Origin of the sequence: Methylomonas sp. Kb3 (assembly GCF_002834115.1) — a bacterium.
GTDB classification, from domain to species: domain Bacteria; phylum Pseudomonadota; class Gammaproteobacteria; order Methylococcales; family Methylomonadaceae; genus Methylomonas; species Methylomonas defluvii.
In genome coordinates, this window is record NZ_PIZT01000015.1 from 114,968 (window position 1) to 172,638 (window position 57,671).

Here is a 57,671-nt window from a genome sequence, read left to right on the forward strand (position 1 = left end):
CGGAATTGCGCAGTTCTTCCGGAATATCGGCGTAAATCGCCAACTGCCCGGCGTTGACGATACCCATGTCCATGCCGGCATGTACGGCGTGGTACAGAAATACGGCGTGGATCGCTTCGCGCACCGGATTGTTGCCGCGGAACGAGAACGATACATTCGATACGCCGCCGGAAATCAAGGCATGCGGCAAGGTCTGCTTGATGATACGGGTGGCTTCGATGAAATCGACACCGTAGTTGTTGTGTTCCTCGATGCCAGTGGCGACCGCGAAAATGTTGGGGTCGAAGATGATGTCTTCTGGCGGGAAGCCGATTTGTTCGGTCAATATTTTGTAGGCGCGGGTGCAGATTTCCACCTTGCGCGCCATCGTGTCGGCCTGGCCTTGTTCGTCGAAGGCCATCACGATCACGGCAGCGCCATAACGGCGCACCAGCTTGGCGTGTTCGATGAACAGTTCTTCGCCTTCCTTGATCGAAATCGAGTTGACGACGCCCTTGCCTTGGATGCATTTCAGGCCGGCTTCCAGAATCTCCCATTTTGAGGAGTCCAGCATGATCGGTACTTTGGCAATATCCGGCTCGGCGGCCAGCAGATCCAAAAAGCGCACCATCGCCGCTTTCGAATCCAGCATGCCTTCGTCCATGTTGATGTCGATAATCTGCGCGCCGTTTTCGACCTGTTGCTTGGCCACTTCCAGGGCTTCTTCGTAACGTTCTTCGACGATCATTTTCTTGAAGATCGCCGAACCGGTAACGTTGGTACGTTCGCCGACGTTCACGAACAAAGTTTCCGGACCGATGCTCATCGCTTCCAGGCCGGCCAGGTGACAGCGTTTTTCCAACTCGGGTATCTTACGCGGCGGATATTTTTCCAGCGCGGCAACGATGGCGCGGATGGTGTCCGGTGAAGTGCCGCAGCAACCGCCGATGATATTCAAATAGCCGCTGGCGGCCCAGTCAGCCAATTCGGCGGCCATCATTTCCGGGGTTTCGTCGTATTCGCCGAATTCGTTGGGCAGGCCAGCGTTCGGGTGGGCGGAAACGTAGGTGTCGGCGATGTTGGATAATTCTTCAATGTATTGGCGCAGTTCCTGCGCACCGAGCGCGCAGTTGAAGCCGATCGAGACGGGTTGCACGTGTTTCAACGAATACCAGAACGCGGCGGCGGTTTGACCTGAAAGCGTGCGGCCGGAGGCGTCGGTAATGGTGCCGGAAATCATTACCGGCAGTTTGTAACCTAGTTTGTCGAAAGTCTGTTCGACCGCGAAAATCGCCGCTTTGGCGTTCAGCGTATCGAACACCGTTTCGATCAGGATGATGTCGGCGCCGCCGTCGATCAAGCCTTGAGTGGCTTCGCTGTAGGCGCTTACCAAATCGTCGAACGTGATGTTACGGAAGCCGGGATCGTTGACATCCGGCGACATTGATGACGTGCGATTGGTGGGGCCCAAGACGCCGGCGACGAAACGCGGCTTGTCCGGCGTTAACGCGCTGACTTCGTTGGCCGCCTGTTTAGCGACGCGAGCCGAAGCGACGTTGATCTCGTAAGCCAGGTCTTCCATCCGATAATCGGCCATCGCGATACGGGTGGAATTGAAGGTATTGGTTTCCAGAATATCCGAGCCGGCATCCAGATAGGCGCGATGAATCGCCTTGATTACCTCGGGCTGGGTAATCGATAATAAATCGTTGTTGCCCTTAAGATCGACAGGCCAGTCGGCAAAGCGTACGCCGCGATAATCCTTCTCCTCCAGTTTGTAGCTCTGAATCATGGTGCCCATCGCACCGTCCAGAAACAAAATCCGTTGAGATAATAACTGGTGTAATCTTTGTGTGCTGTTCATACTGCCTGAGGGTCGTAAGGGTGAATATCGGTGGGCTAGTCCGCTTTATTATCAAACCAAATTTTGAGGGAAATCATGTCTAAACCCAGTCTATTGCATGTCATAAAAAGCGTGTTTGCCGCCGTGATCGGCGTGCAAAGCAATAAGAATAGAGAGCTTGATTTTCAGCACGGCTCTTTGCCTGCCTATATTGTCGTCGGGCTGATTGCGACTGTGCTGTTTATTTTAACGATAGTCAGCATCGTATCCGCAGTTACCGGCGGCTGAGGAATTTCGACGGTAACGAAGCCCAAGCGGCCTTGGGCTTCGGAGCCAGCCAAGTTAGTTGCTGGAGGTTTTGAAGCTGTTTTTGATGCTGACAAACAACTCTTTGATGCCGCTGAACAGGTTGGCTGGTGTCAGCGCTTGTTTCAAAATAAACTGACAGCGAATCAGAGCGACAGCCAACACACCGGCAAACGGCGGTAGTAATTCGAAGAAAACCGGCATGAACCAGCCGCCGGCGCCTTCCTGGGTTTTTCTATCGCCGACGCTGGTCAGGTCGCGATCATATTCGCCGCCGACATCTTTACCGTCTAAGCCGTCGATGATCATAATGTTGATGTTGTAGAACAACACCTGAATGACCAAGAACACTATGGCACAGCCGGCAACCCACATCAGCACATTACCCGTTTTGGCTTTTATCAGGGTTTGATATACCCAGATTGCCGTCAAAATCATTATTACGCCACCAATCATCTCTATTCCCCTTGTTGAAACTGTTTTTATAATTCTCAAAATTCAGGTTGAGAAAGCATACTACCATAATCCACCTGGATGGCAATTGCGGTCGGATGTTTCCGCGATAGCCATGAATCGCTTGACTTTGAAGGTAGCTAAAGTAACATATGAAGCTCGACCGCCAAAGACATGGCAAATTTTATAACAACTAACTAAAGGTAGGAGGCACCCATGGGAGCGATCTTAGATTTAACAGAAATGCTGAAAGAACCGTCGGGCATGATTGGAGCGGTAGTTATCATCGCTGCAGGATACTTCTTTGTAAAATGGGTTTTTGCTGAGCCTAAAGACGAAGAGTAAGCTACACCCCCTCGCTTACAAAGCTTTTCTGGAAAAAGCGGCTACGGATAGATCCCGTAGCCGCTTTTTTTTTGCCTGACGCATACCATTTTCAAATCCCTTATAATCTGTGGACTTTTAGCCTGCCGACCCGCCATGTACAAACTGTTAGTTCAGAAAGTCAATGCTCTTTATTCTAAAAAAGTACCCGCTACCGGCGTAGGCCTTTTCAGGCTTTTGTTTGGGGTGGTGACACTGCAGGAAGTTTTTTTTCTGCTGTATTTCAACCACTTGATATTCGACCCCATCCCGTTCATGGATGTCGAATTTCCGATGATTCCGTTCTTCCTTTGGCTATGGGCCGCGGTGGCGTTTTGTCTGGCCATCGGTTACCGCTGCCAGGCGGCCAGTGTTGCTAACTACATTTTTTGGCTGCTATTCGTTAATTTCTCACCTATGCAGCGCGATTTCGACGGCGGCTTCGATTTGTTCATGATCGGCGCCAATTTCTTTCTGATCTTCATGCCTATGGACCAAGCCTTTTCTATTGATGGCCTTAGGAAAAAATTGCTGCGCCCCTTCACGCATTATTCTCAATACCAAGCTCCGGAAGTGTCTGCACTGACTTATTATCTACCTGTCGCGATTTGTCTGGGCTTTTTGTATTTCGATTCCGCGATACACAAGATGTTTGCCGAGCATTGGCGCAACGGCTTGGGTGCTTGGTTGCCGTCTTCGATTCCGTATTACATGTCCGCGCTGGATTTGTCCTGGCTGCTGAATATCGAGATTTTGCAAAAAATCATCGGCTACACCATCATCGCATTCCAGTTTACTTTCCTGTTGTTTTTTCATCGCCGCCAGTTCAGATGGCTGTACTTTCTGATCGGGATTTCCTTGCATTTGGGCATTACCCTGTCCTTCAATATTTACCCGTTCGGAATGGGAATGCTGATTTTCTATGCCCTGGTAATGCCATTTGCCTGGTATAGAAAAATCGGGGGACTTCTACGGATCACACAACCACTATTGACGGTGTTTTACGACCAACAATGCCCATTGTGCAATCGCACAGTTTTAACACTGAATCATTTCGACGTTTTGCACGGCGTCGATTTCAAGCCCGCACAAGTGTTTGCAATCGATTATCCAGCTCTAGCCGAATTGGGCGAAAAGCAACTGCTGACCGATTTGTACGCGGTGGATGGTGATGGGCGGGTTTATGCCGGCGTTGATACTTACGCGCAAATTTTAATCTCGATGCGCTACACCGCGATGATAGGTTGGGCCATGAAACTGCCGCTGCTTTATCAATGGATATGCGGGCGCTATCGGGCGATTGCCGATTCGCGCACGCGATTGGCGTGCGATGTGAGCTGTCTGCCGGCATCAGCTGAAAACCTGCCGCCGAGTTTGTACGAGCGAATTTTCGAAGCGGAGCATGCCTTACCGGCCAGAAGTCGCGTACACAAAATCAGCAAAGTGTTGCTGGTGTTGATCTTGTTTCAGTTCAACAGCAGCTTTCACTATGGTTTGCTGTACCGCCTGCATGTCGATACCCGCCAGTCGCCGATAACCAGCATGCTGGCGGATATGAGCAATGCGGTCTTAATGATGTCTCACACATTTTTGGGCATCACCCCTCACGCGCTGTATCTTCACGACCATTTCGAAGGCTATGACCGCTTATTGGCTATTACCTATTTGGATGCCAACGGCAAAGAGCAATGGTTACCGTTTGTTAATCGGCAAGGCCGCCTGTTGGCGCCGAATTGGGGACGGGTGCATTCCATGTGGGCCAACATTGCGGTAACCCCAAATATCGACGAGCTCCGCTTGAAAAAATTCATCATGAAAGTCACGGCGTTCTGGGGAAAAAAGAGTGGTTTAGAGCTCGATAGCACGCAATTTATCGTCAAAATGAAGAGAATTCGAGCACCGTTTGTATGGGAAAAAGATCTCAGGAACAGCAACTTGGCAGGAGAATGGCAAGCAATAGGCTCCGCACAATGGACTGGAAAGGACATAAAGATCAACCTGCCGAAAGACATCGATATTTTGTAAACATCTAGGGTATTGCATACTCGGTTTTGTCATGCTATAAATTTTGCGTGCTTGAATTTGAGTACACACAAAAATAAAAACCTTTAAATCGGAGGATGTTATGAAAAAAGTATTTTCTGTCTTGGCTATGGTAATGATGATTGTAAGCTTGAGCGGTTGCATGGACGACCCAGACCAAGGCAACCCAAAACCAAAAGGCTATGGCTCACCTAACCAACAAGGTTCAGGGGTTAAATAATCCTAGCCCTGGCAGGATATTCCTTCCTGAGTAAGGCCCACCCTGTGGGCCTTATATCCCGATTTCTTTTCCTCCAAACAGATTTAGTTTGCGCCAAACTGGTTCGGCATGTTTAAATCTAGCTGTGCTTAATTTTTTGTTTAGATTCAGCACACGCAAAAATATAAAAAACTTTTATTTGGAGGATGTTATGAAAAAAGTATTATCTCTTTTAGCTATGACCCTGATGATTGCTGGCCTGAGCGGTTGCATGGACGATCCGGATGCATCAAAACAAAAAGTTTCTAGCTCTACTTCTGTAGCGCTTTAATCTTTAAGCTTGAAGAAAAAGGCCCGCTAATGCGGGCCTTTTTTTTGCAGCTTAAATTTTAGCCCTCTAATTCGAATTACCCTGCTATTCGTTCTGCATCGATTTGCAACATCGCTTTATTAATCCAGGCTTCGGCCTCTGCATTAATATCCTTCGATTTTTTATCAATGCTACTGATAACCGGCCCAATCTTGACCTTAATCACGCCCGGATATTTCAAAAAACTGTTGCGCGGCCAATACTCTCCTGCATTGTGCGCCAGCGGAATCACCGGAAAACCGGATTTTTGCGCCAGCATTGCGCCACCCGCATTAAATTTTTTATGCGCTCCCGGTGCCACTCGGGTTCCCTCCGGAAACACCACCACGAACAAGCCTTCCTGCAAACGCTGGATGCCCTGATCGATCAACATCTTTAGTGCTTCTTTCTGATTTTGCCGATCTATCGCGATGGGTTTTAATGTCGCCAGCGCCCAGCCGCCAAACGGGATTTGCAGCAACGATTTTTTCAAAACCGCGGTTTGCGGGAAAATAAATTGCCGCAAAGCCACCGTTTCCCAGGCCGACTGATGTTTGCTGAGAATAATCGCCGCGCTATCGCGAGGAATGTTTTCCAGCCCTTCCACTTCATAACTTAGCCCGCAACATAACTTCAGCATAAACAGCAGGCAATTGATCCAAACATCGGCGATTTTATAGCGCATCGGAAACGGCAGAAAATAACCGCCCAAGATGGCTACACCAACAATCAGCGTCGAGAATACTATGTAAATGAACAACAGTGTCGAGCCCAAATAGACTCTGAAATCAGCTTGTCGAGACGATGTGCGTGGCTGCGTCATAAAGATTATCGAAAATAGGAACGTTAAGTTGTGGATTATTAATAGCGGTTTTTTTGCCTTTGCCGGTTTTGACCAGAATAGGTTTGGCACCGGCCGATTCGGCGGCCTGAATATCGCGCAAGGAGTCGCCAATCGCATAAGTTCGGCTCAAATCAGCTTGCGTATCGGCGGCAAAGCGTCGAAACAGTCCGTCCAGAGGTTTGCGGCAGTCACAAGTGTCGTTTGGGCCGTGAGGGCAAAAATAAATGGCTTCTATGTGTCCGTCGGCCTGGGACGCCAATTGCCGCATTTTGGCATGTATCGCCGCCAGCGTTGCCAAATCGAATAAGCCCCTGGCAATCCCCGACTGATTCGTAATCACCACGACTTTGTAGCCATGTCGATTCAACAGCGCTATGGCTTCCAGGCTGCCGGCTAACGGCAGCCATTCCTCGGGAGATTTGATGAATGCGTCGGAATCAACATTGATAGTGCCGTCCCGATCCAGAATAACGTAACGCTCGGTCACGATTGCAATTTGGATATATCGGCAATTTTCAGGAATTGATTGGACAACTTGGCCAGCAATGCCAAACGGCTGTTGCGCAAAGCCTCGTCGTCAGTATTGACCATCACGTTATCGAAAAACGCATCGACGCTATCGCGCAACTGCGCCAAACGGCTCAAGGCCAGCGGATAATTCTGTTCTGCCAGCAAGGGCAAAATGTCGGTTTCCGATTGCTCGGCTGCCGCCAATAAGTTTTTCTCGGCCGCTTCGACCAGGGCCCCAATGCTCTCGGTAGGCGCTTGATCAGATTTTTTCAAAATATTGATGATGCGCTTGTTGGCCGCTGCCAGGCTTTCCGCTTCCGGCAAGGCTCTAAAGCTTTGCACGGCGCGAATACGCAGCATGAAATCCAAGGGGCTGGTCGGATTGACAGCCAATACCGCTTCGAATTCGTGGCTGGTGTAGCCCTGATCCAGACAATACCCTTTTAAGCGGTCGAACAGAAAGCCGATCACTTTCTGCCGGGTTTCGACTTTATTAAAGTCGTGACTGAATTGATCCAGCGCCGCATCCAGCAGCTCCACAACATCCAAGGCGATACCGTTTTCGATCAGCACCCGCAAGATGCCCAGCGTGGCTCGACGCAAGGCATAAGGATCTTTATCGCCGGTTGGGATCAAGCCGGCGCTGAAAATGCCGGCCAGGGTGTCTATTTTTTCCGCCAGCGCCAACACCTGGCCGATTTGGCCGCTCGGGGTCGCGCCGCCGGATTGCTTGGGATAATAATGTTCTTCCAAGGCCAACGCCACGTCGGCATGCTCACCGTCGGCCGCCGCGTAATAACGGCCCATCGTACCTTGCAGGTTAGCAAATTCGCCGACCATATTGGTCATCAAATCGGTTTTAGCCAACAGTGCAGCGCGCTTCGCTAATTCGACATCGGCGCCCAACTTCTCGGCGATCAAGGCCGCCAAGCTGGCGACGCGTTCGGTTTTATCGAACAAGGTGCCCAAATCCTTCTGAAAGACGATGCTTTTTAGGCTCTCAACCCGCTCGGCCAGCGATTGCTTTCTATCCTGTTTCCAGAAAAATTCAGCGTCGACCAGGCGTGGCAACACCACGCGCTCATTGCCTTGACGGATGGAATCGGGGTTGGAGCTTTCGATATTAGCGAAAGTAATGAAATGCGGCAACAATCGGCCTGCAGCATTTTTGACCGGAAAATATTTCTGGTTGGCCTGCATCGTGGTGATCAGGACTTCCTGCGGCAGCTCCAGAAAACGCGCATCGAAATTACCCACGACCGGCACCGGCCATTCGTTCAATGCCGCCACCTCTTCCAGCAAATCGTCTTCGATATGGGCAATACCGCCAACATTGCTGGCCGCTTGATTGGCAGCATCGCGAATAATGGTCATGCGTTCTTCAAAGTCGGCCAGTACCTTGCCATGCTGTTTGAGGATGTCCAGATATTCGTGTGGACTACCGATGCTCAAATCCAGTGGTGAATGAAAGCGGTGACCACGGGTGACGCGGCCGGTCGTGCGGCCGAGAATATCGGTAATCAGAATTTCAGAACCCAACAGCAAAACCGCCCAATGTACCGGCCGGGCAAATTCGGCATCGAAACTTCCCCAGCGCATACGTTTAGCAATCGGTAAATTGGCCAGACTTTTGCGGATAATGTCAGGGATCAACTCGGCAGTGGCTTGGCCTTTCACCGCTTGTTTGAAGATCAACCATGAACCCTTGTCGGTTTCCAGCTTCTCCAAATCCTCAAAAGACGCACCGCAACTGGCGGCAAAACCCAATGCCGCTTTGCTGGGTGTACCATCCGGGCCGTATGCTGCCTGGATGGCAGGGCCGCGCTTTTCCACGACTTTATCAGATTGAAAGGTTTGCAGATCGTCGATCAATACCGCCAAGCGGCGCGGCGTGGCATAAGCGCGGCCTTGGTCGTAGCTCAAACCGGCTTCCTGCAAGCCTGCCAGAATGTTGTCCAGCAAGGCCTGACTGAGTTTTTTTAAGAACTTCGGCGGTAACTCCTCGCAGCCCAGTTCGAACAATAAATGATTGGTCTCGGTCATGTCACGCTCCCTGTCTGGCGAGAATCGGAAAGCCCAGCGCTTCCCGACGGTTGTAATAGGCTTCGGCGACCGATTTGGCCATGTTGCGTACCCGTAAGATGTAGCGTTGGCGCTCGGTGACCGAAATGGCGTGGCGGGCATCGAGTAGATTAAAAGAGTGGGAGGCTTTTAAGACCATTTCGTAAGCCGGCAGCGGCAGGTTTTTCTCCAGCAGCATCAGGCATTCACGCTCATAGGTGTCGAAGCACTGGAATAGGAAGTCGACATTGGCGTGATCGAAATTGAACTCGGACATTTCCACTTCGTTTTGGTGGAACACATCGCCATAGGTGACCACGCCTTGCGGGCCGCGGGTCCAGACCAAATCGTAGACGCTTTCCACGCCTTGCAGATACATCGCAATCCGCTCCAGGCCGTAAGTAATTTCGCCGCTTACCGGCCGGCATTCCAGGCCGCCGACTTGTTGGAAATAGGTAAACTGGGTGACTTCCATGCCGTTCAACCACACTTCCCAGCCCAATCCCCAGGCACCCAGCGTTGGCGACTCCCAGTTGTCTTCCACAAAACGGATGTCGTGTTCCAGCAAATCCAGGCCCAGATGCCGCAATGATCCCAGGTACAACTCCTGAATATTGTCCGGCGACGGCTTCATGATTACCTGAAATTGGTAATAATGCTGCAAGCGGTTGGGATTTTCCCCGAAACGGCCGTCGGTCGGGCGCCGCGAAGGTTGTACGTAAGCGCTGTTCCAAGGCTCTGGACCAATGGCGCGCAAGAACGTGGCGGGGTGGAAAGTGCCGGCACCGACTTCCTGATCCAAAGGCTGCAACAACACACAACCTTGATTCGACCAGTATTCCTGCAAGGTCAGAATCAAGCCCTGAAAAGTAGAGACATCGTTTTTGCTAATCGACACGTCGGGAGCCACTTGATAGATAAAAAATGAGTTTATTGTACCTGAAAAGTACTCGCTAGACAGGCGCCAAGGGGGCTTTAAAGAATCCCGCTCAAGCCTGCTAACATCGCTCCAGGCAAGCGGAATCTGTGCGCTCTGGCTCCCCACTAGCGTCCTCACAAGCCGGAATGCCATACCGACTTACTCAACCGCCAATAATAGTAGTTTTCCGTTGCAAGACATTCAGCCAATATTCCTTCTCCGCCAATAACCGGTTAAGATCAGCCCCAGAAAATAATAACTATAAAAAATAAGAGGGTGGATTATGCAAAACCCCAGCCGGAATCTTCCGGGTTACAGGCCGCTAAAACGCCTACGCACCGCGCTGGCTATTGCCCAAGGCGCCGGACTGTTGTCGACCTTGTTGCAAGAGCTGGAAATCACCGTCTCGCACGACCAGACCAAGCGCGTCACTTATATGACCGGCTTGTACTCGCGCATTCATCGCGAAATGTTTAGCGATTGGAAGGAGCAGCCCACCGTCACCCACCGCCCCGGCACGATGCCGGATGCCGATAAACGCAAACAGTTTCGCGTCGCCATCGAGCGCTTGGTGTTGGATGGGGACAGCAATGCCGATACGGCGATTTTCGATAACAATGGCTTTGTGATTCATAGCGAGGACATCGCCGAGCGACTGGCCAGCTTTTATCATTCCTTGCGGATCATTCGGCCGTATGGCTACGGCAATCGGATGACGCTGGATTTTTTCATTACCGCGCTGGGTAACCTGCCGGCCTTCAAGGCCGTCTACGAACAAGGCATCGATTTTCGCCGCCTAACTGCCGAAGACGCTTTGGTGCTGCACGATCATAATAGTCAACTCCGGGCGCTGAGCCGCGCCTTTACGCACGCCCTCGATCCCAGGCGGATTAAAAGCCTGCACAACCAAGCCAACCGCTACGGCAAATGGCCGGAGAACAAACGCTTTCTATTAGGGATTCCGTTTCTGTCGCATACCACCAGCGACGGCATCGAATGCTTGATCACCGTGACGGGCGGTCTGGTGCCGCTGAGTAGCATTACCGCCGAACAACTCATTGCCGGCCAGCATTTTGCCGATAATCCCTTGAGCGTGTCCGAGCACATCATCGGCTATTTGCCGGCTACCGAAGATTTGCGCGCCCCCGGCAAATTCGAGATTGACGCGATCCCGATTCGTGAAGACGGCGTTGCGCCGCTGTTTTGCCTGGACGTGAACATGCTCACCGGCTTGCGCTCCCCCAGCCAAGCTGAATTGATGGATTTGTTGAAGCAGTGCGCCGGCGAGCAAGCCAATCTATTTTTATTGGCGGACAACGAAGCCTTAAAACAAAAAATGCTGGTCGCCGCTCGTCACGAAGTGCGCTTGCGCCGTACCGTGGAAATTGCCTACGAGCGCTTAGCCAAGATTACCCGCATTTTAATCGCCGCCCGAGACGCGATTTTCGCCGGCAAATCCCCTGTGGACCAACCCCAGTTTCTGATGAGCATGGGCGGCGCAGGGGCCGGTAAAACCGCGGTCGAGGAAATCGCCACGGCGCTGTGCGGCGACAATTTTGTCATCGCCTCCCTGGACGAATTCAGAAAGCTCAGCGATCTATACCGCTTGCTGACCGCCGCCAATCACCATAGCGACGACTACGTTTACGTCGAACCCTTCGCCAACCGCCTGCGCGACCTGGTAGCGCAACAGGCCCGCGAGCTGCGGATCAATATCCTCTACGACGGCACAGGTATTCCCTATTCGCCGCGCTATTCAACTGCAATTAAACAATTTCAAGCTGCCGGCTTTCGCACTCAGATTGCCGCGGTCGATGCCTTTTTAGTTAAGCCAGTCGGGCGCGAGCTGGAGTTGTCGCGCTCCGGCGTGATCGGCAGCGTCAAATCGCGCTTTGAAGCGACGGGGCGGGCTTTACCCTGGGTAGTCACCATCGACAAACACATCCGTTCGCCGCAAGAATTTCTAAATGCCCTTGAAGACACAGCGCTGGCGAAAATTTCGCTGTTTGCCAACGACGGTGAGCGGGATAAGCATTATTTGGTGGCGGAAAGTGTTTTGCTTAGCGATGCCGAGCTGGAGCAATTGCAACAGCAACAGTTGGCCGGCCACTTGGTCGGGCATCTACTTGAGTTTATCCGCCGGCATCCGGATTCGGTGTTGAAAAGCCTGGCCGGCGATTGCGAAACCCGATTGACCGCGCTGATCGCCCGGAACCCGGACTTGAGTGAAGACAACGTCGGCTATTTAATCTACAAAGGCAGCGAAAGCAATCGGGTATTACTGGTTTACCATCTGCGGCGCTTGATCGATTTTATCGAGAAACGCCAGCTCAACCCCAATGCGTCCGGCGAGGACGGCCTGCTTCACAAACCGGTGGCGCTGGCGTTTCATGTTGACCCGAATGCGAAAGACGCTTGGATTACCCGTTTGCAGGGCAGCGTCGAGTGACTAAATAGATTCGCAAAATGTTGGGCCACGACCAATCTGATGCTGAAACGCGGTCCAGCAGATTTGCCGTTAGCCGATTTGCTTGCTACATTTCCAGCACTGATTAAATCCCCTAGCCCAATGGAGGCCTGGATGCGGAAACCTCAATTGTTCGATGCCCGCCGGCTGGGAAGCCATGTTGTCTTGTGGCTATCTTTATCGGCTCAAAGCCTTGCCGCGCCCAGCGATGACCCGGATATTCTGGCCCGCCGCGGCCAGCAGCATCCCGTGGCAACCGGACCAGCCACTGCGCCAACCTTAACACTGAACAAGCCGGCCGGCGGCTGGACCAGCGGCTTGCAAATCACCGTGGCCGGCAGCTGTTCCGATCCGACTGCCGATCCGATTGTGGTAAATATCAATGGCGTGCGTTACTACGTCCGCAACGCTAACGGCAGCTTCTCCCGCGCCTTCCCGGCTGCCAAGGGCAAGAATACCGTGATCGCCGAATGCGCCAACAGCGCCGGTGTCGCCAAGGCTTCTACCACCGTCGATGCGGTGATTGCTTCGATAGGTTTGAAAGTGGTCCTCACCAGCGATAGCGACGGCGTGTATACCGATTTGCACATTTACGAGCCGGACAACAGCCATGTGTATTGGGCCGACACCAATTCCAACAGCGGCGGCATCTTCTTTTTAAATCAAAACGGCGACAACTTCGACCAGCCTGGCTACGGGCCTTATTTGTATGTGCATCCGGCCCCGCCGCTCGGCGTGTTCCGCATCGACACTAATTATTGGCCGGGCGGTGCGGTGCAACATACTCTAGCCAATCTGGATATTATCCTCGACGAAGGTTTGCCCACAGAAAGTCGGCGCCGCGTGCAAAAACCGCTGGCCCGGCCCGGCGAAACCAAAACCCTGGCCTATGTCGTTATCCAAGACAACCGCCAGCCGGCAAAAATCTATGTGCCTGGTCAGGATGCCGAGCGGGATATGCCCATAGAAGTAAAGGAATACATCAAACACGAACCCAAGCGCGAAGGCGAGGCGGAGGACAGTGCGGAAGAATTGGGCTATCTGCCGCCGCAAGACGCCGAAGCGCTACGCCAAGTCGTCACAGACGTTGCCCTGCTGCAAGCCCGTAAACTCAGCCCACTCTGGGAGCCTAAACAACGCGACTGCGCCGGCCTAGTACGTTTTGCCTATCGCACCGCTTTAGAACCACGCGACGCCGCCCGCACCGCTAAACTTGGCGTGCCCGCTAAACTGATGTTGCCAGCTTTATCCGAGCTGGCTCGTAAAGCCGTCCCCGACTATCCGCAAATCTGGCAAACCGGTTTCAACAACGGTCAAGCCCGCTACGGCCATTTTGCCGACGCGGAAACCTTGATCGGCTACAACTTTCGCTTGAAATCCCGCGACCTGGCGGCGGCGCAAAGCGGGGATCTTCTGGTGTACCAAAAACCCCTGGTTAACGACGAGCCCTATCATTTGATGCTATTCGCCGGCGGCCATCCGCAGAATCTGGTGGTGTACCACAACGGCGCCCAGGGCGCCGAAGCCCAAGTCCGCGTGGTTAGCGTCGCCGAGTTATTGCAATCGCCCGATCCGGTGTGGGTCCCCCGCGCTGAAAACCCCTATTTCCTTGGAGTGTACGAATGGAACCGCTTAGCCCCGCAAAACGCCTGACTGTGATTGCCTCGGCGGCGGTGCTGACCGCAACCGCCGGTGTCGTTGCTTATCAGGATTATTCCCGGCAACCCTTGAGCCGCTTGATGCGCGCCGGTTTGCCCTTGCTGGATTTGACCGTAAAATTGCGCGATTCCGCTAACAACGATTTGGATGCCAGCACTTCGCTGGTCGGCAGCAACGACGAGGTGCCGGCCGGTGACGAGCATTGCCCGGCCTTGACCGGCGGCGATGTTGGCTCTGGTACCACGATGGACGTGACCGTGCAGCGCCCGGCCGATTGTCCGAAACAGGCGACCTGGTATGTAAAGAAACATCCGGTGGCTTTTACCCTTAACTTCAATCAGGGCGAAGCGTTTTTAAACTGGTGGGATGCGCAGCCGCAAGTGCAAAGCTTGCTCGGCAATCGCTTCGTGCAAGGTTTGTTTTTCGGGTTAGTGCAAAGCCTGAAAGTCAAAGCCGAGCAACTCAATCTGGAGGGTCTACAAGGCGAGTTTCTGGCGCAGCTGCTACGCGATGCGGTTGCCGCCAATGCTGAGCTGCATTACGACATGGCCCATGCCAGCCAGGGCTGGGTCATCAGCTACTCGCGCAGCGATAGCCAGTTCGCCGATCAAGCCATGCCGGCCTTGGCCGGCGTGTTGGCCAGCAGTGGTTACCGCCTCAACAAACTGCCGGAACCCATCTTGGAAACCCGAATCGGTTTGCAAAAGCTGTTTTTCACCCAATTCCGCGAGCGGATTTATCTGGCGCAAAGTCTGGAAGCGTTATTGAACGTGATCGACAGCATCGCCCCGCAAAGCCGCCGCAGCGATGCGCCGCTGAGTTTGACCTTACGTAGCGAAGCTTTTATCGATAATTTGCTGCCGGTGCTGACCGGCTCGCCGACCTATCCGCTGCAATGGGATTTTGCGTTGAAAGACGGCCAACTGGGGACGCTGAATCTGCCGACCGCTGCCTGGCAAAGCCAGTTGCACGGGCAATTATTCGAAGGCGTATTAGCCAGCATCCCGCATGATGCCTTTGCCGGCGTGGCCGCTAGCCTTGCCTTATCGCCCGATTTAACTACAGCCGACTGGCAAACACTCGCAGCCAACGGTCCGTCTACCAATCCTCCCAGCGCCGAGCCAGCCGGCATAGGTTTGGTTTGGGATTTCACCGCCGATAGCCCGAGCGGCGCGGTCGGCATCATCGTCGCTAACCCCCGGCAGCCGCAAGCCAGCGCCGCTTATGCGCAATATTTGAAAAACCCGGACCTGGGCGCGGAATGTGCCGGCGGCAGCTTGTTCCTGGCCGCGAGTTCGGAAAGCCTGCTGATTCGGATGAAAGACGCCTGCAACAAGCAGTCTTTGAGTCCTTTGGATTGGCAACGCGCTGTTGAGAAACAGCGTCTGCAAGCCGCGCAGCTGACCGCCTTCGTCAACCCCGGCGCGGCGGCGCGCGAATTATTTCTTGCCGGTGGTGCTGGCAATGTGCAAGAAGCCAATGAATTTGCGCCGCGCTGGCAGCAAGACTATGAAGCCGCCAAGGCCGCGATGCGGCAGGAGGGGGATAAGTTGTTTTACGGTTTGCCGATTTTGAGTTATGCGGGGAGGGTTGAGGGAGATTCTGGTGCTGCTTTGGAAGGTAAGTTGATAGGTCAGGAAGGTAGGAAATGATTATTTTGACTTTGCTTTTTGGGTTGTTATTGGTGGTGGTTGGGATGTCCTTTGTCGTTGCCACTGGCTTTTTGAAGGCTGACGACTCAGCTCCCTCTCCTGATGGAGAGGGTTGGGGTGAGGCGATTCAAAACTTGGTTTCATTTTCTCTCTTAGAAGGTGTCGCTAGCGCGACGGTTTATTTAATGTCGGCTGTCGGTCCGAGAACCGACGTTAAAACACCCGTCGCGGTAGCGACACCAAATCATTTTGCTGCAATTATTGGCTATCTACTTCTATTAGCTTCATTACTGATACCAATAAGCGCCCAAGCCGGCAGCCCATTTTATTTAACCGCCGAACGCAGCTTCACCAACACCGAAGCGCCCAATATTCGCCTGGACTACACCCTCACCGATCAGCCGATGCTGATCCGGGTGCTGAAAGCCAACAACCTGGAGTTCTTCCTGGACGGCCAGTTCAACGTCAGCCGCAGTTACGAGCAGCCGGTCAGCGAACTGAATCCCGGCCATTACTTCGCCAAGGGGCTGAACAACGCGCAATCGCCGTTGAAGTTGTTGCGCGGCATGCTGGATGTCGAGTTTCGTAAGTCTTTAAAAGAATCCAATTTCAGCGGCTCGGTGCTGACCGTCACCGAAAAACCGTTGGTGTCGGTGCCGCAGCAGGTTTTAGTCGCACCGCCTAAAGGTTTTAGCGTGGTTAAAGAGAGCTATATCGATTTGCTACGCAACGGACAGCAAACCCATGATTTGGGTTGGTGGTTTAACGAAGACACCTGGAGCGAACATCGTTATAAAGTCCGCCAGATTGCACTCGATCCGCTGCCGGACGGCATTTATCTGCTGCAAGCGGTGCAAGGCAAGAACGAAGCGCAGTGCCTGATTCAAGTCAGCAGTCTGGCGGTGCAGGTCAAGCAATCCAGCGAGCAGTTGTTGGTGCGGGCGATGAACCGCGACTTGCAACCGCTGGCTGGCGCCAAAGTCAGTTATCGCGATGGCCGCGGCCGTTGGCAAACCTTGCCGGCCAGTACCAACGCCGCCGGCGAGCTGAGCTTTAATAATCCTGACGGCGTGCTGGATGGCAAATTGCTGGTGCGTGTTGATGCGCCGGCTGCTAAAACCGGCGAAGCGGCGCGCACCGCGTTGACCGCCACCGACTTTTTGCCGACGCAAGCCAAGGACGACGCGGTATTTGTGATGACCGATAGGCCGATTTTTAAGCCTGGCGAAACCTTTTATTACAAAGGCATCGTGCGCAATTTACAGGACGGCCAATTGCGGATTCCGGCTTTTCAATCCAAGCAAACCGATGTGTCGCTGATTCGCGCCGACGGCAACGCCACCGGTTTGCAAGGCCAAACCCAGCTTACCGATTTCGGTTCGTTTTCCGGCAGTTTCGATCTCGATCCCAGTCAGACGCCTGGTTTGTATCGCTTGCTGGCGGAAATCGACCATAAAGCTTATGGCGGCGAGTTCCGGGTGCGCGATTACATTAAACCCACGTTTTACCTGGAATGGCTGGATCGGAGTCCGGTGGTGCAAGCAGGTCAACCGTTTAAACTAAAATTCCGCGCCAAACGCTACAGCGGCGGCGTGCCGCAGAACGTCAAATTCGAAGTATTTCTATACCGGAAAAAATTCGAAGCCCCGCAATTCGTCACCGAAGCCGGCGCGGGCTTAGCCGCCGGCAACGATTATTTCGGCCAGGTTAAATCCGCCGCGCCGTTGACCCAGCCGCAACGGTTGTATAGCTCTATCGAAGAACGTCAGGCGGTCGATGCCAGCAACCCTTGGGAAACCGCCGCCAAGCTGGACGAAAGCGGCGACGGCAGTTTCGAGTTTACCGTGCCGGCAGCCGACCAGGAAAAGCCGGACCAGGAATGGATTTATTCCTTGATGGTCCGTGCTCAGGATGCCGCCGGCGGCAATGCGATTTTGACCGACAGCATTTACGCCACCTTGTCCGAGGCGCAACCGGCCGTGCGTTTTAATAAAACCGTCGCAGCTGTCGGCGATCAGGATTTGCAATTGCTGTTGCAATCCAGCTATGCCGACGGCAAGCCGGCCGCCAAAGCCGGCGGCGTGGTCGATGTGATGCTGGAACAGCCCGGTAGCGGCAAGCGTAGCCTGGTGAAACTGGATTTCGCGACCGACGAGCGCGGTCAGCAAAAACTCACCATTCCGGCCTTGAAAGAATTTGGTCGGCTGACCGCCGTTGCCCGTTTGGAAAGCCTGGATGGCAAAAATCTCAGCCATCCGGCCAACTCGCAACCCAGCACTTTAATCGTGGCCGGCAGCGGCGGCGAAGCGGTAGCCGACAATCCGGAATTGGAACTGTACACGCCCACCACCATCCTCAGCCCCGGCGAGCAAGCCAAGGTGTTTGCCTTATTGCCCAAGGCCTGGGGCAATAATGAGAGCGGCGCCATCTGGGAAACCGTGGCCGGCGCGCGTTTGTTTGATAGCCGCAGCGCACAGGCTCAAGGCCGCAGCCGCTGGTTTGAAGTCACCGCCAAACCCGAATACGGCACGGGCTTTTACCACACCGTCACGGTGCCGGTGGCCGGCGGCAAGTACAAGGAACAGACGCTGGGCTTTAGAATTGTGCCTTGGGAAAAGCGTTTGCAGATCGCTATCGAGCCGGCAAAAGCCGAAACCGAGCCGCTGAAACCCACCCAAATCAAGCTGCAAGTCAAACGCGCGGATGGCGGACCGGCGGCGAACACCGAAATCGCCGTGTCCATCGTCGATCGCGCCGTGTATGCGGTGCAAGCGGAATTCCGTCCCGGCATTTTCGATTTTTTCTATCCGTTGCAACGCAGCAATTTAGCGACTTTCTATTCCGACGATCTGCAAGGCTACGGTTATGCCGACTTGTTGCGTAAACCCAATTTCTCGCTCAGCGCCTTGAAGAGCCAAAGCAAGTTGGCGAAAAAAGCCATGCGCGATACCGCTGGTTGGTTTCCGCATGTTGTCACCGACGCGAAAGGCAATGCCACCATTGATGTGGACATGCCGGCTAACGTCACCGAATGGCTGGTCACGGCGGTCGCCAGCGACAAGGAAGGCCGTATCGGCGAAACCACCGGCCAATTCCGCAGCGTCACCGATGTGGCGGTGGACATGGTCGGCCCGCAATTCTTGCGGCAAGGCGACGAAGTGGACGTGGCGGTGAAACTGACCAATCACTTGGCTCAGCCGGTGAAACTGACCGGCAGCATCAGTTTGCCGGACACCTTGCCTTTGCAAAGCGGCGAAACAGCGCCCCAAGCCGAACTGGCTGCCAAAGCCGAGCAACTGTGGCCGTTACGTTTAAGCGCCAACGACCGGCAAGGTGCGCCGGCACTGAAGGTGGCTTTGACCGCGCCGGCTGGAGTGCGGGTAGGCGGTGCTGAAGAGTTCGAGATTCCGTTAAAAGCCGCCGCGCTACCGCAGGTTTACAGCAGCGTTCAGCAGGACAATCTGTTGCGCATCGACTTACCCGCGCAATTCCAGCCTCGGCAAGTAACGGTGCGGGTCAATTCCGGCCTGCTGGGTGCCGCACTGCAAGCGGCTTACATGCTGGTACAATATCCTTACGGTTGCACCGAGCAGCTGGCGCATAGCACCGTGCCGAATCTGGTGTTAATGGACTTAATCGCGCGTGCCGGCCTGAAACCCGAGCAATTGGGGCCGCTGGAAAACACTTTGAAACGCGCCAAGCAGAACGCGGCGCTGGGAGTGCGTAAACTGCTTCAAAATCAGAAAGCCGATGGCGGTTTTTCGCTGTGGCCCAGCGATAGCGAAGCCACGGTCCCAGTAACCTTGATTGCCCTGCAAGCCTTGAAATACGCCAACGACTTGCAAGTAGAAGGCGTGAATAACGCCTATTTCAAAGGCATGGATTGGCTGAACAATCACGCCGAGGGCAACGCGGCGGCGGATGGTTTTGTGTTGAGCGGCTTCGCGACGGTTGGTTATGCTTACAACGCACCGTGGCAGCAGCAGGCTGATTTTGTCGAAAAACTGCTTGCCAATGTCCATGCCGAGGCAGGTGATCTGATAGCCGCGTTGCGTATCGTCAAGGCTTACGAAAGTCAAAACTGGCATAGCTTTAACCAGCAATTCAAAGACCGGCCACAGCTGAAAAACGATCTGCTTAAACGCTTGCAACTGGCGCTGGACGCGCTTGATGCAGCGAACTATCAGCAGCAACGCGGCGAGTTGTATAACAGCTTGGGCTTTGGATTTGGCGTACCCAGCCTGATTTCTGCCGGTTTGGGCACGTTAAACGAGGCGCAGGCCTTGCCGCCGGCGCTGGAGGCCAAGCTAAAACGCTGGTTGTTGCAAACCCAGCAAAACGGCTACTGGCAATCGACATACGATACCGCGCAGGTGATCTTCAACAGCCGCGAATTGTTGTCTAAGGAAGCGGCGGCAGCGGCCAAGCAGAACGCCCGCAGCATTTCGGTCAGCAGCAAAGACGGCTTTGCGTTGGGCGCGTTGCAACGCATACCCGGCGGCTATCTGGGCAGCTTCAACCACTTCGGCGATAGCCCGGATCTTAGCGAAATTCATCTCGCCGAATTGAATGCTGACGAAATCGCCAGCGCCACAGTCGCTGTCGATGTGCCCTATCCAGCTGTCGCCGCCCGCGCGGTCGGTCTGGAGGTACAACGCAACTTCCGCCGCATCACCGCCAAGGGCAGCGAGTTGATCGACATGAGCCAGGCCTTGAAACCCGGCGACGTGGTAGTCAGTGAAGTGCGCGTCAAACGTAGCGCCGATGCCGGTCGGCCAGCGCCCGGTAGCGAGTATGTGGTCATCGAAGACGGTATCCCCAGCTTGGCGGAAGGTCAGGAAAACGACGAAACCTACCTGGCCGACGCCAAAATCCAACCCAAAGACGACAGCTACTGGGCGAACATCAAGGAAACCCAACGCTACCCGGACCGCATCATCCGCGTCGCCAAGCTCCAAACCGGCGGCGAATTGACCTTGTATCAAGTTTGGCGAGTCGCCAGAGCCGGCTACGCCGCAATTCCGCCAGCCAGCGGCTTTGATATGTATAACGAGGCGGTGCAGGGGAATAGTTTGGCGGGGCGGGTGAGTGTTAAGTAGTCTCGTTCGGCGGAACGGCTTTGGTTTTGCGCGTTAAGGTTACGGGTTGGGCGCCCCCAAAGCTTAACTGCGTCCTCGTCGTTGCTGTACGCAAATATACCGGTACGGCACGGATAATCTGAAAAAGTGGAATTGCCTTAAAAAACTTAACTATATCACCCAAAGAAAATTGAAAATCTCTTTTCAGTTCTTCCTAAAAAAGGTAGATATTCATGAATTCCAAATACAAAAAAAGCGCCGCTTAGGCGCTGCCTTTGCCATTGCGAGCATCGCGTCAACAGGGCTGGCCTCTACTAGGGTTTAGGTCAGCGCCACCGGTATCAATCATGGCGGTAACGTGGTCGGTTATTAGACAATTCGCAACAATTACAGGTATGGCTTCAGACCATTCGCTTAATACTTACACCATACTCGACCATCCTAGCGCTTGCTTGCATTATTAAGCGCTAAATTTCGCCCTTCTCGACCACCGGCATGATCCAGTAATGGATACCGGACCCGGCAAATTCGGACTTCAATTTTTCCAGCAAGGCGGAAATAGCCATTTTCTCGGCGTAAATCTGAAAGCGCGCGGTTTGCTGATCGGCATCGTCGGCTTCGGTGAGAAATTTGGTGATCTTATGCTCACCGGTATCGCTATGAAGCAGCTCTTCCTCAAAGCTGGTCAGGCACTCCATCATCGGCCCCTCCATGATAGGCGGCACGATAAATGAAATGGAGAACTGTTGATGATGCACGGTTCGAAAAAAATCATCTTCACTGTTAAAACGATCAGACGCATTTTTGATCACTTGCAGATACTTACCGCGCCTGCGATCACCCTTGCGCTTTTCGATAATATCCGCAGACACAGGCGTCTGATTTTGGCGAGGGTCGTTGTACCAACTACGGTGGTAATAAGGCCTAACCACCACCATTCTGCCGTTAAACCGCCGATTTTTTAAACCTTTAACAACTCTTTGCACGGAAAGCTCAGAATCCAGCGTTACCACACCGTGATATTCGATAGTGCCTATGCGGGTATCCTGTAAGGCCAGAATCTGCACATCGACTATACGGCCGGATTTTCTGAACAAGCCGCGTTTCAAAGCAGGGGCCACAAATTCGGAAATTTCAGTATGCCTGGTATTAGCAGGAATGCGACGCAAAAAGATATTCATAGGGCTATGTGTGGCAAGGAAAATAGCTCATTCAAAAATGTTTAACCGCTGTTCGTCCGAACTGTAGCATCCCCAGTCGCTTTCTGCATGCTTTATGCTTAGATGATGCCTTGTTCGATAGCCGGTACCAGCCAATAATGCAGGCCGGAACCGGTAAAATCCGCCTTTAGCTTAGTCAATAATGCAGAAATGTTTTGTCTTTCGACATACATTTGAAAACGAATTTTGCGTTGATGTCCGGCAACCTGCTCTGCCAGCGACAAACCCTGCTGATTGTGATCGTGAACATTGGCCGGAAAACTGGTGAAACCCTGCGACCATTCCAATGACAGCAAACAATCGACCAGCGCTTCCTCCAGACTGGGCGGCACATTCACTGTCAGTAAAAACGCTTCGTGACTCATCAGCAACGCTCCGGATGGCGACCGAATAATTGGTAAAGTATCGGCAACAAAATTAGTGTTAACAAGGTTGAGGACAACAGACCGCCGGTAACCACAATAGCCAATGGCCTCTGAATTTCCGAGCCGGGGCCCGACGCAAACAGTAACGGAATCAAGCCGAAGGCAGCGATGCTGGCTGTCATCAGTACCGGCCGCAACCGCCGCCCGGAACCGATAATCACCACCCGCGACAATTCCATACCGGTTGCGCACAGCTGATTAAAATAGCTGACCATCACCACCCCATTCAATACCGCAATACCGAGCAGGGCGATAAAACCCACTGAAGCCGGCACCGACAGATATTCACCGGACAACCACAGCGCGAACACCCCACCTATCATGGCCAGCGGGATATTGGACAGCACCAGCACCGCCTGCCGCACCGAGCCGAAGGTGGAAAACAGCAACAGAAATATCAAACCTAAAGATAATGGAATCACTAGGGAAAGACGCGCGGAAGCGCGTTGTTGATTTTCAAACTGACCGCCGAACGCCACATGAAAACCGCTGGGTAATTGAACACGCTCGGCCACCGCCTTGCGCGCCTCTTCAACAAAACCAACCAAATCGCGGCCCTCAACATTACAGCGGATCACCACGAAACGCTGGCCTTTTTCCCGGTCTATCGACACCACGCCTTCTACCGCTTGAATTTTCGCCACTGCGGTAATCGGCACATGCTCACCATTCGGCAAACTGATTTGTAAATTCTCGAAGTTGGCGGTGTTACTGTCGCCGCGCAGCAGCAAAGGCGTGCGTTTCACCCCCTCTTGAACAATACCCAGTTGCACGCCTTCGATCTGCGCGCGCAACATATCTTCGATGCTATTACTATCCAACCCGAACCGGCCGGCAGCTTCTCGATCAATGCTCAACTGCAGAAACTGCATGCCTTCATTTTTACGGGTAAACACATCACTGGCGCCGGGGATGGTCTTCAGCACCGCTTCGATTTGTTCGGCTTTATGATTCAACGTATCCAGCTCGGCGCCGAATAATTTGATCGCCACGTCACCGCGCGTTCCCGTTAACATCTCCGAAACCCGCATCTCGATGGGCTGAGTAAAACCAAAGGCTATGCCCGGGGTGTGATCCATAATCTTGCGAATTTCTTCGATCAACTCTTCCTTGCTGTCCATACGCCATTCAGCTTTGGGCTTGAGGATCAAAAACGTGTCGGTATCGTTCAAGCTCATCGGGTCCAAACCCAGCTCGTCGGTACCGACTCTGGAAACCACGGTCTGCACTTCCGGGATATGCTCGAGGATGTTTTTCTGCACCCGGCCGTCCAAGGCCACCGAATCCAGCAAGGTAATGGACGGCAATTTTTCCAGCTGCACGATAATGTCGCCTTCGTCCATCGTAGGCATGAAAGTACTGCCGATCTGGGTGAAGACCAATACGCTGGCCGCCAACATCGCAGCAGCGCCGATAAAGACTTTTTTGCTGTTAGTCAGACACCAGGCCAGAATAGGCTGATACCACTGCAACAGTTTGCGCGGCAACCACGGTTCCTCATGAGACACCTGTTTCAGCAACAGCGATGCTAGTACCGGAATCACCGTCAATGACAAAATCAAGGAGCCCGTTAAGGCAAACACGATAGTCATCGCCACCGGCCCGAACAACTTGCCTTCCAGTCCCTGCAAGGTCAGCAGCGGTAAGAACACGATGACAATGATCAAGATCCCCGACGTCACCGGCACCGCTACTTCGCGGGTAGCGCGATAAATTAGATGCAGCCGCGGTAACCTCTCGGCCTTTTGATGATCGGCCAGTTGCGTAATCACGTTTTCCACGACCACCACCGCACCATCCACCAACATCCCGATAGCGATAGCCAGACCGCCCAGACTCATCAAGTTGGCGGACATACCGAAAGCGTGCATCAGGATGAAGGTCACCAGCGCCGCCAACGGCAAGGCCAATGCGACGGTCAAAGCCGCGCGCAAATCGCCTAAAAACAGAATCAGCAGCACCACTACCAAAACAATGGCTTCCAGCAGGGCTTTGGAAACAGTATTTACCGCCTTGCCCACCAACACCCCCCGGTTGTAGAACACATTCAGGCGCACGCCTTCCGGCAAGCTTGGTTGCAATTCCGCCATCTTACTTTCCAGTTGCTCGATAGTTTGCCGAGCATTGGCGCCGCGCAAACTGAGCACGACCGCTGTCACGGCTTCGCCGTCACCGTCCTTGCTGACTGCGCCATAACGTGTCAACGCGCCGATTCTGACCTCGGCAATATCGTCCACTCGCGTCGGCAGGCCCTCGTGCTGCGCCACCACAATGGCCTTCACATCCTGCTCGTTCTTGATACGGCCTTCGGCGCGCACAATCAACGCTTCCTCGCCTTCGCTCAACCGACCGGCACCATCGTTGCGGTTATTATTTTGCAAAGCGGCTTTTAATTGCTCGGTATCGATATTGCGAGACGCCATGCGGATATTGTCGGGCACCACTTCAAAGCTGCGCACCAGTCCACCCAGCGCATTCACATCCGCCACGCCGCTGACGGTACGCAGAGCAGGGCGGATGGTCCAATCCAGTAATTCTCGCCGTTGCATCAGCGTTAAATCGCCACCCTCGATGGCGAACATGAACATCTCCCCCAGCGGCGTGGTCATCGGCGCGATACCGCCCTGCACACCCTCCGGCAAATTACTCCACAAAGCGTTCAAGCGTTCCGCGACTTGTTGCCTGGCCCAATAAATATCGGTGCCTTCTTCAAAGTCCAGCGTAATATCGGTAATGGCATATTTAGCCAGCGAGCGCAGCATGGTTTGATGCGGAATGCCCAGTAACTCAACTTCAATTGGCGCGGTAATTCTGGCTTCCACTTCTTCCGGCGTCATGCCGTTGGCCTTGACGATGATCTTGACCTGCGTCGGCGATACCTCGGGAAAGGCATCGATAGGAATGTGTTTAACGGCATAATAGCCGCCGCCCACCAGCAACAATACGCCGAGTAAAATCAGTAGCCGCTGGGTCAACGCAAAGCGAATTAACCCCGCCATTACTCGTCGCCTCCCAAACCTAACCAATTGGCTTTCAAGGCCACCGCGCCTTTTATGGCGATTTGCTCGTTGCCGGACAACGGTCCGCTAATCAAGGAATTGGATTCTTGTTTACCGGTAATAGTCACTTCGGTCACCACAAAACCGTCTTGATTGCGCACAAACACATAGGCGTGCCCTTCGTTCTGCGCAATGGCGGTATTGGGTACGACGAAGCCGGTCTCTGCGCTATTTTGCATGATCTGCACATTGACGTTCTGTCCCACGCGCAAGCCCTCGGCTTTGCCGTCAATCACCGCCCTGGCCAATACCGTCTGATTGTCGCGGTTGACGCTTTGGCCCAGCAGACTAATTTTGGCAGTGGTCTCGCTGCCTTTCAGCCGCACCGAATCGCCTAACCTGATGCCGCTCAAGCGCTCCTGCGGAATATTGATTTCCAGCCACAGTTCAGACAAATCGGCAATCCGATACAGCGGTGCCTGCACATCCAAGCGGGCGCCCAAATTGGCCACACGCTCCAATACCACCCCATCGATGGGTGCGCGAATAGTCAAACGGTTGTCCAGCTTATGGCTTTGCCCCAAACTTTTAATCTCGGCGGCCGACATGCCGGCCAACAATAACAACTGCCGGGCCTCGTCGGCCTTGGCCGATTTGCTGCTGTGCAGCATTTGGGTTTCCTGCCAGCGCCGCTGCGCAATCACACCTTCCTGCAATAATTTTTGATCGCGATTGCGCTCTTGGCCGGATAAATTCAGTTCGCTGGTAGCGGTTAAAAATGCTTGCTGTAATCCGACTAGTTCCGGGCTGTGCAACTGCGCCAATAGTTGGCCTTTATGGATCTTGTCGCCGATATTGACCGGCAATTGGGTAACCAGGCCGGGCTGGCTGCTACTGATCAACACCTCCCGATCAGCCGGCACCACCACTTTGCCCGGCGCGTAAAACAACGGAATCTGCTGGCTAGCGGTAAGCGGCACGACTTTTATATCCAAATTGTCGATCTGCTGCTGTGTAATTTTGATCTGGGTATCTTGAGCAAACGCGCTTAAGGCCTGCGCCAACAACAGGCCGAAGATTAACCGCCTCATGGCTGTATGCCTACCGCTTGATTGTAGAAAGCGATGTTGCGCTGTAATTTAACCTCCTGCAATTTGGCGTTGCGAATTGCTTCCAGACTACGGGCCTGGATTTTTAAGAGGTCCAACAGATTAATTTCGCCGGCCGAGAAGCTGATTTCGGTCATTTTCAGATGAGTTTCAGCGATTTGTTTCAACTCGTTGGCGATTGCCAACTCGGCTCGCGTCACTTCCAGGGCATGCTCGGCTTCGTGCAGATTTTTCTCCAACTGCCGGTAAAGATGCTCGCGTTGGGCTTTGGCATTGTTCAGTTCCAGATTGACTTTGGCGATTTCCGGCGCGTTATAGGCCTCGCCGCCGAATAGCATCACCACGCCGACACCGACACTCTCAATGTCTTGCCCGCTGCGGCCATCCCGCTGGCTTTTCGCACCTACACTGAGCTTGGGTTGATTGATGGGATCAGTGGTTTTGGTCCATTCAATTTCCGCCTGTTTGCGGTCGATGATGGCGTTGATAGCTTCCAGCATCGGATGGTTGCCGCTCACCGAGGTAATATCGCTTAGTTTTTCCTGATAATTGCCCGGCACCCGCGATAAGGTAGTCAAGCTGGCATACGCTTTACGGCTATGCATCACTTCCGCTTCGGCTTGGGTGACCAACCCCCGGTTTTGCAGGTATTCACCCTTGGCCAGCAACAAATCCGCACGTGGCAAATCGCCCAATTCCACCCGGCGCTCGACTTTCTTCATCAATTGCTCGGAAATCGACAAGGCATTTTGCGCTTGTTGCAAACCGATATTGGCGATTTCCATATTCCACAAGGCGTCTCTGATCAAGCGCGTGACTTCCAGCTTAACCGCCGCCGATTGCTTTTGCGCGGCAACCCCGGCCCGTTCCGCTACCGCCTGACCGGCATCGCGTTGCCCCCATTTCCAAGTTGTGAATTCGACTTGAGCAGAGGCTTCGCGCGAACCCAGGTCGTCGGCAATTCGGTCATCCATGTAATTCAATCCAACAGCCGTAGAGCCGGCCACCCAAGCGTCACTGCGTTCGGCCAAGGCATTGGCTTCCTGGGCCAAGGCTTCGCCGACCAGGCGATCCGGGTATTTTTCCACGGTTATTTCGACTAATTGCGACAAACTTAGCGACGGATCGGTTTCGATAGGATCCATGTGTTCGACAATCAAATTCTCCGAAAACATTTCGCCGCGAGTCGCCGCCAAGCTCTCTCCGACAGGATTTATTTCGGCCAGGCAAGGCGCCGTAACCAGCAGTAATACAGGTAAACCGCATTTTAGATAACGGTATCCATTCATGGAGCACTCCAAAGCAGTAATTGAATAGAACTAGCAGCCAAACGCCTAACGGGCTTTTGGCCAATTTTTGGGACGAGGGGCTGCCAGGTGTTGACCAAGCCTGCTTCGACAGCGAAGCCAGCCCCTTTCAGAGCGGCGGCGCGCGGGATGGATTGTGACTAAGTACGGGGTCGGGCGCGAACAGCGGTATGTGCGGAGAAAACTTAATGGCTTCGATTTGCCGCGTAACCGCCAAATCGGCAACCACGCTGTCCAGCAGGTAGAAAACCGGCGCCAGCCTGTCCAACCATTGCTGCTGTTTAATCGCAGAGCCCAAATTGACAATACTGTTTTGAATTTGCAGGTCGTGATCGACAGCCATCAAGGCGGGTTCGCCATCATGATCGATATGCAGCACTTCGAATTCGTGCAAATGCAGGCCGCCCTGCATGGCATCTCTACCGATATGGGCATGCACCAGCGGCGCTGCCACTTGCAAAAGCAGCAAAAACATAACTAGAAATTGACGCAAATATGCAACCATTTATGTTTTCAGAATGTCTGTGGGGTGTCGTTAATCGGTAGACGGCGGTTGTATAGGACCATGCGAAAGGCTATTCTACTTGAATTACGCGATTTTACCCCGAATATCGGCATACATTTATTCACTTTAGGCAAACACCTATGAACAGAAAGATCGGTACCTTGGCAACATTATTCATTGCGCTGGCCTTACTGCTAGGCAGTGTCCAGGAAGCGCAGGCTAAACGCATGGGCGGCGGCAAGTCTTTCGGTAGCAAGCCGAGCTACAGCACACCGTTTCAACGCTCTACTTCTCCCAGTGGAGCCAGCAGCCAGCCGACCCGCTCGGCTAGTCAGCAACAAGCGGCTGCACAAAATCAAACAGCCAGACAAAACTGGGCTGGTCGCGGCGGCCTGATGGGCATGCTGGGCGGCTTGGCTTTAGGCGGATTATTGGGCTCATTGTTCTTCGGCGGCGCCTTCGAAAACATCAATCTGATGGACATGCTGCTGTTTGCCGGCGTCGCTTATCTGCTGTATCGCTTGTTTGCGGCCAGATCACGTCAGCAATCCGCCGCGCCGGCCGGTTACGGCCCCGCGCACTCGCAACCAGCGGAATCGCAAAACTATTATCGCGAGAACCAGCAACCGGCAGCCGGCGGCTCCGGTTTCGATACCGATGTGCTGTTCAAAAAAGGCAGAACAGCAGGATCAGGCAGCAATGACTATCAACAAGCCGCTAGTTTCGATGCAAACAACTTGCCGGCCGGGTTCGATCAGCGCGCGTTTTTAAGCGGTGCGGAAAGTGCCTACCGCTACCTGCAAGCAGCTTGGGATAGACGAGACTTGGCGGAAATCCGCGGCTTAACTACCGACAAGGTATTTGTAGAAATTCAAGAGCAACTAACTGCATCCAATGATATTAATAAAACCGATGTACTCAAACTGAGCGCCGAATTAATTGATGTCCGCGAAGCCGGCACGGAACTCGAAGCGGTGGTCTTATTCGACGCGCTGATCAGCGAAGACGGTGGTAAGGCAGAAGCTATTAAAGAAGTATGGCATTTCGTCAAACCCATCAACAGCAATCAAACCCGCTGGTTCCTGGACGGCATTCAGCAATTTGCAGAATAATCCGGCATGACGGCGGACAGCACTAAAGTCAGACAGCGCTACGATAGGCTTGCGCCTTATTTCGATGGCCTGGAAGGCTTTCTGGAAGGCTTGCTGTTTCGCCGTTTACGTAAAAAACTCTGGTCGCAGGCTAGCGGCGCCCACATTTTGGAAGTTGGGGTCGGAACGGGGAAAAACTTCCCGTTCTATCCTGATGACGCCCGAATTACCGCTATCGATTTCAGCCCGAACATGCTGGAAATGGCCCGCCGCAAACAACAGCGTAAACAGATTGCGGTTGATCTGGCTTTGATGGACGTGCAAGCGCTGGATTATGCCGATAACAGTTTCGACACGGTCATCGCCAGTTTTGTGTTTTGTTCGGTACCGAAACCCAGAAAGGGCCTGAAAGAGCTCTATCGCGTTTGCAAACCCGGCGGTCAAGTGCTGCTGTTGGAACACGTTTTAAGTTCCAACAAAGCTTTGGCGATGATGATGAATTTGTTCAACCCGCTGATTTTGAATACTTTTGGCGCCAATATTAACCGACAGACGTTAAAAAGCGTGCAAGCTTGCCCGTTCCAAAAACTATTCGTCGATCCCGCCAGCAGCGACATGATCAAACTGATCCGCGCCATCAAATAAACCCTTCGTCGCAGCGCCGTTAATTGGGGCTGTTTTTACTATTCAATCGCCGGCGTCTACAATGCGCGCGTGCTTAATCGGGCGTAATAGACGGAAGTTATGGCAAACAAGTTAAAATTGACGGGCAACACTCAGCGCTTGACGCTTTTGTGTATTGTCCTGCAAGCAGCCGCCCCAGCCGGGGCGGACAACACCCTATCCCATTTAAAGGCCTTATCTCTCCAAGAGCTGAGTGCGACCACCGTTTCCATCGCCTCGAAAAATCAACAACCTATCAGCGAAACCCCATCGGCGGTATTCGTCATCAGCCACGAAGAAATCAGGCGTTCCGGGATGCAGTCCATTCCGGAACTGCTGCGCAAAGTGCCCGGACTGGAAGTCGCGCGGGTGGATGGCAATCAATGGGCGATCAGTAGCCGCGGCTTTAACGGGATAAATGCCAACAAGCTGTTGGTGATGATGGACGGCCGCACCGTTTACGACCCACTGAACTCCGGCGTTTACTGGAACGAGCAAGACTACCCGCTGGAAGACATCGACCGTATCGAGGTGATTCGCGGCCCCGGTGCAACGTTGTGGGGCTCCAACGCCGTCAATGGCGTCATCAACATCGTTACTCGTTCCGCCCAGGAATCACAAGGCGTATTGCTGTCAGGCGGCACCAGCAAGGAAGAACCCGGATTCGGCACCTTTCGTTATGGCGGCCGACTCAGTCCGGATTTTAATTATCGCGTCTACGGCAAATACAATCATCGCGAGGACTTTCATTTCGGTAACGGCGAAAAAGCCAACGACAGCCTGGATATGGGCCGCGCCGGTTTTCGCAGCGATTGGACCCCCGACGCCCGCAAAAACCTGATCGTGCAGGGCGATTATTTCAATGGCGGCATGCAGCAGTCGCTGAATAGTCTCGACCCGGCATCGCCCATTAGCCCCGACAGCACCAAAAAATATGGCGGTAACCTGCTGTTACGTTGGCAACAAACCCTGGAAAACGATAGCCGCCTACAAATCCGCAGTTATTTCGATCATGCCGTCCGCAACCAAAGCCGACTGGATTATCGGCGCAGCACCTTCGACCTGGATCTGCAGCATGATTTCCGTTGGCAGGCTCATCACGTAACGTGGGGGGCCGGTTATCGCTTCAATAGCGATCAACTTCAGCAAAAACAGGTTCTACTTCACTTCGATCCCTCCGAACGCGATGTGCACTTGTTCAACGTCTTTGCTCAGGACGAATGGCGATTTCTGGCAGACGAACTGCGTTTGATATACGGCAGTAAAGTCGAGCATAACGATTTTACCGGTTTTGAGATCCAGCCTTCCGCGCGGCTGTTGTGGGTGCCCAATCAACAACACAGCCTGTGGGGCGCGGTATCCAGAGCAGTTCGCGTACCGGCCAGAGCCGACCACGACGTCAATGTCTTATTCAACGTAGGCCCCGGAACCACAGCCAACATCATGGGCGACGATAATTTTGACTCGGAGAGCGCAATCACTTACGAATTGGGCTACCGCTTTTTCCCCAACGACATCTTTAACCTGGATACAACGCTGTTTTATAGCGATTACGGCCGGCTGAGCACCACCGAACCGCAAGCGCCGATCATAAACGGCGAAAACACTACTGTCCCGTTTCTGATTGCCAACAAGGCAAAAGGTGAAGCCTACGGCTGGGAAACCGCATTGAATTGGCGGATGTCCGAACGCTGGCGCGTGCAAGGTAGTTACAGTCTGTTTGCAATTGCCTTGCACCAGCGCGACGGTAGCCTGGATAGCGCGGCGACAGTCGCTGAAGGCAATAGCGCCCGTAACCGTTTCAACCTCAGTTCCTACTTCAATCTGCCGTATCAATTGGAATTTGATGCGCATTGGTATTACACCGACCACCTAATCAATCAGGTGCCGGCCTATCATCGGCTGGATCTGCGCTTGGGCTGGCAGCCGAATCTGCATTTTGAATTGGCTGTCGGCGCGCAGAATTTGCTGGACAACCGGCATCTGGAATTCAGCCCAAATATAGATAACGCGGTAATCAGTAGCGAAGTTGAACGCAATTATTACCTTAAAGCCACGGTACGCTACTAGATGCGGCGTCCAAGCCTACGCAAAGTTGTGACACGCACCGGCGCGGTTGCGCGGCGGTGCCTGTTAATGCTGTTGTTGGCCTGTTTACCGCCGCTGCAATCATCGGGCACAGCGGGTGAACCGCGCTTTAACGAGACGGAACTTAAAGCGGCGTACTTATATAACTTTGCCTATTTCGTTACTTGGCCGACCACCCACAAGGAATTTTTGTTTTGCAGTTACGCCAATTCGCCGGTCACCGGCGTACTGGCCAAGCTGATCGAAGGTGAGCGGGTAAACGATCTACCGATGCAGATGGTTATCGACCCGATACCCGAACAATTGCACGAATGCCAGGTGATTTATATTCCGGCACAACAGGAAAGAATTCTCGCGGCGACCCTGGAGTTTGTCAGACCCTTTCCAGTGTTGACGGTCAGCGATATTGCCGATTTCGAACACCGCGGCGGCATGATCCGACTGGCTAACGACGGCCTCCGTGTTCAACCGGTCATACAACTGAAAAATGTAACGCGAATAGGTTTGACGATTAGTTCCAAGCTATTGCGCAGTTCGCGGCTAATTGAGTAGCTGCCGGCAGCAATTTTCCGGGCAATTTTGAACATGGCTTGATGAGTTACTGAACTCGCCACTGCACAAGGATCTGCATCGGCGCCGTCGAATGATTTTGAAACTGGTGAGCAGCACCCCCCAAGTATCTAAATCAGTAAAGCAGGGTAAAGGATTAACCGTTACCCTGAATCAAATTGACCTTATCGCTAGCGAGCCGAATTAACAGTACGCTCCAATTCTTCGCGGCTGAGATGGCGCACATCCTTGCCTTTCACCATGTATATGACCTGCTCGCAGACATTGCAGGAGTGGTCGCCTATCCTTTCCAGCGCGCGCGCAGCCCATAGCATATCCAGAGCTCTGGTGATGTTACGCGGGTTTTCCATCATCTGCGTGATCAACTGCCGGGTGATACTGGTGTATTCCCGGTCAACCTTGGCGTCCTGCTCGGTGATGGCAATCACCTCTTCGACATCGTTCCTGGCATAGGCATCCAGCGCGCCGTTCAGCATATCCTTGACCAAGTTCAGCAGATGTTCGATTTCGTAGTACTTGTCTTGATAATAATCGGCACCTTCCAAACGCATGGTCATTTTGGCGATACGCGCCGCTTCGTCGCCAATCCGCTCCAGATCGGTGATGATTTTGATGGTGGCGATCAACATGCGTAAATCAAAAGCCGCCGGCTGACGTTTGGCCATGATTTCGGTGCATTCGTGGTCGATGTCTTTTTCCATCTCGTTGACATACTGATCCTGCAACACCACTTTTTCGGCATTTTCCATGTCGTTACCCATGAAAGCCTTAGTCGCCAGATCGACTTGCTGCTCGACCAGGCCGCCCATGGTCAGCACCTTGTTGCGAATATCTTCCATCTCCTCGTTGAATTGGCGGGAAATGTGCGATTTGATTTTGCTGTTATCCATTGTTTACCTCCTAGCCGTACCTGCCGGTAATGTAATCTTCAGTTTGTTTTTTTGCCGGATTGGTAAACAACTCGCTGGTTTCACCAAATTCGATTAATTCACCCATGTACATAAAAGCGGTGAAATCGGATACCCGCGCCGCCTGCTGCATGTTGTGAGTAACGATCACTATCGTATATTTTTCTTTCAATTCGTTAATCAATTCTTCAATTTTTAGCGTCGAGATCGGGTCTAGCGCCGAGGCCGGTTCGTCCAACAGAATCACTTCCGGCTCGATCGCGATGGCGCGGGCGATCACCAGCCGCTGTTGCTGACCACCCGACATACCCAAGGCATTATCGTTTAAACGGTCTTTCATCTCGTCCCATAACGCGGCGCCACGTAGGGATTTTTCCACGACTTCATCAAGGATGCGCCGGTCGTTAATCCCCTGAATCCGCAGCCCGTACGCCACGTTTTCGTAAATGGTTTTCGGAAACGGATTGGGTTTTTGAAACACCATGCCCACGCGCCGGCGCAAAGCCGCAACGTTGACCGATTTATCGTATATATCCTCGCCGTCCAGCAGAATCTTGCCTTTGATGCTGACGCCATCGACCAAATCGTTCATCCGGTTGATGCAGCGTAATAAGGTGGATTTACCGCAGCCGCTGGGACCGATATAGGCCGTCACTTTCTTACGCGGCATTTCCATGTTCACGCCATGCAAGGCCTGCTTCTGGCCGTAAAACAAATCCAGATTTTCAACTTTGATGCAGGTTTCCAATTGCTCAACGCTCTTTCTGTCTTCCCTTTTCAACGCGCTAATGTCAATGGCGTGGGTATTCTTTTGGGCTGTTGTCATGATATAGGGTCCAGTCTTCCGGATGGATATGCGAATTTAATTTTCCAGGGCGCGGTATTTTTCCCGCAAATTGTTACGTATCGAGATAGCGAACATGTTCAAGCCGATAATCACCATCACCAGTAGCAGTGACGTCGCGTAAACCAAAGGTCTGGCCGCTTCGACATTCGGGCTCTGGAAGCCGACGTCATAAATATGAAATCCCAAATGCATAAACTTTCTGTCCAGATGCAGATAAGGAAAGTTGCCGTCCAACGGTAAGGTCGGCGCCAATTTCACCACACCAACCAGCATCAACGGCGCCACTTCACCGGCGGCGCGCGCCACCGCTAGAATCAAGCCGGTCATGATCGCCGGACTAGCCATCGGCAATACCGTGCGCCACAGCGTTTCGGCTTTAGTCGCGCCCAGCGCCAAGCTGCCTTCACGTATCGATTTGGGAATCCGCGACAAACCTTCCTCGGTGGCGACGATCACCACCGGCAAGGTCATCAAAGCCAGCGTCAGCGAAGCCCATAATAAGCCCGGCGTACCGAACACCGGTGCCGGGGCCGCTTCCGGGAAAAACAGGCGGTCGATGTTGCCGCCGATGATATACACGAAAAAGCCCAAACCAAACACGCCGTAAACGATGGACGGCACGCCGGCCAAGTTATTAACGGCAATGCGGATCACGCGGGTGATAAAGCCTTGCTTGGCATATTCGCGCAGATAAACCGCAGCGATGACGCCGAACGGCGTCACCACAACCGCCATCAGCATCACCATCAACACGGTACCGAAAATAGCCGGAAAGATACCGCCCTCGGTGTTGGCTTCACGCGGCTCATCGCTAACAAACGTGGCGAAATTGCCGACATATTCGATACATTTGTCCAGCACGCTCATCGTGTTGGGGCGGGTCATTTTCACCACCCGATTCAAGGGCAGGCTAATTTCTTTTTGTCCGGCTTCCGCCACCACCAAGCTGTAGCGTTTGCTTTCCTTGCTCAACTTGCCGATTTGTTGCTGGATGGCTTGGTATTGTTTTTCGTATGTCTGCTTTTGCGCGGCAAATTCCTGCTTGGCCGCATCGTTCCAGGCACTTTTCAACTCCAGCGCGCGTTGCTTCAAACGCAAGCGCTCCAATTCATAGTTGATCGCCCCAACTTCGTGGTCTTGTAAACTATCGATTTCGTCGTGCTGCTCCAAGACTGTCGCCAGTTTTTGTTGCGCCACTTGCCAGGCCTGATCGCCTTGGGCAATCACCGCGCCGTCTTCCTTAACCGCTAACAAGCGGCCGTAGAAATTACCCCACTCGCGACGTTCGACCATGATCAAATCGTCCGGCGTGGATTGGCTGTGAATATATTGCTGCTGAATCCAGCGAAAATCGCTACCGAGAATATCGCGGTTACCGGTTTTTACCAGATGCTGCACCAGGTATTCGCCGTTATCCAGCAACTCATGGCCGGCAGCCTTGGCTTGCGCGGCCGGTAATAGCGAAGTAGCCACCGCTTCGCCAATGATAGAACTCTCCGGGCCATCGCGGTCTTGATAGCGATATTCGATAATGTCGGCCGGCCAAAAATGCCCCAAGCCCCGTACCGCAATAAGCAGTAGCAAACCCACCACCAGTATCAGATTTAAACTGACCGCGCCGGCGGTCATCCATATCCAGGGCGAACCGCTCTTAAACCATGCTTTAATCATAATGAGCTGTATTTTTGTCTTAGATTCTGCCGAATGACTTCAGCCAGCGTGTTGACTACAAACGTGAACATGAACAGTACCAAGGCCGCCAGAAACAGTACGCGATAGTGGGTACTGTTGACTTCCGATTCTGGCATTTCCACCGCGATGTTAGCCGACAGTGTGCGCAGCCCCTGGAAGATGCTCAAATCCATCACCGCAGTATTGCCAGTGGCCATCAGCACGATCATCGTCTCGCCGACCGCACGGCCGAAACCGATCATAATGGCCGAGAAAATACCCGGACTGGCAGTCAGCAACACCACCTTGGTCATGGTTTGCCAAGGCGTGGCACCCAGCGCCAACGAGCCGGTGGTTAAATGCTTGGGCACACTGAAAATCGCGTCTTCGGCGATGGAGAAAATCATCGGAATGACCGCAAAACCCATGGCCAAACCAACGACCAAGGTGTTGCGCTGGTCGTAACCGATTCCAAATTCCTCGCGCATCCAGGTGCGCAGATCGCCTTTAAAACACAAGGCTTCGATAGTCGGACTTAACTGAAAAGCCAGCCAGGCGCCGAATATCACCACTGGGATCAGCACTACCGCATCCCAGCCGTCGGGGATTTTGTGGCGGGTTTGTTCCGGTACGAATTGCCAGAAATAGGCAAAAATCATCACGGACAGCGGCACAACCATCAATAATGCAAAAATCCCGGTGAGATTGGCTTCCACGAAAGGTGCCAGCCACAAGCCGGCTAAAAAGCCCAAAATCACGGTCGGCAAGGCGCCCATGATTTCCACGCCCGGCTTTACGTACTGCCGCACGCTGGGCGCCATGAAATAGCCGGTATAAATCGCTCCAAATAAGGCCAACGGCACGCCCATCAGCATCGCGTAGAACGAGGCTTTTAAGGTGCCGAACACCAGCGGCGTCAAGCTCATTTTCGGTTCGAAATCGTTACTGGCCGCCGAGGATTGCCAAATGTAATCCGGTTTTGGATAGCTTTCGTACCAGACTTTGTTCCATAACGAACGCCACGATACTTCCGGATGTTCGTTTTCGATAGTCCAATGATTGATTTTGCCGTCTTCGGTTTGCAGTAACATGGCATTGGCGCGCGGCGATAAGGTGACGGCAACAGGTTTTCCGCCAGCAATTTTTTCCTTGATCAATTCCCGCTCGGCGGTGGAACTGTAAATGCCGATCTCGCCGTTGGCGTCGGCCGCCAGCATACCTTTGCGGCGCTGTTCCGGATTGATGGTAATAATCGGCGCGTCGGATACTTTAAACGCCCGTAGCTTCTCGATACTGAAATGGTTTTGCTGGTCGCGGACCATTGACCATTGCGCCATCACACCGCTGGTGTCGCCGATCAGCAGAGAAATATCGCCGTTCAGAAATTCCATGCTGCTGATTTGCACGCCTTGGTTTAGCACATTCAATTTATGTTTGATCTCGGGTTTGCTCTTGTCGAGAATATCAACGACAGTCAAATCCCCTGCGCGGCTGGCCAGGTAGAGGTTGCGCAACTCTTTATCCAACAGGATAAAATCCACGTCATCCGCGGCCATCTCAACCAGTGAATCGGTGGATTCCCAAGTGCCTTCGTCGTCGAACAGCGATTCTTTTTTACTAAGACTGCTCAGCACCATACGGTTATCAGCGGTTTTAGCCAGCAAAGTGCTGTTTTTATCGCCTAACTTCACCGCCAGCTTGGTGAGCGCCTGGCCTTGCTTATCCACCACTAGTGGTTCGGCCCCTAAGGGATATTGAATAGCGGGGGTAATGACCCGCTTGCCGCCGGGATAAGACAATTTGTAATCATGCTTGACGACCACGGCACGACCATCGGATAAACCAAAGGCAATCACGCCTTTATCGACACCGCCATGCGCGTAACTGGTAATTTGTACTTGCTCGGGGATAGGTAGGGTATCCACGCGAATCAGTTGACCCGTGGCAACGCTAAAAAATATCGCTTTGCCGGTGTCGGTAAACCGCACCGCCACTTCGTTCTGTTCTTCCATCGACAGGAAAACGGTATTGCCCAGCACCTGCTCGGGCACGTCATAACGGCCGACCACTTCCGCGTGGGAGGGCATCAGTATCGGGAAAACCACATACAGCAGATAGAAAAAGATTAACACCACCGCCAGGATAATGCTCAACCCGCCGGCTACGACGCCGCGAGCCACCATTTTGTCCTTTACTAGCCGCCAACGCTGATAGCGCTCACTGGTCGCCGTCTGAAACAGCGTGGCTTTCGCTTGAGTGGAATGGACTTCAGTCATAACTAGGTATCGTGAGTTAACAAAAAGCGGCGCCGAACAATCGCAACGCCTTCAGAGACAAAAAAGCCGATAAAACTACAGAATTATCGGCTTGATAGTATACAAGATCATCCACCATTACTTGGCGAGAGGGGCAATGACATTGTTGGTATTAGCCAATCCCTTGCTGCATCCATGCAGAATTGTCCCTTTATCAGGCATCCTTGGCTGATGTAATTACTGAATCAGAGTTAGAGCTTTTTCGACTGCCTTGGCTGGCAATGGAATGTAGCCGTCCTTGATCACGACTTGTTGACCGGTTTTAGACAACACCATTTTGATGAACTCTTTTTCCATGGGGGCCAGCGGCTCGTTAGGTTTTTTGTTCACGTAAACGTACAAGAAACGAGACAGCGGGTACGCGCCGGATGTGGCATTTTCCGGAGTGGCCTCAACAAACGGCTGGCCATCCTTCAATGCCAGTGGCACGGCTTTTACGCCCGAGGTGGAATAACCGATACCGGAATAACCGATGCCGTTTGCCGACGTCGTAACCGATTGCACGACCGACGCAGAACCAGGCTGTTCGTTGACGTTACTTTTGAAGTCACCTTTGCACAGTGCTTCGTCTTTGAAGAAACCGTATGTACCGGAAACCGAGTTACGGCCATACAGCTGAATAGGTTTGTTTGCCCAGCCGCCCGTCAGGCCGGCTTGGCCCCAGGTGGTGATGTCAGTGGCATAACCGCATTTACGGGTTGAAGACAAGATCGCATCCACTTGCGGAAGGCTCAAGCCTTTAACCGGATTGTCCTTGTTGACGAAAACCGCCAGCGCATCGATAGCAACCGGAATCGCAGTGGGTTTGTATCCGTATTTGCTTTCGAAATCGTCGATTTCGTTGTCTTTCATTTTCCGACTCATCGGACCCAGGTTAGCGGTGCCTTCGGTCAAAGCTGGCGGCGCGGTTGACGAACCGGCTGCTTGAATCTGAATGTTGACGTTGGGGTAAATCTTGCCGAATTCTTCGGCCCACAAGGTCATCAAGTTAGCTAAAGTATCCGAGCCAACGCTGGAGATATTGCCGGACACGCCGCTAGCTGCCGCGTATTCGGGCAAAGCGGGGTCCAAAGTCGCGGGAGCCGCCACAGCTTCGCCGCCGACTAAAGCGGCCGATGCAAAACCAAATCCTAAAACCAGCGATTTCAGCTTGAATGTATTTTTCATATATTTTCTCGAAATGTTTAAAACTTAAGATTCATATTGCCAACCTAGCGTGACAATAGTATGAAGCAAATGTGACAGTTTTATGACAACGCACCTAATCCTGAGCGGCCGCGCAAATCCAGCACGCCACTAAAGCCAGGCCGGACGTTTTCCAACTTTAAAAAACTGTAGCTAAAATCAACGGCTTGATCATTTTCAACATCCTCTCTGACAAGCTCCCGCCATTGCCTGGCATCAATCTCCGGAAAAAAGGTGTCACCCTCGAAGGTTTTATGGATTTCGGTCAGATACAAATAATCGGCATACGCCAGCATGGCTTCATATAAGGTGGCGCCGCCAATCACGAATAGCTCCGGGCTATCGGCATAGCATTGCAACACGCTATCGATGTCGCCAAACACCCGGCAACCGGGCTGTTGATAACTCGGGTCGCGGCTGATAATGATATTCTCCCGTCCCGGTAAGGGCCGACCGAGGGCCTCAAACGTTTTACGCCCCATCAATATCGGCGCGCCCATGGTGATTTGTTTGAAGCGTTTCAAGTCGGCCGAGAGATGCCAGGGCATTTGGCCGTTCAGGCCAATGGCGCGATTACCGGCCATCGCCACGATCAGTGATATTTTCATGCGGAGTGTTTAAGATGGGCTTTGTGAGCAAAACATCATACTAGAAACCATCGTTTATGAAGAAAAACATCCTGCTGATATTTACCGGCGGCACCATCGGTTCGCAGCTCAGCGGCGACACCATCAATACCGACGGCAGCGCCGATTTTAAGTTATTGCAACGCTTTGCGGAACACGACGCCAAGCCGGATTCGGTTAACTTCAAAACCTTGCAGCCCGTGCAGATTCTCAGCGAAAACCTGCATCCCAGCCACTGGCCCCAGATCATCGCTGCAGTTGAAACTGAGGACTTAAGCCAATTCGACGGCATCATCGTCACCCACGGCACCGACAGCCTGGCTTTTAGCGCCGCCGCACTAAGCCTGTATTTCAATGGATTGGCGATTCCGCTGCTGCTGGTTTCCAGCGATTTGCCGCTGGATAACCCGCAAGCCAACGGCGTGGCGAACTTTCTGTGTGCGGTGGAATTTATCCGCCAAATTGGTCTGGCCGGCGTGTTTGTGCCCTATCGCAATCCAGGCCAAGCGATGCTGATTCATCTCGGCAGTCGACTATCGTCCTGCCTGCCCTTAAGTAGCGATTTTATCAGCGTGCAGTCGCAGGCCTGGATGTGCTTCGAGAACGGATGCTTCCACTCTCTGCAAAATTTGGCGCCCGGCGCTCGCTCGCCGATTGCGCTTAAACCAGACTTTTCCAAACGAATATTGTTGATCAGACCTTACCCAGGCCTGGATTACGCTGCTTACAATCTCGACAAGGTCGATGCATTACTGCACGACCTCTACCACTCCGGGACGGCTTGCGCCTCTGCCGCAGCAGGAGAGCAATACAGCTTGGTGGAATTCGTCAAACACTGCACCAGGCAGGGCATCAAAACTTATCTGGCACCGGCGCTATATTCGGAAAGCGCATACGCCTCGACTCGCGAGCTACTGGATGTGGGCGCGGAAATGATCTGGAATACGTCGTTGGAAGCGGCTTACGCTAAATTGTTATTGGCTTACGGCAATTTCGATACGCCGCAGGCAATTTCTGGGTATTTGGCACAGAACTTGGCCCACGAGCAACTGGGTAATTAGAGGGGGACTTTAGTGCGTCGAGCCTGATGGCTAAACTATAGCGAGGAGCGGATTGCCTAAAGGCAATCCGCTTAATATCTGGGTGCTATGGCTTAGCTGGCGCGGGTGCTGGCGGCTTTTTAACCAAAACTTTGGCATCCGGCCCCATCGACACAGAATAGTCGGTGGAAGAAATCACGTTCTGACTGGCGATGTCCACAACCCTTAGCGACACATAGACATTGTTGTAGCCAGGAGCAAACGATCCTACAACGACCGCTTTAGCCCCGACGTTATTTAAAGCTTCCTTGGTTTTATCAGGCAGTTGCAGGATACCGGCTTCGTTTTTAGCAAAAATTTCGGTAGGCAGTTCCATACCCATCACCCGGTAACCGGAACGATGAAAGGCCGAGGAAATTTGATCGGAGACAATTCGGCCAAACGCCAGTGTTTGCTCCAGTTCTCCGAGATTAACCAGCGAATTGATAACCACCAGACTACCTCTGGGCAAAGGCTCGCGCAAATCGAGAAGGAGCTGATCGACAGCCTCGTAGCTTACCTCGACCAAATCGTCATCTTTGACTTCGCTAGCCCGAAAACCCCGGCTACAACCGCTCAGCATGATCAGCGCCAAAGCCATCAGCGCCATCGTCTTTTTGTTAACCATAAGACCTCTCCTCTCGTAATTGTTGAAGTTATCAGAGCTTAAAACAGCAAGCCAGTCAATCTAATTTACTACCGCAGTATACACAGCATTGCGCTGGAGAATTGCTTGAACAATGCCAGGCAAATCCCTGGATTTTTTTGAACGCTTATTGACCGCTTTCGGTAACAATCACACCGATGCCGTTTTTCTGCAGCAATTCCTTAATCGTGGAAACGCTGGCGGGATTATCGTAGGGACCGACCTTAACCCGATGCCAGATAACATTGCCGACTTTAGCCTTTTCGACCCGGGACTCTATGCCGAGCGATGCCAGCTTGGCCTTATGGCGATCAGCCTCCGCTGCCTCCCGGAAGGAACCTGACTGCATAATGTATTTGGCCGCCTTGGTTTTACCAACTAGCTGCTCGCGCACCCGGGTTTTGATTTCGTAGTCGGGCACCACTACTTCCGCTTGTGGCAGTATGGTATAAAAATCGTAACGCGGTTCTTCCGGCTCCGCTGGTTGCGGCGGCTCCGCCGGTTTTTCCGGCTCAACGACCGCTTGAGTTTGCGGTTTGACCGGTAACTCTTGCTTTAACTTCTCCACTACTTGCGGGATCTCCGCCTCCGACTTGCCTGCCACCAACTCCGGTACCATTTTGCGGATCATGTTCAAAAACACCCCAAAAGCTACAATCAGCGCGATGACCAGCAACCAGCGCCAAGGTGCGACCGAGGACTTTTTCGGTTTTCTACGGCTGTTGGTGTAACTGGGACTTTGAACGCGGTGCTTATAGTCTCTGGCCATTACATCGCTTCGGGTGCATTGATTTTCAATAGGGATAGGGCATTGACCAATACCTGTTTCACGGCACAAATCAAATTGATGCGTGCGTTGCAGAGCTTATCGTCGTCCACCAGGAACTGGTGCGCGTTGTAATAACTGTGGAACTGATTGGCCAGTTCACGCAAGTAATGAATCAATTGATGAGGTTCGTAATTCACAGCAGCACGTTCCAAAGTTTCCGGGTACTTGGAAAGTGTAGTCAGTAACGCGGCTTCCTGCTCTTCGGTCAACAGATTCAGATGCTCCATACCTAACTGCGGATTGCGTTGCCGGCCTTTTTCGTCGAGCTGGCGCAACACGCTGCACACCCTGGCATGCGCATACTGCACATAATAAACCGGATTTTCGTTGCTTCTGGAAGTAGCCAATTTCAAGTCGAAATCCATATGTTGTTCGGATTTACGCATCACATAAAAAAAGCGGCACGCATCTCTACCCACTTCGCTGCGCAGTTGCCTTAGGGTGACAAATTCGCCGGAGCGGGTCGACATCTGTACTTTTTCGTCGCCGCGATACAAGATCGCAAATTGCACCAGCAATACTTTCAGTTTGGATTCGTCGGCGCCCAAGGCTTGCATCGCCGCTTTCACGCGCGGAATATAGCCATGGTGGTCGGCACCCCAGATGTTGACGATTTGATCGAAGCCCCGATCCAATTTGTGCATGTGATAGGCAATATCAGAAGCAAAATAGGTGGTCTGGCCGTTGTCGCGCACAACCACTCTGTCTTTTTCGTCGCCCAGGCGACTGGAGGCAAACCAAGTAGCACCTTCCTGCTGATAAAGATAGCCGGCCGCATCCAGACGCTGCAAAGCCTGCTCAACGGAATGATCGTCCATCAGCGAACGCTCGGAAAACCACTGTTGATAACTCACGCCGAATTCAGCCAAGTCGTCTTTGATGTCGTCCAGAATTTCGTCCAGACCGGCTTGAAATACCTCTTTATAAGCCTCGCCGAGCAAGGTTTTGGCTCGGTCGATCAACGCATCAATGTGTTTTTCCTTATCGCCGCCTTGCGGTTCGTCGGCGGGCAAATCCGCCATCACTAGCGCGGCAGCTCTGCGGTAGGCGTCGCCGGCTTTCTTATGCAAATTCGCGGAAATATCTCGGACATACTCGCCGCGATAGCCATTGCTAGGGAAAGGCAGAACTTCGCCACAGGCTTCCAGATACCGCAACCAGACGCTGGTGGCGAGAATATCCATCTGCCGGCCGGCATCGTTCACATAGTATTCGCGTTCGACTTCAAAACCGGCTGCCGCCAGCAAATCCGCCACCGCAGAACCATAAGCCGCGCCGCGGCCGTGGCCGACATGTAAAGGCCCGGTGGGATTGGCGGAAACGAATTCGACTTGCACTCGCTTGCCAACGCCGATCTTGCTCAAACCGTATTCCGACCCAGTATCGAGTATCTGTTTGACGACCTGAAATTGGCTATCGGGATTGATGAAGAAATTGATAAATCCGGGGCCGGCGATATCAACCTTGGTGATCAGCGCATCGCTCGGCAGCGCCGCGACGATTTTTTCGGCCAGCTGTCTAGGATTAAGTTTGGCCGGCTTGGCCAGCAACATCGCCAAATTGGTGGCGAAATCGCCGTGTTGCGCATCGCGGGTGCGCTCCAAATTGATTTGCGCAATAAAATCGTTTTCGAGAATACCTTGAGTTTTAAGGGCTGTAACGGCTTGTTGTAACAGGGATTCCAGCTTTTGTTTCATCGCGTTGAAAAATGGGGATTTATCGGAAAATACCCTGCATTATCCATGAAAAACAAATTATTGGCTAGGACGCTCGCCGAACAGCGCCGTGCCGATCCGCACCAGCGTTGAGCCTTCGGCAACCGCCGCCTGTAAATCGCCACTCATGCCAAACGAAAAAGTATCGAGATCGTGACGATCAAGTTGCCGCACTGCCTGATAGAGCCGCCGATACGGCAGGCATTGCGCCAGATAATCCTGCTGCGGCTCCGGAATCGCCATCACCCCGCGTAAACGCAAATTGGGCAGCTTACCGACTTGTTCGATCAGCACCGGCAAATCGGCCAATTCAATGCCGGATTTGCTCGCTTCATCGCTGATATTGACCTGCAAGCAGATATTCAGCGGCGGCAAAAAATCCGGACGCTGCTCGCTGAGGCGTTCGGCTATTTTTAGGCGGTCAACGCTGTGCACCCAGGCAAAGTGCTGGGCAATAGGCTTGGTTTTATTGGATTGAATCGGCCCAATGAAATGCCAGCTGATATTGAATGCCGCCAATTCCTGCTGTTTTTTCAGCGCTTCCTGTAAATAATTTTCGCCGAAATGGCGCTGACCGAAACGGTAGGCTGCGGCAATATCGGCGGCGGGCTTGGTCTTGCTGACCGCCAATAACTGCACACTCCCCGGTGAACGCTGCGAATTGATTTCGGCCTGACGGAGTTGCTTGCGTACCGTGGCGAAACGCTGAGCGATACTACTCACGATTCTCAGCTGCCGATTCTTTTTTGACAAATAAGCGTGAAAACAGCAATCCGGATTCAAACAACAACCACATTGGCACTGCCAATAGGGTTTGCGACAAAGCGTCGGGCGGCGTCAAAAACATCGCGATGACAAACACCCCAACGATGACATACGGCCTTTTTTCAGACAGCGTTTCCGGGGTGATGATGCCGGTCCAGACCAACACAATAGTGAAAATCGGAATTTCGAACGATAAGCCGAAGGCAAAAAACATCGCCAATACAAAATCCAGATAAGTGGCTATATCTGTCATCACCGCCACGCCGGCCGGCGCCGCCGACGTGAGATAGCCGAATACCAGAGGAAATACCAAAAAATAGGCGAAGGCCGCACCACTATAAAACAACAGCGTACTAGCCAATAACAGTGGCGCCACCATCAGTTTTTCATGGCGATATAAGCCGGGCGCCACAAAACCCCAGAACTGGTAAAGAATGAAGGGAATGGAAACGAACACCGCCACCACAAACGCAAGCTTGAACGGCGTGAAAAACGGCGAGGCCACATCAATGGCAATCATCGTGCTGTTTTTCGGCATGTGCACTAACAGCGGCTCGGCCAGATAGGCGTAAATCTCGTTGGCGTAGCTTGCGGTACCAACAAATACCAGCAGCACGCATAACACGACCCTTAACAAGCGGTCGCGCAGTTCGACTAAATGGCTAAAAAATGACTGCTCGTTATCCAGCGGCGCTTGGCTTGTCATCGTCCTGATTGATTTCTGTCGCTGCCTGAGCATTGAAGTTAATATCGTCGAGAGCCGACTGAGTATCCTGCACCACTTTCTGCAATTCGCCGGCTATGGACTGTTGCTGGATTAACTGGCGCATTTCCTCAGCGTGCAATTCCTGTTTAATTTCCGCCTTAGCAGTGGCCAACACAGTACGGGCTTTTCCTACCCAAAACCCAGCCAAGCGGGCCGCTTTCGGCAATTTTTCCGGGCCGAGCACCAATAGCGCCACCAACCCCACCATCAACAATTCTGAAAAACCGACGTCGAACATATCGCAGACTAAGCTCGGTCTTTTTCTTTATTAGTGACTTCGCCTTCCAAAGGCTCCTCTTCCTTGCTTGCAATAGCCTTATCTTCGCTACCTTCCTTAACGGCAGAACGAAAGCCCTTAATCGCTTCGCCAAGATCGGCGCCGATATTTTTCAGGCGCTTGGTGCCAAACACCAAGATCACGATAACTAACACTACTAATAAATGAGGGATGCTTAAACCCATTGTTCACTCCTTAATTTTTACTATCAGGAAATATCGCGCTGCGCTTTTTCCTGTAAACCGGACAATCCGAAGCGCCTTTGCAACTCACTGATCACATGTTCCGGGCCGAGTTCCTGATGCGCCAACATCACCATGCAATGAAACCAAAGATCGGCAGTTTCATACACAATTTTATCCTTATCGCCGTCTTTGGCGGCAATCACCGTCTCGGTAGCCTCTTCGCCGATTTTTTTCAAAATATGATCCAAGCCCTTGGCATATAAACTGGCTACGTAGGACTGATCGGCGGTTTGCAACTTGCGCTGCTCAAGAATCTCGGCCAATTGCTGTAAAACTTCGCTCATTAGCTTTTGTTTGGATTGAAAATTGCAAAATCATAGCACGTTGCCGAAGCAGCCAAAAAAAATCTATCGGCAAAAAAAAGCCTCCCTATGCTTGCGCAGAGGAAGGCAAAAAAACCAGCGGAGTGCTTAGAAGGAGGTTCCGCTCGTTATTACAACACCAGGAGGTAGTTACAAATTCTTGGATCAGCTATTCAGCAGCGCCTTAGTCGACATATTGCTAAATATGGAGGTGACAGCGAACAGCACAGTAGAGATGACGAACAAGCCGGAAATAAAGCTCCAAACACCGACAATAAAAAGAGCGCCGATTAAGATGTCTTTTTTAAAGTCGTTCATTGTGCTCAAATTCTCTATTTTTAAATCTTGCGCTTGACAAGACCTCATGTGTTTACTCTTCAGTTGCAGCGCACTATACAGGATAGAAAAAAGTTTACAATTAGGCTTTTACTAAATAAATTGTATACAATTTAGAAACAATAAAAATGTCAACGCTTTTTGGTGAATTTTTTACTTTCCAGGAGATACCATGGACAAACTAACCAGCATGAATGTCTTTGTCCGCGTCGCCAAAGCCGGCAGCTTTGCCGGAGCCGCCAAAGATCTCGATATTTCCAGAGCGATGGCTACCAAACATATTATGCAGCTGGAAAGCGAACTGAACACACGTTTATTCAATCGCACAACCCGCAGCTTGAGCCTGACGGAAGCCGGTGAGGCTTATCTGGAGCGTTGCCAGCAAGTTTTACTCGACGTGGCCGAGATGGAATCGGCGATCACTCACCTGCAAACAGAGCCGCGCGGCACCCTGAAAATTCTGGCACCGCCAGTCATCGGCGCCAGCCATATTTCGCCGGGCTTGACCGAATATCTAAAAAACTACCCTGACCTATCTGTGGAAATGGTGCTGAAAGGCGGACAAGTCGATTTAATTGATGAGGGCGTCGATCTGGCTATCTATTTGGGACAACTCAATGATACCAGCCTGGTGGCCCGAAAACTGGCCAGCTCGTCGCTGGTCGTATGCGCGTCCCCGGAATATCTGAAAGCACACGGTACGCCACAAGACCCCGAAGACCTGGAAGACCACAGCTGCTTGATCAACTGGGCGATTCCGCCCCGTAACAAGTGGCGATTCAAGGGCATACTCGGCGAACGCACCGTTACCGTCACGGGCAGGATGCAAGCCAACATGGCCGATCCGATCCGCAACGCTGCGGTGAATGGCTTAGGCCTGATCATGTTGCCGCGCTACATCGTCGGTCGCGACATCGAACAAGGCCGTTTACAAGTGGTCATGGAGCAATACGGCATCGCGCCGTTGGAGATTTATGCGGTTTACCCACACCGCAAATATTTGTCCGCCAAAGTCCGTTCGTTTCTGGAGTTTATTCAAGCCTGGCTACCGCATCGGATCGGCATGAACCCATGACCGAACTACAAAGTAAGTGGGACGCCATTTATCGAGATTCTGCCGCCTCACCTGCGCCAGCCGAGGTGTTGGTGCAGCATCGATATTTGCTACCCAAGCAAGGCAAAGCGCTGGATTTGGCCTGCGGCATCGGCGGCAACGCGATATTACTGGCCGGATCCGGGCTGGACGTCGATGCCTGGGATATTTCCTCAGTCGGCCTGGGAATATTGCAACAACAGGCTGCCGAAAAAGGCCTTTCCATCACCACTCAGCAATGCCATATCAGCGCCGAAACACTTACAGAGCAGACTTACGATGTGATTGTCATCAGTCGTTTTCTTGACCGAACCCTGTGTAATGCGATAATGGCAGCCTTGAAACCGGGCGGCCTGCTGTTTTATCAAACATTTACCCGCAACAAACTTGACCAACAAGGCCCCAGCAATCCCGAGTATTTACTGGCAAACAACGAGTTATTGCGGCTATTCAGCCCCTTAAGCATAGTTTTTTACCAAGAATACGCAAAACTCGGCGATGTGCGATTCGGTAATAGAAACGAAGCCTGTTTTATCGGGCAAAAATAAAGCGGTAAATTAATGATAGAAAATCTCGACCCCAAACAATCCTGGGCGGTATTACAACGCAACCCGGCAGCGGTACTGATCGATGTCAGGACAGCCATTGAGCACAGCTTTGTCGGCCACCCGCCGCAAGCCATTCATGTGGCCTGGAAAGAATTTCCCGGCATGCAGTTAAATACGGGTTTTGTGGAGCAAGTACAACAGCACGCCCCGGATAAAGCCGCGCCGATACTGCTCTTATGCCGCAGCGGACAACGCTCTGTAGACGCCGCCAAAGCCCTGGAAGCGGCAGGTTATCAGCATCTGATCAACATTCTGGAAGGCTTCGAAGGCCCGCTGGATGAAAACAAACACCGCGGCAATACCGGCGGCTGGCGTTTTCACGGCTTGCCTTGGCAACAAAGCTAATCCTTCTACCATCGGTTCGCGCCCGCGCATAAACCAAAACTAAATCCCGCTGGTCGGTTCTACCGTTCGGCCTATCTGTTCCTTAAAAATCATCTAGTAAATTATTGTGATAGAAAAACTCAGAAACATCGCGATCATCGCTCACGTTGACCACGGCAAAACCACCTTAGTCGACCAACTTTTACAGCAATCCGGTACCTTCGACGCGCACACCAAAGTCGACGAACGGGTGATGGACTCCAACGCGCTGGAAAAAGAACGCGGCATTACCATTCTGGCGAAAAACACTGCGATCGACTGGAACGGCTATCACATCAACATCGTCGACACCCCGGGTCACGCCGATTTCGGCGGCGAGGTTGAGCGGGTTTTATCGATGGTGGATTCGGTTTTGCTGCTGGTCGACGCCGTCGACGGCCCAATGCCACAAACCCGCTTTGTGACTAAAAAAGCCTTTGCTTTAGGTCTAAAGCCTATCGTCGTCATCAATAAAGTGGATCGTCCCGGTGCCCGTCCTGATTGGGTCGTCGATCAAACTTTTGATTTATTCGATAACCTCGGCGCCACCGATGAGCAATTGGATTTCCCGATTGTTTATGCCTCAGCGTTAAATGGTTTTGCCGGACTGGAAGCCGACGTATCCGGCGGCGATATGACACCGCTGTTCCAAACTATTGTCGATAAAGTAGCGCCGCCGCCGGTTGATGTGGACGCACCGTTCCAAATGCAAGTCATCAGTCTGGATTACAACTCCTACGTCGGCGTAATCGGCATCGGCCGTATCAAGCAAGGCAAAGTCTCGCGCAACATGCCATTGACCATTATCGATAACGACGGCAAAACCCGTAGTGGCCGCATGCTGAAACTGTATGGTTTCCATGGCTTGGAGCGCGTCGAAGTGGAAACCGCGCAAGCGGGCGACATCATTGCCTTCTGCGGTATCGAGAATCTGAAAATCTCGGAAACCTTGTGCGACCCTAACAATGTAGTTGCCTTGCCGCCGCTATCGGTCGACGAACCGACCGTGAGCATGACCTTTCAGGTCAACAATTCGCCGTTTGCCGGTAGAGAAGGTAAATTCATTACCACTCGCCAAATTTACGACCGCTTACAAAAAGAGTTGCAGCACAACGTGGCTCTGCGTGTTGAAACCACCGACGATCCGGATAAATTTAAAGTGTCCGGTCGTGGCGAGTTGCACTTGTCGGTATTGATCGAGAACATGCGCCGCGAAGGTTTCGAGCTGGGCGTTTCGCGCCCGCAAGTGATCATCAAAGAAATTGACGGCATCAAACAAGAACCGTTTGAAAATGTCACGATTGAGGTGGAAGAGCAGCACCAAGGCACCATCATGGAAAAATTGGGCGACCGTAAAGGCGACCTGAAAGACATGGTGCCGGACGGTAAAGGCCGCATCCGTTTGGAATATGTCGTGCCTTCCCGTGGTCTATTGGGCTTCCAGACCGAGTTCCTGACCGCAACCTCCGGATCGGGCCTGTTCTATCACGTATTCGACCATTATGGCCCTGTGAAAGAAGGCGCGGTCGGTAATCGTGTGCGTGGCGTGTTGATCTCCATGGCCAAAGGTAAAGCGGTCGATTATTCGCTGTATCCGCTGCAAGCTCGCGGCGAGTTGCTGGTGGTTAATGGCGATGAAATCTACGAAGGGCAATTAGTCGGTATCCATTCTCGCGGCAACGATTTAGTGGTTAACCCGACCAAGCCCAAACCTTTAACCAACATTCGCGCGGCGGGCTCTGACGACAGCTTGACCTGCGCCAAAATTCAAAAAATGACGCTGGAACAAGCTTTGGAATTTATCAGCGATGACGAGTTGGTCGAAGTGACACCTAAATCAATTCGTCTACGTAAAATCTTATTGACTGAAAACGAACGCAAACGCGCGCCGAAATAGGCAAACAAAAAAAGCCGTGCTCGTCGCAAAGACGAGCACGGCTTTTTTATTCAGAAAACCAGATTGGGCTTATTGCAATACGAATTTTAAGCCTATCACCAGCAGTAAAGTCGCTAACACCGGACGCAAAAAATATTCGGGAATCTTCGCACTTAGATGACTGCCGACCCAAATACCCGGCACCGACCCCAGCAGCAAGCTGATCAGTAAATCCAGATCGAAATTCCCCAGGCTCAAATGCCCCAAACCAGCTACCGCGGTTAAAGGAATCGCGTGCGCCAAATCGGTGCCGACAATTTTCAAGGTCGTCATTCTTGGATAAAGAAATAGCAAAGCAACGGTTCCCAAAGCTCCGGCACCAACCGACGACAATGTCACCAACACCCCCAGCACCGCACCAGTAAAAACCGTTGCAACTTTTTCCCACCGTGGTGAAAATCGGCCACTATTTCCCTGGTTGCTGTGTTCGTCATCAATCTCCGCACTCTTGGACGCTTTGCGCAACAGAATACTGCGAACCAGCAAGGCCAGAGCGGTCAGCAACAAAGCCACACCCAAGGTAAAGGTAATTGCACCGGTCACTTCCTTGCCAACCTCCATCAGATTTTTCAACACGTAAAGTGTTACACCTGCAAAAGGCAAACTACCCAACGCCAACCAGCCGACGATTTTCCAATCTACCGAACCGTGCTTACCATGATGAACAAACACCCCTGCGGTTTTCGTAATCGACGCATACAGTAAATCCGTGCCTACCGCGACGGCGGGTTTAAAGCCAAACAAAAACACCAGAAGCGGTGTCATCAACGAACCGCCGCCAACCCCGGTAACACCCACCAACATACCCACGGCAAAACCGGATGCCGTATACATTAAATTCATAGACAATCACCTTAAACTTCATAATATTCGATAAGTGACTTCATTATGCCAGCGCAGTCACTCAGCTTATTAATGATTAAATTGCATATGTATATTTAATTTTTAGATATTTATCGGTCTGAGCGCACAATCGCTCAACACCTAAATGACAGAGTCCGACGCCATCTTTTAGTAAACTGACGAGTATTCACTAAAATCCAACTTTAGGAGGATTTATGGTTAAGCAAGCGATAGTTTTGGTATTTGGCTGGCTTTTGTCAGGCACGGCCTTCGGCGATCAAGATGACTGGGTCTACACGCCACGTCAGCAACCGCAGCAACGACAATACCGGCAGCAACCCGAGCATCGGCAATACAATCGCCGAGACGATTACAGCAATGACTATGAACAGGATCGTGATCGTGATCGTGATCGTGATCGTGATCGTGATTTTCAAGACTATCAAAGAAATCAAGGCAATCAAGGTTTTCAGGGCTATCGAGGTGGCTATCGCGGCTACGTTCCTCAGCCTCCGACCGGCTATCAGGCTCCCGCCGACTATTATGGGTTACCGCCAGTAAGGGGTTTCGTCTACCCACCGCAACCTCAGCAAATGCCGGGATTCGAGAATCACCAACGCGGACGCTGGTAACCGCAAAACGAATTATTGATCTATAGCATGAAAAAGGGCATCAGGCTTTCGACATCTCTTCGCTCAGATTGACCTTACGATACTGAGCGTTTTTGTCGGGAATTCGATAAATTGTCGGACAGTTGGCAAGCGTTCCCGAAGATAGAGCTTTTTGCGGGTTTTGAGATAGCGATGAAAGGGCTGGGTTTGCATTTACAAGGAAACTCTTAACACATTGATTGCACTGGCGGCCCGACAAACTTACCACGAACGGAATCAATAACATATGCTTCGCCTTGAGCCTGCCGGAAGACTTACTCGAAGCGGCCTTAAGTTTTAAAAACAAACAGTTATTGCCGAATTTTGGCGCCGGCGGAAATTGGTCATGATTTTGCTTGGCGGTTAATGCCTGTCCAAATCAAATCGACTAAGGAGAATAAAATGTTTGAACACAAAAATCTTGACGGCACATGGAACCGCGTTGTTTCAACAAGCGATGCGTATCTGAGTGGTGATATTCTGGAAACGCGGGATATGGTCGGCACCGAACCCGAGAAAATCGCGCGTATGCAATTTGCTGTGATCGGCCAGCGCCTGGTCGAACGCTGCCTGCCGCCGGAAGCCTTGAGTGAAACTTGGGCGCAGGATGCCGGCAAACTGCCTTGGTGGGATTCGGTAAAAAACCCGCCGCATATGGGTATTATCGCCGACTTCAACAGCCACAACGGCGGTTTGCATCGGATTCCTTTCGACGCCAATCATAACGTCGTTGGCTTTGCCAGCGATGGCGAGGAAATCGTTCTCGGTAAAGGTGTGTACACAGTCACCCGCAAAAGCGATGGCAAAGAGTTGAGCGCTGCATCGCAAAGTGAGCTGCGCGCGTTGTATTTCGCATAAGCGGTGGATTGATCGGCACTGGACCCGGTTAACCCGGTTTTATTAACCCGGCCCTCAAACATCGTTGCTCCCGCTTAAGCGGGAGCCCCGTTTTCTCACTCCCGCTCACCGGTATGCTAAGTTTTAGGTAATAATCGGCGCTAGCTGAGAATGCTACGAGTTTTTTCGCTGAACGCAGATTGTTGGAACGGAACATGGGCATACAGGATCGCGACTACTACCGGGAAAAATCTCAACAAAGGTCTAAAGTTACCGGCCCCGATGTTGTCGCTCATCGGACGATGCAGCAGGATCGCGGAAAATCCAGTCACAGCGGCATTCGCTATCTTTTGTTTCCGGTCTTAACCATTGCCGCCCTGTGGTACGGCGCCGATGCCTTTTTGAGGTTCCAACAGTCCAAAAGGCAGACGGAGATACCGCTTCCGGTGGCTATGGCTCCGCAAGCCCAACCGCAATCTAATCTGATTACTCCCAAAGCCGGCGGCGTGGTTTTAAAAACCGACCCGCAAGGCCATTTTCGCGGTACGGTGTTAGTCAATAATGTGCCTATGCCTTTTCTAATCGACACCGGAGCGACCAAAACCGTGATTCCGAGCAGTATGGCAATCCAAGCCGGTTTGCCCTTCGGCGGCGTGGTGCAATCCAATACTGCCGGCGGCAAAGTAGCGGATCGCGCGACTCAAATCACCAGCTTGGTTCTGGGTAGTGCTGTCATTAAAAATCTTGATGCGCACATCAACGACCACCTGGATGAAGTGTTGATTGGCATGAATACTTTAAAATATTTCCAGATCACGCAAACCGGCAATACGCTGACTTTGTTAGCCAATAACCAAGCCGGCATCAGACCGGCGAGCCAATACGTGGACAGCCCGGAGAACTTGGCCGCCAATCAATCTGCCAAAAAGCCCACGACCATCAAAAAAACCGTGCATTGCGATGAACGCAAAGTCTGCACCACAACCTATAGCGATCATTAATGCCAGCCATTAGCAGCAGCTTCTATGCGTACCTATCGCGCTTGCGCTGGATCAAGCGCTGGGGTTTGAAGCGCAACGCCCATGAAGAAAATGTCATGGAGCATAGCTGGGAAGTGGCGGTGATTGCCCACACGCTGGCCTTAATCAAAAATCGCTATTTTGACGGCCAACTCGACGCCAATGCGGTTGCCACCGCCGCGCTGTATCATGATGTGACGGAAGTGATTACCGGCGATTTGCCGACACCGATCAAATACCACTCACCGGCGATACTCGGCGCTTACAAGCAAATCGAACAACAGGCCGAAACCGAGCTGTTGAACTTGTTGCCGGACGCATTGCGCGAGGATTTTCGCGCATTTATTCAACACGAAAGCCTGCCGGATGCTCATCAGCAAATCATCAAAGCGGCCGACAAGATTTCCGCTTATCTAAAATGCCAGGCCGAACTCAAAGCCGGCAACACCGAGTTTGAACTGGCCGCCGCGCAGTTGGCTCAGAATATTCATGAATTGCAGCAGCCGGAAGTAGTGTTTTTTATACAGGCGTTTGCGCCGAGTTGCGGCTTGACGCTGGATGGCTTAATGCAAAAAAGCGATGCCGAAACAGGTCGGCACTAAGCTACAAGATCGGGCGCTATAATCCGCGCACCAATAGTTTTAACTGATTTTTAAATTCGCTTTTCAACCGATAAAGCTGCGCGGGTCTGTGTGCACCGGCGGCTTCGGTTTGCCCTTCTACTGTTTCCAGCACTCCCAGTTCCTCCATTTTTCGTCGAAAACTGACTTTGTTCAACGTTTCGCCTAAGCAAGCCTCGTAAATTTTCTGCAATCTCGGCAGGCTAAAGGTTTCACCGGCCAAGTAACAAGGCAAGGAGGAATACTGCGACTTGTTACGAATCCGCTCCACCGCCGTGGCAATGATGTCGTTATGGTCAAACGGTAAACGCCGCAAGGCATCCACTGCACAAACGGTCAGGCCGGGATTATTTGCGGACAGGATCAAATCGGCATCGACCAAAGCAAAATACGCCACCGAGATTGACCAGCCGCGCGGGTCCCGCGCTGCGCCGGCAAAGGTTTTCAGTTGCTCTAAATAGGGCGGCAGCAAACCGGTTTTTTGTTGCAGGATGCGTACCGCGGCGTCCAGGCAATCCCTATCGTCTTGCGCGTGAATATACCCGCCGGGCAAGGCTTCCTGGTTTGCGTAAGGTTCTTTGTCGCGTTTGGACAGCGTGACGCACAAGCGGTCCTCTTGGATGATCAGCAAGACAATATCAACAGTTGAAACAATGGGTTCGAGCATAGCAATATTGAGTTGGGCTACTTGAGGCATCCTAGTTAGTAAAGAATTATAACTATACCTGTATAAAAAATAGCGTAAGATAAATTTTTGTTAGTTGCATTATGTAACTAACTAGGTTAAGCTAAGCCCATCTCAAATATCGTCGCAGGTTAAAGCTCATGGCAAATACTCAATTACTGATCATTGATGCGCAAAACGACTTTTGCGATAACACCCCCGAAGGCTATGCTCCGGCCCTGCCCGTGCCGGGCGCCTATCAGGATTGCCTAAGACTGGCGCAGCTGATTGAGCAAGCCGGACTTGCCATTGCCGGCGTTATCGCCACGCTCGATACCCATCACATGATCGATCTGGCACACAACAGCTCTTGGCTAACTGAAGAGGGTGTAGCCCCACCCCCATTTTCCCGGGTGACCGCCGCTGACTTTTTAGCAGGCCGTTATCGCCTGGCCGTCACACCGGTGTCACCGGAGCAAAACGATTATGTTCTAAACTACCTGCAACAACTGGAACAGATGCAGCGGCCTTTTATCCTTTGGCCGCCGCATTGTTTAATCGGGACGCCGGGACACAAGCTTAACCCCGAATTGGCGCAAGCCTTAAGCCATTGGGAAACGCGAACCTCCAAGCCCGTTACGCTGGTGCAAAAAGGCGAAAACATTTGGACGGAAAGCTTTTCCGCACTGAAAGCCGTCATTCCTGATCCCGCCGATCCGGCCACGCAGTTGAATCGGGCCATACTGGAAATGCTCGCTGAGTCGGATCGTTTGTTAATCGCCGGCCAAGCCAGCAGCCATTGCGTCAAGGAGACGATCAGCGACATCTTGCAGTTCGGCGCCGCCGAGCTAAAACGCAAGCTAGTGATCCTGACGGACTGCATGAGTCCTGTCAGTGGATTCGAAGCGGCGGTCGAACAATTTTTTACCGAACTGCGCGCACAAGGCGTTCGTCTGGCAACCAGCGCCGAAATGGCTTTGGAACTGGTCCCCGAAAATAACCCATACTAAGGAATGCACATGACTCCCATCGTCAAAAGCCTGCTTGAAAACGACTTGTACAAATTTCCGATGTGGCAAACCATGCTGCATAAACGGCCGGAAGCCAGCGCCGAATACGATTTTATCTGCCGGAGCACGCCGGAATATCCGCTGGCCGACTTGCTGGATGATGTCAAACAAGAACTGGATCACCTGTGTTCCCTGCAATTTGCCGATGACGAACTGGCCTATTTAGCCGGGCTGCGGTACTTAAAGCCTGATTTCATCGAGTTCCTGTCCTTGTTTCGGTTTAGAAGCAAATACATCAAGGCATTTGCCGAAGGCGATACCCTCAGAATTCAAGCCCAGGGTCCGCAAGTGCATGTGATGAATTTCGAGATATTTTGTTTGTACATCGTCTCGGAACTGTATTTTCGCCGCTTCGACCAGGCGGCGTTATTGGCGGAAGGCCGCCGCCGCTTGCAGGCAAAATTGGCCACTCTTAAAGCCTTTGCCGAGCAACCCGCAAAAACCCATGCCTTCGAGATTTTCGATTTTGGTTTGCGCCGGCGCGCCTGGGGTAGCTGGCAAGAAGAAGTGGTGCAGACGTTTCAAGCCGAAGTGCCGAGCTTGTTCAAAGGCACGTCCAATGTGTATCTGGCCAAAAAATTCGGTTTAACGCCGATAGGCACGATGGCTCACGAGTATCTGCAATCCTACCAAGCGCATGTGGTGCGGCTGCGCGAATTTCAACGCATGGCCTTGGAAGATTGGGCGCAGGAGTTTCGCGGTGATTTGGGGGTGGCGTTGACCGACACCATTGGCATGGATGCCTTCCTGCGCG

At 52.5% G+C, this 57,671-nt stretch carries 52 protein-coding genes (2 of these 52 running past the window's edge); 23 read left to right on the forward strand and 29 right to left on the reverse strand.

Translation table 11 applies throughout. The features are described from left to right. Positions 1-1,843: the 5' portion of a methionine synthase gene (metH, locus tag CWO84_RS11205; RefSeq protein ID WP_101052718.1), read on the reverse strand. It extends 1,829 nt beyond the left edge of the window; only the first 1,843 of its 3,672 coding nucleotides appear in the window; its start codon is at positions 1,841-1,843; the stop codon falls past the left edge of the window. A 75-nt stretch (positions 1,844-1,918) separates the two neighbouring features. On the opposite strand from metH, the gene CWO84_RS11210 reads away from it, so the two are divergent. Next, positions 1,919-2,110 (forward strand): DUF2970 domain-containing protein, encoded by a 192-nt coding sequence (locus CWO84_RS11210; RefSeq protein ID WP_033156854.1) that lies wholly within the window; start codon positions 1,919-1,921, stop codon positions 2,108-2,110. A 54-nt stretch (positions 2,111-2,164) separates the two neighbouring features. Here the strand turns inward: CWO84_RS11210 and CWO84_RS11215 are convergent, their stop codons facing one another. Further along, entirely contained in the window at positions 2,165-2,566 is a 402-nt protein-coding gene (locus CWO84_RS11215; protein WP_084153294.1) for a hypothetical protein, read from the reverse strand. 231 nt (positions 2,567-2,797) lie between these two features. Here CWO84_RS11215 and CWO84_RS25165 point away from each other — a divergent pair, with 231 nt between their 5' ends. The 3 genes from CWO84_RS25165 (at position 2,798) to CWO84_RS24390 (ending at position 5,207) form a co-directional block, all read left to right on the forward strand. Then, on the forward strand, positions 2,798-2,926 hold the full coding sequence (locus CWO84_RS25165) for a hypothetical protein (RefSeq protein ID WP_255189959.1): 129 nt from the start codon (positions 2,798-2,800) through the stop codon (positions 2,924-2,926). 135 nt (positions 2,927-3,061) lie between these two features. Then, positions 3,062-4,969, forward strand: coding sequence for a DCC1-like thiol-disulfide oxidoreductase family protein (locus CWO84_RS11220; RefSeq protein ID WP_101052720.1), 1,908 nt, complete (start codon positions 3,062-3,064; stop codon positions 4,967-4,969). Positions 4,970-5,069: 100 nt separating this feature from the next. Beyond that, complete coding sequence (locus tag CWO84_RS24390) at positions 5,070-5,207, forward strand: hypothetical protein (protein ID WP_165385996.1); 138 nt, start codon at positions 5,070-5,072, stop codon at positions 5,205-5,207. Between the two features lie 386 nt (positions 5,208-5,593). Here the strand turns inward: CWO84_RS24390 and CWO84_RS11230 are convergent, their stop codons facing one another. Genes CWO84_RS11230 through glyQ form a run of 4 tightly spaced genes read right to left on the reverse strand, consistent with a single transcriptional unit; the run spans position 5,594 to position 9,848 of the window. Beyond that, positions 5,594-6,358 (reverse strand): lysophospholipid acyltransferase family protein, encoded by a 765-nt coding sequence (locus tag CWO84_RS11230; RefSeq protein WP_033156857.1) that lies wholly within the window; start codon positions 6,356-6,358, stop codon positions 5,594-5,596. Beyond that, complete coding sequence (gmhB, locus tag CWO84_RS11235) at positions 6,324-6,866, reverse strand: D-glycero-beta-D-manno-heptose 1,7-bisphosphate 7-phosphatase (RefSeq protein ID WP_033156858.1); 543 nt, start codon at positions 6,864-6,866, stop codon at positions 6,324-6,326. Before gmhB ends, CWO84_RS11230 begins: the two co-directional genes overlap by 35 nt. Further along, entirely contained in the window at positions 6,863-8,932 is a 2,070-nt protein-coding gene (glyS, locus tag CWO84_RS11240) for a glycine--tRNA ligase subunit beta (protein ID WP_033156859.1), read from the reverse strand. The genes gmhB and glyS overlap by 4 nt, the downstream gene beginning before the upstream one ends. Position 8,933: 1 nt before the next feature. Then, a complete protein-coding gene (glyQ, locus tag CWO84_RS11245; protein WP_033156860.1) occupies positions 8,934-9,848 on the reverse strand; it encodes a glycine--tRNA ligase subunit alpha in 915 nt (304 codons plus the stop codon). Between the two features lie 304 nt (positions 9,849-10,152). Between glyQ and CWO84_RS11250 the strand changes: the two genes are divergently transcribed. The 4 genes from CWO84_RS11250 to CWO84_RS11265 all read left to right on the forward strand — a co-directional run bounded on the left by CWO84_RS11250 (position 10,153) and on the right by CWO84_RS11265 (position 20,746). Next, a complete protein-coding gene (locus CWO84_RS11250; protein ID WP_101052724.1) occupies positions 10,153-12,318 on the forward strand; it encodes a zeta toxin family protein in 2,166 nt (721 codons plus the stop codon). 132 nt (positions 12,319-12,450) lie between these two features. After that, positions 12,451-13,989 carry a DUF1175 family protein gene (locus CWO84_RS11255; protein ID WP_101052886.1) on the forward strand — a complete coding sequence of 513 codons (1,539 nt, stop codon included), beginning with the start codon at positions 12,451-12,453 and terminating at the stop codon, positions 13,987-13,989. Then, complete coding sequence (locus CWO84_RS11260; RefSeq protein WP_101052726.1) at positions 13,959-15,647, forward strand: hypothetical protein; 1,689 nt, start codon at positions 13,959-13,961, stop codon at positions 15,645-15,647. The genes CWO84_RS11255 and CWO84_RS11260 overlap by 31 nt, the downstream gene beginning before the upstream one ends. Further along, positions 15,644-20,746: an MG2 domain-containing protein gene (locus CWO84_RS11265; RefSeq protein ID WP_240618028.1), complete on the forward strand. Its 5,103-nt coding sequence runs from the start codon at positions 15,644-15,646 to the stop codon at positions 20,744-20,746. Before CWO84_RS11260 ends, CWO84_RS11265 begins: the two co-directional genes overlap by 4 nt. Before the next feature lie 446 nt (positions 20,747-21,192). Here CWO84_RS11265 and CWO84_RS11270 read toward each other — a convergent pair whose 3' ends face one another. From CWO84_RS11270 to CWO84_RS11295, 6 genes are all read right to left on the reverse strand, one after another. Further along, a complete protein-coding gene (locus tag CWO84_RS11270) occupies positions 21,193-21,906 on the reverse strand; it encodes a DUF3240 family protein (protein WP_033156866.1) in 714 nt (237 codons plus the stop codon). A gap of 98 nt (positions 21,907-22,004) precedes the next feature. Next, positions 22,005-22,310: a DUF3240 family protein gene (locus CWO84_RS11275; protein WP_101052728.1), complete on the reverse strand. Its 306-nt coding sequence runs from the start codon at positions 22,308-22,310 to the stop codon at positions 22,005-22,007. Further along, entirely contained in the window at positions 22,310-25,369 is a 3,060-nt protein-coding gene (locus CWO84_RS11280; protein ID WP_101052730.1) for a CusA/CzcA family heavy metal efflux RND transporter, read from the reverse strand. The genes CWO84_RS11275 and CWO84_RS11280 overlap by 1 nt, the downstream gene beginning before the upstream one ends. Further along, positions 25,369-26,460 (reverse strand): efflux RND transporter periplasmic adaptor subunit, encoded by a 1,092-nt coding sequence (locus tag CWO84_RS11285; RefSeq protein WP_101052732.1) that lies wholly within the window; start codon positions 26,458-26,460, stop codon positions 25,369-25,371. Before CWO84_RS11285 ends, CWO84_RS11280 begins: the two co-directional genes overlap by 1 nt. Beyond that, positions 26,457-27,767 (reverse strand): TolC family protein, encoded by a 1,311-nt coding sequence (locus CWO84_RS11290; RefSeq protein WP_101052734.1) that lies wholly within the window; start codon positions 27,765-27,767, stop codon positions 26,457-26,459. The genes CWO84_RS11285 and CWO84_RS11290 overlap by 4 nt, the downstream gene beginning before the upstream one ends. A gap of 127 nt (positions 27,768-27,894) precedes the next feature. Further along, entirely contained in the window at positions 27,895-28,260 is a 366-nt protein-coding gene (locus tag CWO84_RS11295) for a hypothetical protein (protein ID WP_133120668.1), read from the reverse strand. A gap of 170 nt (positions 28,261-28,430) precedes the next feature. Here CWO84_RS11295 and CWO84_RS11300 point away from each other — a divergent pair, with 170 nt between their 5' ends. The 4 genes from CWO84_RS11300 to CWO84_RS11315 all read left to right on the forward strand — a co-directional run bounded on the left by CWO84_RS11300 (position 28,431) and on the right by CWO84_RS11315 (position 32,684). After that, positions 28,431-29,402, forward strand: coding sequence for a Tim44-like domain-containing protein (locus CWO84_RS11300; protein ID WP_101052738.1), 972 nt, complete (start codon positions 28,431-28,433; stop codon positions 29,400-29,402). A gap of 6 nt (positions 29,403-29,408) precedes the next feature. Further along, entirely contained in the window at positions 29,409-30,026 is a 618-nt protein-coding gene (locus CWO84_RS11305) for a class I SAM-dependent methyltransferase (RefSeq protein ID WP_033156871.1), read from the forward strand. 99 nt (positions 30,027-30,125) lie between these two features. Further along, positions 30,126-32,114, forward strand: coding sequence for a TonB-dependent receptor (locus tag CWO84_RS11310; RefSeq protein ID WP_051670016.1), 1,989 nt, complete (start codon positions 30,126-30,128; stop codon positions 32,112-32,114). Between the two features lie 27 nt (positions 32,115-32,141). After that, on the forward strand, positions 32,142-32,684 hold the full coding sequence (locus tag CWO84_RS11315; RefSeq protein WP_165385998.1) for a YfiR family protein: 543 nt from the start codon (positions 32,142-32,144) through the stop codon (positions 32,682-32,684). Between the two features lie 188 nt (positions 32,685-32,872). Here CWO84_RS11315 and phoU read toward each other — a convergent pair whose 3' ends face one another. The 6 genes from phoU to CWO84_RS11345 all read right to left on the reverse strand — a co-directional run bounded on the left by phoU (position 32,873) and on the right by CWO84_RS11345 (position 40,236). Then, the gene (gene phoU / locus CWO84_RS11320) at positions 32,873-33,592 is read right to left on the reverse strand and encodes a phosphate signaling complex protein PhoU (protein ID WP_033156873.1); all 720 of its coding nucleotides are present in this window, start codon (positions 33,590-33,592) and stop codon (positions 32,873-32,875) included. A 10-nt stretch (positions 33,593-33,602) separates the two neighbouring features. Next, positions 33,603-34,436, reverse strand: a complete 834-nt coding sequence (pstB, locus tag CWO84_RS11325; protein ID WP_033156874.1) for a phosphate ABC transporter ATP-binding protein PstB — start codon at positions 34,434-34,436, stop codon at positions 33,603-33,605. A 36-nt stretch (positions 34,437-34,472) separates the two neighbouring features. After that, positions 34,473-36,128: a phosphate ABC transporter permease PstA gene (gene pstA, locus CWO84_RS11330; protein WP_033156875.1), complete on the reverse strand. Its 1,656-nt coding sequence runs from the start codon at positions 36,126-36,128 to the stop codon at positions 34,473-34,475. Further along, positions 36,125-38,404, reverse strand: coding sequence for an ABC transporter permease subunit (locus tag CWO84_RS11335; protein ID WP_033156876.1), 2,280 nt, complete (start codon positions 38,402-38,404; stop codon positions 36,125-36,127). The genes pstA and CWO84_RS11335 overlap by 4 nt, the downstream gene beginning before the upstream one ends. A gap of 216 nt (positions 38,405-38,620) precedes the next feature. Beyond that, positions 38,621-39,610 (reverse strand): phosphate ABC transporter substrate-binding protein PstS family protein, encoded by a 990-nt coding sequence (locus tag CWO84_RS11340; protein ID WP_033156877.1) that lies wholly within the window; start codon positions 39,608-39,610, stop codon positions 38,621-38,623. 80 nt (positions 39,611-39,690) lie between these two features. Further along, positions 39,691-40,236, reverse strand: a complete 546-nt coding sequence (locus CWO84_RS11345; protein ID WP_101052739.1) for a dihydrofolate reductase — start codon at positions 40,234-40,236, stop codon at positions 39,691-39,693. 56 nt (positions 40,237-40,292) lie between these two features. Here CWO84_RS11345 and CWO84_RS11350 point away from each other — a divergent pair, with 56 nt between their 5' ends. After that, entirely contained in the window at positions 40,293-41,315 is a 1,023-nt protein-coding gene (locus CWO84_RS11350) for an asparaginase domain-containing protein (protein WP_101052741.1), read from the forward strand. 85 nt (positions 41,316-41,400) lie between these two features. On the opposite strand, the gene CWO84_RS11355 is transcribed toward CWO84_RS11350, so the two are convergent. From CWO84_RS11355 to CWO84_RS24170, 9 genes are all read right to left on the reverse strand, one after another. After that, on the reverse strand, positions 41,401-41,961 hold the full coding sequence (locus tag CWO84_RS11355; protein ID WP_033156879.1) for a FlgO family outer membrane protein: 561 nt from the start codon (positions 41,959-41,961) through the stop codon (positions 41,401-41,403). Positions 41,962-42,106: 145 nt separating this feature from the next. Further along, entirely contained in the window at positions 42,107-42,748 is a 642-nt protein-coding gene (locus CWO84_RS11360) for an SPOR domain-containing protein (protein ID WP_101052743.1), read from the reverse strand. Next, on the reverse strand, positions 42,748-44,505 hold the full coding sequence (gene argS, locus CWO84_RS11365; RefSeq protein ID WP_033156881.1) for an arginine--tRNA ligase: 1,758 nt from the start codon (positions 44,503-44,505) through the stop codon (positions 42,748-42,750). Before argS ends, CWO84_RS11360 begins: the two co-directional genes overlap by 1 nt. Before the next feature lie 57 nt (positions 44,506-44,562). Beyond that, positions 44,563-45,246, reverse strand: coding sequence for a YggS family pyridoxal phosphate-dependent enzyme (locus CWO84_RS11370; RefSeq protein ID WP_033156882.1), 684 nt, complete (start codon positions 45,244-45,246; stop codon positions 44,563-44,565). Further along, positions 45,239-45,994, reverse strand: coding sequence for a twin-arginine translocase subunit TatC (gene tatC / locus CWO84_RS11375; RefSeq protein ID WP_033156883.1), 756 nt, complete (start codon positions 45,992-45,994; stop codon positions 45,239-45,241). The genes CWO84_RS11370 and tatC overlap by 8 nt, the downstream gene beginning before the upstream one ends. Then, on the reverse strand, positions 45,969-46,292 hold the full coding sequence (tatB, locus tag CWO84_RS11380; protein WP_026602621.1) for a Sec-independent protein translocase protein TatB: 324 nt from the start codon (positions 46,290-46,292) through the stop codon (positions 45,969-45,971). Before tatB ends, tatC begins: the two co-directional genes overlap by 26 nt. Before the next feature lie 8 nt (positions 46,293-46,300). Next, positions 46,301-46,516, reverse strand: a complete 216-nt coding sequence (gene tatA, locus CWO84_RS11385) for a Sec-independent protein translocase subunit TatA (RefSeq protein WP_033156884.1) — start codon at positions 46,514-46,516, stop codon at positions 46,301-46,303. Positions 46,517-46,539: 23 nt separating this feature from the next. Continuing rightward, positions 46,540-46,860 (reverse strand): phosphoribosyl-ATP diphosphatase, encoded by a 321-nt coding sequence (locus tag CWO84_RS11390; RefSeq protein WP_033156885.1) that lies wholly within the window; start codon positions 46,858-46,860, stop codon positions 46,540-46,542. Between the two features lie 183 nt (positions 46,861-47,043). After that, positions 47,044-47,244 (reverse strand): hypothetical protein, encoded by a 201-nt coding sequence (locus CWO84_RS24170; RefSeq protein WP_129871451.1) that lies wholly within the window; start codon positions 47,242-47,244, stop codon positions 47,044-47,046. 142 nt (positions 47,245-47,386) lie between these two features. Here CWO84_RS24170 and CWO84_RS11395 point away from each other — a divergent pair, with 142 nt between their 5' ends. The 4 genes from CWO84_RS11395 to typA all read left to right on the forward strand — a co-directional run bounded on the left by CWO84_RS11395 (position 47,387) and on the right by typA (position 51,175). Beyond that, the gene (locus CWO84_RS11395; RefSeq protein WP_020484211.1) at positions 47,387-48,289 is read left to right on the forward strand and encodes a LysR family transcriptional regulator; all 903 of its coding nucleotides are present in this window, start codon (positions 47,387-47,389) and stop codon (positions 48,287-48,289) included. Beyond that, positions 48,286-48,855, forward strand: a complete 570-nt coding sequence (locus CWO84_RS11400; RefSeq protein ID WP_033156886.1) for a class I SAM-dependent methyltransferase — start codon at positions 48,286-48,288, stop codon at positions 48,853-48,855. Before CWO84_RS11395 ends, CWO84_RS11400 begins: the two co-directional genes overlap by 4 nt. Before the next feature lie 12 nt (positions 48,856-48,867). Beyond that, positions 48,868-49,260 (forward strand): rhodanese-like domain-containing protein, encoded by a 393-nt coding sequence (locus tag CWO84_RS11405; protein ID WP_033156887.1) that lies wholly within the window; start codon positions 48,868-48,870, stop codon positions 49,258-49,260. Positions 49,261-49,366: 106 nt separating this feature from the next. After that, the gene (typA, locus tag CWO84_RS11410) at positions 49,367-51,175 is read left to right on the forward strand and encodes a translational GTPase TypA (protein WP_033156888.1); all 1,809 of its coding nucleotides are present in this window, start codon (positions 49,367-49,369) and stop codon (positions 51,173-51,175) included. A gap of 69 nt (positions 51,176-51,244) precedes the next feature. On the opposite strand, the gene CWO84_RS11415 is transcribed toward typA, so the two are convergent. Further along, on the reverse strand, positions 51,245-52,057 hold the full coding sequence (locus CWO84_RS11415) for a sulfite exporter TauE/SafE family protein (protein WP_033156889.1): 813 nt from the start codon (positions 52,055-52,057) through the stop codon (positions 51,245-51,247). Positions 52,058-52,272: 215 nt separating this feature from the next. On the opposite strand from CWO84_RS11415, the gene CWO84_RS11420 reads away from it, so the two are divergent. The 4 genes from CWO84_RS11420 (at position 52,273) to yfbR (ending at position 55,165) form a co-directional block, all read left to right on the forward strand. Next, the gene (locus tag CWO84_RS11420) at positions 52,273-52,689 is read left to right on the forward strand and encodes a hypothetical protein (RefSeq protein ID WP_133120669.1); all 417 of its coding nucleotides are present in this window, start codon (positions 52,273-52,275) and stop codon (positions 52,687-52,689) included. A gap of 420 nt (positions 52,690-53,109) precedes the next feature. Then, the gene (locus CWO84_RS11425) at positions 53,110-53,565 is read left to right on the forward strand and encodes a hypothetical protein (protein ID WP_101052747.1); all 456 of its coding nucleotides are present in this window, start codon (positions 53,110-53,112) and stop codon (positions 53,563-53,565) included. Positions 53,566-53,759: 194 nt separating this feature from the next. Then, positions 53,760-54,545, forward strand: a complete 786-nt coding sequence (locus CWO84_RS11430; protein WP_101052749.1) for a retropepsin-like aspartic protease — start codon at positions 53,760-53,762, stop codon at positions 54,543-54,545. Continuing rightward, positions 54,545-55,165: a 5'-deoxynucleotidase gene (gene yfbR, locus CWO84_RS11435; RefSeq protein WP_033156893.1), complete on the forward strand. Its 621-nt coding sequence runs from the start codon at positions 54,545-54,547 to the stop codon at positions 55,163-55,165. The genes CWO84_RS11430 and yfbR overlap by 1 nt, the downstream gene beginning before the upstream one ends. 16 nt (positions 55,166-55,181) lie before the next feature. Here the strand turns inward: yfbR and CWO84_RS11440 are convergent, their stop codons facing one another. Next, a complete protein-coding gene (locus CWO84_RS11440) occupies positions 55,182-55,850 on the reverse strand; it encodes an NUDIX hydrolase (RefSeq protein WP_165786306.1) in 669 nt (222 codons plus the stop codon). 158 nt (positions 55,851-56,008) lie between these two features. On the opposite strand from CWO84_RS11440, the gene CWO84_RS11445 reads away from it, so the two are divergent. Beyond that, positions 56,009-56,857: an isochorismatase family protein gene (locus CWO84_RS11445; protein WP_101052753.1), complete on the forward strand. Its 849-nt coding sequence runs from the start codon at positions 56,009-56,011 to the stop codon at positions 56,855-56,857. Positions 56,858-56,866: 9 nt separating this feature from the next. Next, on the forward strand, positions 56,867-57,671 hold the 5' portion of the coding sequence (pncB, locus tag CWO84_RS11450) for a nicotinate phosphoribosyltransferase (RefSeq protein WP_101052755.1). Its footprint extends 386 nt past the window's final position; 805 of the gene's 1,191 nt are visible here — the first part of the coding sequence; the start codon lies at positions 56,867-56,869; the stop codon falls past the right edge of the window.

Excerpts from the sequence above, each read along its gene's own strand:
- CWO84_RS11280 (WP_101052730.1), bottom strand. The coding sequence starts at position 25,369 with ATGGCGGGGTTAATTCGCTTTGCGTTGACCCAGCGGCTACTGATTTTA.
- CWO84_RS24170 (WP_129871451.1), bottom strand. The coding sequence starts at position 47,244 with ATGAGGTCTTGTCAAGCGCAAGATTTAAAAATAGAGAATTTGAGCACA.
- tatB (WP_026602621.1), bottom strand. The coding sequence starts at position 46,292 with ATGTTCGACGTCGGTTTTTCAGAATTGTTGATGGTGGGGTTGGTGGCG.
- CWO84_RS11425 (WP_101052747.1), top strand. The coding sequence starts at position 53,110 with ATGTTTGAACACAAAAATCTTGACGGCACATGGAACCGCGTTGTTTCA.
- CWO84_RS11415 (WP_033156889.1), bottom strand. The coding sequence starts at position 52,057 with ATGAATTTAATGTATACGGCATCCGGTTTTGCCGTGGGTATGTTGGTG.
- glyS (WP_033156859.1), bottom strand. The coding sequence starts at position 8,932 with ATGACCGAGACCAATCATTTATTGTTCGAACTGGGCTGCGAGGAGTTA.
- CWO84_RS11285 (WP_101052732.1), bottom strand. The coding sequence starts at position 26,460 with ATGAGGCGGTTAATCTTCGGCCTGTTGTTGGCGCAGGCCTTAAGCGCG.
- CWO84_RS11295 (WP_133120668.1), bottom strand. The coding sequence starts at position 28,260 with ATGTTTTTGCTGCTTTTGCAAGTGGCAGCGCCGCTGGTGCATGCCCAT.
- CWO84_RS11230 (WP_033156857.1), bottom strand. The coding sequence starts at position 6,358 with ATGACGCAGCCACGCACATCGTCTCGACAAGCTGATTTCAGAGTCTAT.
- CWO84_RS11340 (WP_033156877.1), bottom strand. The coding sequence starts at position 39,610 with ATGAAAAATACATTCAAGCTGAAATCGCTGGTTTTAGGATTTGGTTTT.
- CWO84_RS11395 (WP_020484211.1), top strand. The coding sequence starts at position 47,387 with ATGGACAAACTAACCAGCATGAATGTCTTTGTCCGCGTCGCCAAAGCC.
- CWO84_RS11390 (WP_033156885.1), bottom strand. The coding sequence starts at position 46,860 with ATGAGCGAAGTTTTACAGCAATTGGCCGAGATTCTTGAGCAGCGCAAG.
- CWO84_RS11360 (WP_101052743.1), bottom strand. The coding sequence starts at position 42,748 with ATGGCCAGAGACTATAAGCACCGCGTTCAAAGTCCCAGTTACACCAAC.
- yfbR (WP_033156893.1), top strand. The coding sequence starts at position 54,545 with ATGCCAGCCATTAGCAGCAGCTTCTATGCGTACCTATCGCGCTTGCGC.
- CWO84_RS11275 (WP_101052728.1), bottom strand. The coding sequence starts at position 22,310 with ATGAGTCACGAAGCGTTTTTACTGACAGTGAATGTGCCGCCCAGTCTG.
- CWO84_RS11305 (WP_033156871.1), top strand. The coding sequence starts at position 29,409 with ATGACGGCGGACAGCACTAAAGTCAGACAGCGCTACGATAGGCTTGCG.
- CWO84_RS11215 (WP_084153294.1), bottom strand. The coding sequence starts at position 2,566 with ATGATTTTGACGGCAATCTGGGTATATCAAACCCTGATAAAAGCCAAA.
- CWO84_RS11290 (WP_101052734.1), bottom strand. The coding sequence starts at position 27,767 with ATGAATGGATACCGTTATCTAAAATGCGGTTTACCTGTATTACTGCTG.
- CWO84_RS11210 (WP_033156854.1), top strand. The coding sequence starts at position 1,919 with ATGTCTAAACCCAGTCTATTGCATGTCATAAAAAGCGTGTTTGCCGCC.
- CWO84_RS11405 (WP_033156887.1), top strand. The coding sequence starts at position 48,868 with ATGATAGAAAATCTCGACCCCAAACAATCCTGGGCGGTATTACAACGC.
- CWO84_RS11350 (WP_101052741.1), top strand. The coding sequence starts at position 40,293 with ATGAAGAAAAACATCCTGCTGATATTTACCGGCGGCACCATCGGTTCG.
- CWO84_RS11445 (WP_101052753.1), top strand. The coding sequence starts at position 56,009 with ATGGCAAATACTCAATTACTGATCATTGATGCGCAAAACGACTTTTGC.
- CWO84_RS11300 (WP_101052738.1), top strand. The coding sequence starts at position 28,431 with ATGAACAGAAAGATCGGTACCTTGGCAACATTATTCATTGCGCTGGCC.
- CWO84_RS11335 (WP_033156876.1), bottom strand. The coding sequence starts at position 38,404 with ATGACTGAAGTCCATTCCACTCAAGCGAAAGCCACGCTGTTTCAGACG.
- CWO84_RS11400 (WP_033156886.1), top strand. The coding sequence starts at position 48,286 with ATGACCGAACTACAAAGTAAGTGGGACGCCATTTATCGAGATTCTGCC.
- CWO84_RS25165 (WP_255189959.1), top strand. The coding sequence starts at position 2,798 with ATGGGAGCGATCTTAGATTTAACAGAAATGCTGAAAGAACCGTCGGGC.
- CWO84_RS11220 (WP_101052720.1), top strand. The coding sequence starts at position 3,062 with ATGTACAAACTGTTAGTTCAGAAAGTCAATGCTCTTTATTCTAAAAAA.
- phoU (WP_033156873.1), bottom strand. The coding sequence starts at position 33,592 with ATGGATAACAGCAAAATCAAATCGCACATTTCCCGCCAATTCAACGAG.
- CWO84_RS11250 (WP_101052724.1), top strand. The coding sequence starts at position 10,153 with ATGCAAAACCCCAGCCGGAATCTTCCGGGTTACAGGCCGCTAAAACGC.
- tatC (WP_033156883.1), bottom strand. The coding sequence starts at position 45,994 with ATGACAAGCCAAGCGCCGCTGGATAACGAGCAGTCATTTTTTAGCCAT.
- pstA (WP_033156875.1), bottom strand. The coding sequence starts at position 36,128 with ATGATTAAAGCATGGTTTAAGAGCGGTTCGCCCTGGATATGGATGACC.
- CWO84_RS24390 (WP_165385996.1), top strand. The coding sequence starts at position 5,070 with ATGAAAAAAGTATTTTCTGTCTTGGCTATGGTAATGATGATTGTAAGC.
- CWO84_RS11355 (WP_033156879.1), bottom strand. The coding sequence starts at position 41,961 with ATGGTTAACAAAAAGACGATGGCGCTGATGGCTTTGGCGCTGATCATG.
- CWO84_RS11270 (WP_033156866.1), bottom strand. The coding sequence starts at position 21,906 with ATGAATATCTTTTTGCGTCGCATTCCTGCTAATACCAGGCATACTGAA.
- pstB (WP_033156874.1), bottom strand. The coding sequence starts at position 34,436 with ATGACAACAGCCCAAAAGAATACCCACGCCATTGACATTAGCGCGTTG.
- tatA (WP_033156884.1), bottom strand. The coding sequence starts at position 46,516 with ATGGGTTTAAGCATCCCTCATTTATTAGTAGTGTTAGTTATCGTGATC.
- CWO84_RS11260 (WP_101052726.1), top strand. The coding sequence starts at position 13,959 with ATGGAACCGCTTAGCCCCGCAAAACGCCTGACTGTGATTGCCTCGGCG.
- CWO84_RS11430 (WP_101052749.1), top strand. The coding sequence starts at position 53,760 with ATGGGCATACAGGATCGCGACTACTACCGGGAAAAATCTCAACAAAGG.
- CWO84_RS11310 (WP_051670016.1), top strand. The coding sequence starts at position 30,126 with ATGGCAAACAAGTTAAAATTGACGGGCAACACTCAGCGCTTGACGCTT.
- CWO84_RS11255 (WP_101052886.1), top strand. The coding sequence starts at position 12,451 with ATGCGGAAACCTCAATTGTTCGATGCCCGCCGGCTGGGAAGCCATGTT.
- CWO84_RS11265 (WP_240618028.1), top strand. The coding sequence starts at position 15,644 with ATGATTATTTTGACTTTGCTTTTTGGGTTGTTATTGGTGGTGGTTGGG.
- CWO84_RS11440 (WP_165786306.1), bottom strand. The coding sequence starts at position 55,850 with ATGCTCGAACCCATTGTTTCAACTGTTGATATTGTCTTGCTGATCATC.
- CWO84_RS11345 (WP_101052739.1), bottom strand. The coding sequence starts at position 40,236 with ATGAAAATATCACTGATCGTGGCGATGGCCGGTAATCGCGCCATTGGC.
- argS (WP_033156881.1), bottom strand. The coding sequence starts at position 44,505 with ATGAAACAAAAGCTGGAATCCCTGTTACAACAAGCCGTTACAGCCCTT.
- CWO84_RS11420 (WP_133120669.1), top strand. The coding sequence starts at position 52,273 with ATGGTTAAGCAAGCGATAGTTTTGGTATTTGGCTGGCTTTTGTCAGGC.